Source organism: Pseudofrankia inefficax, from assembly GCF_000166135.1.
GTDB classification, from domain to species: domain Bacteria; phylum Actinomycetota; class Actinomycetes; order Frankiales; family Frankiaceae; genus Pseudofrankia; species Pseudofrankia inefficax.
In genome coordinates, this window is sequence record NC_014666.1 from 5,099,317 (window position 1) to 5,155,668 (window position 56,352).

A 56,352-nucleotide genomic window follows, 5' to 3' on the forward strand; every position below is an offset into this window, starting at 1 on the left:
CGGGTCGGCGGCCTTGGAACCGCACTTCAGGTCGGCGTTGTTGACCTGGTAACCGCCGTCGCTCCAGCCCGAGGGCGGTCCGGCGGTCGGGCCGACCTTGAGGAAGCCCGAGCCGGTCGAGGCCGGCGCCCCGCCGGAGGAGCCGCACGCCGCGAGCCCCAGCGCCAGGACGGTTCCGACGACGCCCAGCGCGCGGTACCGGGAACTCCTTCTCATGATCGGCATAACGGGAGCCTCCCGTTCGTGTGCTGCGCGAGCGGGTGAACCGACCCCGCGGGCCCGGCCGGCGGCCGGGCCTTATCAGGCCACGAGCCGCGTGGCAGATCGAGCATGATCACTCCTGTGTCGTGGCGGACCGAACGCCCGGCAGCGGGTCGGCGACGCGAGCGGCAGCCTCCACGGCCGCCGCCAGCCCCTCGGGTCCTCACCTGTGACCGGCCGCCCAGGCAAGCGTGTGAGCTAGGGCACATTAGCATTTACTATGTGCCCACTGCTACTCATGTGTTTCGCGAGCCCGGAGAGGCGGCCGTCCTGGCCAGAGCCACAGGAGTGATCGCCATGGAAGCTGGACCACCTCGCCCGGAGGTCAGGATCGACCGGGACGGCCCCCTGGCCGTGGTGACCGTCGATCGCCCGGGTACGCGCAACGCCTTCGGGCCCGACACGCTGCATCACGTCGCGGGCGTGATCCGGCAGGCCGCGGACGACGGCATCCGCGCGCTCGTCCTGACCGGCGACGGCGAGGTGAGCTTCTCGTCGGGAATGGACCTGAAGGCACTCGCCAGCGCGCCTCGCGAGCAGCTGGCCGCCGCCGTGGAAGCCTTCGACGCCGCGCTGGACGCGGCCGACCGGCCGCCGCTCATCGCCGCCGTCAACGGTGCCGCGACCGGCGGCGGCTTCGAGATCGCGTTGCGCTGCGACCTCGTCGTGGCGGCGGACCACGCGACCTTCGGGCTGCCGGAGGTCCGGCGCGGGATCGTGCCGGGCGGCCGCGGCACGCTGCTGCCGGGCCGCATCCCGATCGCCGTCGCGCTCGAGATCGGGATCGTCGGCGAGCCGATCAGCGCGGCGCGGGCCTACGAGCTCGGCCTGGTGAACCGGGTCGTCTCCGCCCCTGAGCTGCTGGACGTCGCGCGGGGCCTCGGGCGCCGGATCGCCGCGAACGGCCCCCTGGCCGTCGCGCGCACCCGCGCACTGATGTGGACAGCCGCGACCGAGTCGGCCGCGCTCGCCTGGGAGGAGACGCGGCGCGTGCGAGACGACCCCGACCTGGCCCGGGAGATGCGGGAGGGCGTCACCGCCTTCCTGGAGAAGCGCGCCCCTCGCTGGTGACCGGTCTCCACCCCGAGCATCCGGCCCCTGTGACGGTCCCCTCACGCCTCAGCCGGGTCGGTGCCAGGCCTCCCGGCGCGGAATCATGACAACATAGTAAGTACTATATTCATCGACCGAGGGGCGTACATGCGGGACGCAGTGATCGTGGAGGCCGTGCGGACGCCGGTCGGCAAGAGGAACGGGTCGCTGTCCGGGGTGCACCCGGTGAGCCTGTCCGCGCACGTCCTGCGGGCGCTGGCCGAGCGCAGCGGGATCGACCCGGGCGTCGTCGACGACGTGATCTGGGGCTGCGTGTCCCAGGTCGGCCAGCAGACCCTGAACATCGCCCGCAACGCGCCGCTGGCCGCGGGCTGGCCCGAGTCGGTCACCGGGGTCACGGTGGACCGGCAGTGCGGCTCGTCCCAGCAGGCCGTGCACTTCGCCGCGGCCGGCCTGGTCGCGGGCCAGTACGACGTGGTGGTGGCCGGTGGCGTCGAGTCGATGAGCCGGGTACCGATGTTCAGCGCGCTCCTGGACGAGGACCCGCTGGGTTCCGAGTTCCTGGCCCGCTACGGCGGAGTAGCGCCCAACCAGGGCATCGGCGCGGAGATGATCGCCGAGCGGTGGGGGTTCTCGCGCACCCAGTTGGACGAGTTCTCCCTCGCCTCGCACGAGAAGGCCGCCGCGGCGCAGGACGACGGCCGGTTCGACGCGCAGATCGCGCCGGTCACGCTGGACGACGGCACGGTCGTCAGCCGGGACGAGGGGGTACGCCGCGGCGGCACGGTGGCGAAGCTGGCCGGGCTGAACCCCGCCTTCAAGCCGGACGGCGTGATCACCGCGGCGAACAGCTCACAGATCTCCGACGGCTCCGCCGCGCTGCTCATGACGACCAGCGAGAAGGCGCGGGAACTGGGGCTCACCCCCATCGCGCGGGTGCACACGGCGGTGCTCGCCGGCGCCGACCCGGTGATCATGCTGACGGCGCCGATCCCCGCCACCCAGAAGGTGCTGCGCAGGTCCGGGCTGCGCCTGGACGAGATCGGCGCGTTCGAGGTCAACGAGGCCTTCGCGCCGGTGCCACTCGCCTGGCTGGCCGACCTCGGCGCCGACCCGAAGGCGCTCAACCCGAACGGCGGCGCGATCGCGTTGGGCCATCCGCTCGGCGGCTCGGGCGCCCGGATCGCGACCACCCTGGTGCACCACCTGCGCGACAACGGCATCCGCTACGGCCTGCAGACCATGTGCGAGGGCGGTGGCCAGGCGAACGCCACGATCTTCGAGCTGCTCTGACGAGCTGCTCTGAGACGAGGCGGCGGGCGCGCGGCGGCGGCGCGACGGCTAATGGGCCGGGTGGCTCGCGAGGAGCCGTTCGGTCTCGTCCCAGAGCCGCTGGGCAAGGCCGAGGTCGGCGGCGACGGGACTGAGCGCCGCCGGCCTCCCCCTGTCGAAGTAGACCCCGGTGGTGCCCGCCAGCTCCGGGGAGGTCGCGAGGGTGATCGAGGGGGCCGCTCCCCTCGCCGGGCTCATCGGCTCGGGCAGGTTCGCCAGGGCCGCGCTCGACGCGGCCGGCTCCTTCGGCATCGCCACCGCGCGGGCCAGGTCGGCCTCCCGGGGCTGGCCCAGTTGGGTCGCCACGTAGCCCGGGTTGACGGCGTTGACGGTCACCCCGGTGCCGGCGAGCTCGCGGGCGAGGACGTGCGTGAAGTAGATGTTGGCGAGCTTGGACTCGGCGTACACCCGCAGCGAGTGGAACTCGTCCCGGTGCTGCAGGTCGTGGAAGCAGAGGCCGTCCGGCGCCGCGCGGTAGGCGCCGGAGGAGACCACGACCACGCGGGCCGGGCCGCTCTCGACGAGCCGGTCGCGCAGCAGGCCGGTCAGCAGGTGTGGGCCGACGTGGTTGACGCCGAAGGCAGCCTCGAAGCCCTCCGCGGTCTCCCACCGGTGACCGCCGGGCGCGAGGCCGGCGTTGTTGACCAGCACGTCGATCCGTGGATACCGGTCGAGCACGGTCGCGGCGAACTCGCGGATCGAGGCGAACGAGGCCAGGTCAAGCCGCACCAGGTCGGCGGGCCCGCCGGACCGGCGGCGGATCTCGGCCACCGCGTCGGCGCCGCGGCGCTCGTCGCGCGCGCCGACGACGACGTGCCAGCCGCGCTCGGCGAGCCCCGCCGCCGTCTCGAAGCCGATGCCGGTGTTCCCACCGGTGACGATCGCGACAGGTCGCGGGGCGTCGCCGTCCATGGTCTGGTGCCTCCTCGTTGTTCGCCTGACGAGGCGAGGGCCGCGGTTCTCAGGTGTCGGACCAGTCGGTGCTGACCTGGCCGTGCCAGTGCGGGGGTCGCCGTTCGAGGAACGCGACGACGCCCTCCCTGGCGTCGGGCGCGCCCATGGTGTGGTGATGCGCAGCCGTCTCGCGTTCCTCGACGCCCGCAGGGTCCAGCCCCCAGCTGTCCCAGAGCAGGCGCTTGCTGTACGCGACGGACAGCGGCGCGGTGTTCGCGGCGATGTCGCGGGCCAGTGCGAGAGCGGCGGGCAGGACCTCCTCGTTCGGCAGCACCCGGCTGCAGACGCCCAGGCGGTACGCCTCGTCGCCGTCGAACGTCCGGCCGGTCAGCAGGATCTCGGCGGCGGCGGACATCCCGGCGATCCGGGGCAGCGTCCAGTGCGAGTAGGCGTCGCCGAGCACGCCGCGGCGGACCTGCACGACGCCGTACTTCGCGTCCGCCGCGAAGATCCTGATGTCGCACTGCAGGGTGAGGGTGAAGCCGATCCCGATCGCGTGGCCGTTGACCGCCGCGATGACGGGCTTGCGGACCCGCCAGGCCGGCATGGACAGCCCCGCCGCGCTGAAGGCCGAGGCGTCTCGGCTGGCGAACGTGTCCCCGCCCGCGGTCATGTCCGCGCCGGCGCAGAACGCGGGCGGCGTGCCGGTGAGCACGACCGCGCGGACCGCGTCGTCGGCGTCGCAGTCGCGGTAGGCCTCGGCGAGGTCGCGGGCCATCGCGCCGCCGAACGCGTTGCGGACCTCCGGCCGGTGCAGGGTCAGCGTGGCGACCCCGTCGCTCACGTCACGCAGGACGGTCATGACGCGGCCGTCCCCACGGCCGTTCCCGCCGCCGTTCCCGCGGCAGCGGCGCCGGCTTCGGCGGCCGGCGCGGACGCCGCGCGCAGGGCCCGCGCGAGGTCCGCGAGCAGGTCGTCCCCGACCGGATAGCCGGGGAAGTAGGCGCAGACGCGGTCACAGTGCCCGAACCGGCGGACGATCTCCGCGGCGACCTGGTCGGGAGTGCCGAACACCCCGAGCGTCCCGAGCATCTCGTCGTCGATCAGCTCGGTCATCCCCGCCCAGTCCCCGCGCTTCGACCGCGCGTTGAGCTCGGGCTGCAGCTGCCCCCAGCCCTCGACGTCGAGCACCTGCCGGTAGGACGGCGTGGAGCCGTAGAAGCCGAGCACTCCCCGGGCGGCCCGGGCGGCGGTCAGCTCCTCGTCGGTGCGCCCGACGGCGACGATGACCTCGGCGGTGATCTCGAGATCCGCGCGGGACCGGCCGGACGCCGCCAGGCCGGCCTCGATGGCGGGCATGGTGCGCTCCCTCATGTGCCGGTCGCTGTTGAACGGCATCACCAGGATCCCGTCCGCCACCTCGGCGGCCATCTGGTTCATCTTCGGGCCGAGCGCGCCGACCAGCACCTTCGGCAGGCCGTACGGGTTCGGCCCGGGGTTGAAGGCGGGGGTCATCAGGGTGTGGCTCGTGTACTCGCCGCGGAAGTCGAGGCGGGTGCCGTTCTGCCAGCTGTCGAGGATCGTCTTGGTGGCCAGCACCCACTCCCGCATCTGGGCCACGGGCCGGTCCCACCGGGCGCCGTACCGCTTCTCGATGTGCGCCCGGACCTGCGAGCCGAGCCCGAGCCGGAACCTCCCGCGCGACAGCAGCTGCAGGTCGTAGGCCGCGTGCGCGAGATGCAGCGGGCTGCGCGGGAACGCGATCGCGACGTTCGTCAGCAGGTCGAGCGAGCACACCGGAGCCGCCGCGACCAGCGGGAAGAACAGGTCGTGCGCGTTCTCGAAGCTGAAGACCCCGTCCACGCCGGCGCGTTCCAGCGCCTGGGCCCGTTCGGCCGCGTCCACGACCGACCCGGATAGCATCACGTCCAGTTTGAGCGGCATCGCCGGTCCCTTTCCTCGTGGCGCGCGTGTCGCCGTCGTCTTCCCGCACTGTGAGACCGCTGGCGTCCGGTGCCGTCGAGAAGGACGGAGAGGCCCGATGAACGACCGGAACGCAACCGTGGTGTTAGCCGACGGATTCACCTTCCCGGAGGGACTGCGCTGGCGGGACGGCTGGCTGTGGGTCGCCGACCAGACCACCGGCACGGTCTGGAGGATGACCGAGGAGGGCGTGGCCGAACCCGTCGCCGAGGTTCCCGGCGGCGCGTCCGGCCTCGGCTGGTTGCCGGACGGAGACCTGCTGGTCGTGTCGATGGCCGACCGCCAGGTGCTGCGCGTCGACCCGCGCACCGGCGCGACCACCCCGCACGCGAGCCTCGCCGGGCTGCCCGGCTACCGGCTCAACGACATGGTCGTCGACGCCGACGGCCGGGCCTACGTCGGCGACTTCGGCTTCGACCCGCAGGCCTTCGTCGCGCGGTTCGGCGCCGCCGCGCTGACCGGCGACCAGGCTCCGACGTCGATCCTCGCCCGGGTCGACCCCGACGGCTCGGTCCGCGTCGTCGCGGACGGCCTCCAGTTCCCCAACGGCTGCGTGATCACCGCGGATGGCCGGACGCTCATCGTCGCCGAGACCTTCGGGAGCCGGCTGACGGCGTTCGACCGGTCCGAGGCCGGCGACCTGTCCGGGCGGCGGACCTGGGCGAGCCTCGACGCTCGCCCCGACGGCATCTGCCTGGACGCGGACGGCGCGATCTGGGTCGCGAACGCCGGAGCCCCCGAGTGCCTGCGGGTCGCGCCGCCCCGGGCCGGAGGGCCGGCGGCGGTGGTCGACCGCGTGACGACGGGCGCCCCGGCCTTCTCGTGTGCCCTCGGCGGCGCCGACGGCCACACCCTGTTCGTCGCGACCTCCCAGCACTCCCCCGGCGGCGGCGCCGCGGGCCGGGTCGAGGCCACGCGGGTCGCCGTACCCGCCGGCTGAGCGTCCCATCGGTTCGGCTACAGCGAGTTGATCGGGTGCTGCGGCCGGTGGTACCCGTCGAACCGCAGCTCGCCGCCGCGCAGTTCCCGGATCGTCAGGAAGTCACCCTTGTAGCCCTTGTGATCCCAGGGGCCGAACTGGATGTAGGTGGCCGGGCCGCCGTTCGTCGCGGGCATCCAGCGGATCCGCTCGATGCCCTCCTTGACCTCCTCGGGCGTGGCCATCGCCGCGTTGGCGACCCCGTGGATCGCGACCCGCGCCGTGTCATAGCCGAGGGCGACGACGACGTTCTTCGACACCCGGCCGAACCGCTTGGCGAAGCGGGCGACCATGGCCTCGTAGTTCGGGTTGGTGCCCTCGACGCCGAGCTGGTCGATGCCGTGCCAGCCCTCCAGGCCCTGCGCCCACCGGTTGGTGTTGGAGTAGAACATGAACGCGGTGCCCATGACCCGCGGCGGGTCCCAGTCGAGCGCCTTGAACGCCTCGGCGAAATGGAAGGTGGAGTAGCCGTAGCCGCCGTAGTAGAGGCCGGTGATGCCGTCCTCACGCATGGACCGCAGGTGTTCGGTCAGGCCGCGCGGGTTCGGCCCGAGCTTGATGTCGCGGGCGATCGTCAGGCCGAGGCTGTTGCACTCGTCGCGGAAGAAGCCGGCGTAGTCACGGCCGGAGCTGCCCTGCTCCCAGAACATGCCCACCTTGCTGTGTCCCTGGGCCTTCAGCCACTGCGCGCACATGACCGCCTCGGTGGGGATGTCACCGTTGGCGATGGTGAAGCAGTACTCGCTGGCGAACCGCCAGGCGCCGGTCCACGCGAGGACCGGGACCTTGCGGCGGTTGACCAGCTCCTGCAGTGACAGCGAGTTGTCGCTGATCTCCGGCCCGATGACGACGACGCAGCCCTGGTCGCACAGCCACTCGTAGCCGGTGCGGGTCTTCTGGAAGTTCTCCCGGGGCAGGCCGCGGGCGTCGGCGATGACGAGCCGGACCGGCCGGTCGTAGATGCCCTCGTTCAACGCGTCCTCGAAGGCGAGGATGGTGGCGTTGACCCAGTCGAAGATCAGCTGGCCGTTGTCGATGTCCATCAGCAGCCCGATCTTGACGGGCTCGAACGCGTCGCCCTGAGTCGCCACGCCACGTGAGGGCGGATAGACGACGATGTCCGCATGGGCCTTCTCGCCGATGCGGCCACCGCCCTCGTACCACCGGGTGGCGTCACCGACCGTGGGCGAGTCGGTGCCCGAGACGACGTTGCTGACCGCGCGGTCGGGCTCGGTGATCCCGTGGTCCACCGGTGCCGGGAACATCCGCTCCACGAACTCGCTGTCCGAGTACGAGCTGCTCATCCACCGCTCCATGATCCGAGAGGCTAGAATTATTACGTGTCACACCCTAATGTAAATGAGAGCCAGCTGGCCACGTACGCGGCGGAATCGGCCCGTGGGCGCCCGCGTGACCCTCAGGTCGACGAGCGGGTCCGCCTCGCCACCCTCGACCTGCTCAGCGAGAAGGGCTTCGCCGACACCACGATCGCCGCCGTCGCGCGCCGGGCCGGCGTCGGCGCGCCCGCCATCTACCGACGCTGGCCCACCCGGATCGCCCTGATCGAGAACGCGATCTTCCCCGGCTTCGACCAGGTCGTCGTACGGCCCACCGGCGACCTGCGCCACGACCTCAAGCGCTACGTCGACGCGTTCATCGCGACCTTCGACCAGCCGGCGGCCCGCGCGGCGCTGCCCGCGCTCCTGAGCGTCTACCAGTCCGACCCCGAGAGCAACGCGCTGATGGGCCTGCGCATCGGCGGCAGCGTCCGCGAACCGTTCCGCGAGATGCTGGCCGAGGCCGCCTCCGGCGACGGGAACCTCGATCTCAACAGTGACGACGTGCTCGACATGCTGATCGGCTCGGTCGTGTTCCACGTGTTCATCCGCCGGTTCTCCGGGCGGGACATGACCGGTGACTACATCGTCGAGCTGCTCGCCCGCGCCGTGACCGCCGGCCCGGCCGCCTCCTAGCGGCGACCGCCGGCCACCGAGACACCGCTGGCCGCCGTTGCATCACTACATAGTCCTCACTATCCTGCGCGTAGCCACCCGTGGGAGAGGACGTCCGTGATGACCCGAGCTGGGCTGACCTATGACCCGTCCTCGTACGAGACCCAGGCCGACCCGTTCCCGGTCTATCGCCGGCTGCAGGACGAGGAGCCGGTCCACCACAACGCCGAGCTCGGCTTCTGGGCGTTGACCAGGTTCGACGACGTGCAGGCCGGCCTCACCGACCATGAGACGTTCAGCTCCGCCCGCGGCAACCTGATCGAGATGATCCAGGCTCCGGAGCCGCCGCCGGAAATGATCATCTTTCTGGACCCGCCGCGCCACGACACCCTCCGCAAGCTCGTGAGCAAGGCGTTCACCCCCAGGCGGGTCGCGCGGCTCGAGGACGACATCCACACCCTCGCCACCGGGTGGCTCGACGAGCTCTCCGACGGCGCGGGAGACGTGGTCGCCGACTTCGCCGGCCTGCTGCCGATGGCGGTGATCGCCCGCCTGCTGGGCGCGCCGGACGCCGACCAGGCGTGGATCCGGCACAACTCCGACCGGATGATGCACCGCGAGGAGGGCGACCTGGCCAGGCCGGCCGACGCGGCGGAGGCCGGCGCCCAGCTGTGGACCTACTTCAGCGACCTGCTCGACTCCCGCCGGAAGTCCCCCCGCGACGACCTCGCGTCCGCGCTGGTCGAGGCGACGCTCCCGGACGAGGACGGCAGCCCGCGGCGGCTGACCGACGTCGAGAGCGTGTCGTTCTGCATCCTGCTGGGCGTGGCCGGGAACGAGACGACCACCAAGTTGATCACCAACGGCGTGCTGGCGCTGGCGGACCATCCGGCCGAGCGGGCGCGGCTGGTCGCGGACCCGGGACTGTGGCCGCGCGCCGTCGAGGAGCTGCTGCGCTACGACCCGCCGTCGCACTACCAGGGCCGGGTCACGACCAGGCCGGTCACCTGTCATGGCCACGAGATCCCGGCCGGCGGGACCGTGCTGCTGATCAACGGGGCGGCCAACCGGGACCCGCGGGCCTTCGACGAACCCGACGCGTTCCGGCTGGACCGGCCCAGCGACCGTCACCTCGCGTTTGGCCTGGGGGTGCACTTCTGCCTCGGCGCCTCGCTCGCCCGCCTGGAGACCAGGATCGCGCTGCGGGAGTTCCTGCGCCGTTTCCCGGACTACGACGTCGACCGCGCCGGCATCGAGCGCGCCTACTCGTCCAACGTGCGAGGCCTGTCGAAGCTGCCGTTCACCACGAAAGGCTGACCTGGAGGGTCAGCCTTCCAGGCGGGTGCCGCACCATTGCTCGCCGCCGTTCGGGGCCGGCTGAAGCTGGAAGGCGGTTCCCTGCGGATTGACAGTCATGAAGGTGAGGCAGAGCGCCGGTCGGCCTCTGTTGGTGCTGAAGTCGACGCCACCGGGGATGAGTCCTGACGCGTCGTAGTGGCGGGTGTTCCGCAGGTTCGCGATGAAGGCGGCGCGGGTGGGGCACGCACCCGCCTCCTTGAGGCCGGTGACCAGCATGTCGGCGACGCCGTAGCCGCCGACCACGACCGTCTGGTCCGGGTTGTCGACCTCGGGGGCGAAGCGCACGACGGCGTCCCGGAAGCGGGTGAGCGCCGGCGAGGTCGACTCGAACGAGATGTGCGTGACCGACGCGGTCGTACCGGCCAGGTCGCCGCCGGAGCGGGCGAGCAGCCGCCGGTCGTAGATCGCGCTGGACAACGCGACCTTGAACTTGACGCCCGCCTCACGCGACGCCGCGACGATCTGGCGGAAGCTCTCCGAGTCGAGCTGCGCGATGAGCACGTCGGCGTGGCTGGCGGCGATCGTCGCGGCCGTCCGTTGGGGGGAGGTCAGGCCGCCCGTGAAGGGGATCGTGGCGACCGTCGCGACTCCGGCCGCGTGCAGGCTGGCGGTGATGGCGCCGCTGTAGGAAAGGCTCGCGGCCGATCCCGCGTCCATGACGATGGCCGCCTTCGTCCCGCCGCGCGCCGCGACGAACTTCCCGTCCGTGCTGGTTCCTCCGGTCTCGGCGCCGTCGTAGGCCGTCGAGAACATGTTGGCGTAGTCGTCCCACGCCTTCTCCGTGGCGAACCCGACGACCGGGACACCGAGGCCCGCCAGGTAGGCGGCCGAGCCTGACGCGGCGATGCTGAGCTGCCCGAGCGCGAAGGCACCCTGCCGGCCGACGAGGTCCTGCGCGGCGGCGAGGTTCCCACTGGTCGTGTCGGCGTCGTCCGCCCACACGACGTCGATCCGGCGGCCGTCGACGCCGCCCTCCTGGTTCGCCAGCGCGATACGCGCCTCGAAACCGCCGCGCGCCGCCGTGAACGTCGAGGACACGGCTCCCGTGTCGGAATACGCCACACCGACCCGGATCGAGCCACCCTGCACCCCGGGCGAGCGGCACGTCGACGCGGTCGCCGCGGACCCACCAGCACCACAGCCGGCAAGCGCGACGCATAACATCACGGCGCTACCGGCTCCCCCGACAGCACGGGACCGCTTTCTAGCGGTATTTCTCATGGATTTCCGTCCTCGCAGAAGACAGTGCGGAATTGTGGAAGGGCCGGGCGCCGATCCGCGGGCGAAGCGGCCGCGCGCGTCCGGCGGCCGTGGCGCTGGCACGTCCGCGGGGCGGGACCGACGGTTAGCCGCGGGCGACCCGGTCGAGTCGCGCGGGGGGCCGTGGGGCGCGGCCCGGAGCCATTTACGATACGCTCTCGACCGTAACTTATCTAGCCAGGCCGAGAGGCCGAAGGAGTCGCGATGACGGGCCGTCGTCCTGCGTGGAGGCCACCCGGCGGTGCCCGTTCCGGCCCGGGCCGAGCCTTAGGAGCGAATCGTGTTCGCCCTTAGATTCGACATGCGGGCACCCGCCACCGGTGCCGCGGCGACGGAGCTGTACGCCGCCGCCCTGGAGATGAGTTCCTGGGCCGAGGCCCGGGGCTGTGTCAGCGTGCTGGTGTGCGAGCACCACATGGCTGCCGACGGCTACCTGCCGGCACCGCTGATCTTCGCCAGCGCCCTCGCGGCGCGCACGAGTACGGTGCCCATCTTCATCGCGGTCGTCATTCTCCCGCTGCGTGACCCGATCCGGCTCGCCGAGGAGATGGCCGTCCTCGACCTCGTGAGCGGGGGCCGGGTCTCGTACGTGGCGGCACTGGGGTACCGGCCGGCCGAGTACGAGATGTTCGGCGTCGACTTCCGCCGCCGCGGCGCGATCGCCGAGGAGAAGCTCGACCTCCTGCTGCGCGCGAAGTCCGGGGCGCCCTTCGAGCACGAGGGACGCCGGATCCACGTCACCCCGGCGCCGGTCACGCCCGGCGGCCCGATGGTCATGTGGGGTGGCGGCAGCCAGGCCGCGGCGCGCCGGGCCGGGCGCCACGGCGTCGGCTTCTTCGCGCAGAGCGGCGACCCGAAGCTGGGGGTGGCCTACGAGCAGGCGTCCCAGGAGGCCGGCCACGTGCCGGGCCTGTGCATCCTGCCGCCGCCGGAGCTGCCGATGACGACCTTCGTGGCCGACGACGTGGACCAGGCCTGGGATGAGCTCGGGCCCTACCTGCTGCACGACGCCGTCAGCTATGCGGCGTGGAACGACCCGGCGTCCGGCACCACGAGCCTGTCGTTCGCCCAGACGGTCGACGAGCTGCGCGCCGAGAACCGCAGCCACCGCATCCTGTCGGTCGACGAGGCCGTCGAGCTCGTCCGCTCGGGAACGCCGCTGAGCCTGCATCCACTCGTCGGCGGCCTTCCACCGGACATCGCCTGGCGCTACCTGCGGACCGTCACCGACACCGTCCTGCCCGCCGCCGGCGCGACGGCCTAGAACATCCAGGGAGGCTTCCATGTCCGATTACCGCGAAGACCAGGCAAGCATCAGCGAGGTGCTGATCCGCTACGCGACCGGGATCGACCGGCGGGACTGGTCACTGTTCCGAACCTGCTGGACCCCCGACGTCGAGGCCGACTACGGCGACATGGGGCGTTTCGGCGGCGCCGACGCGATCACCGAGTTCATGACAGCCGTCCACAAGGACATGGGCAGCACCCGCCACCAGCTCTCCAACTTCGTCATCGAGGTCGACGGCGACCGGGCCACCGCGTCCAGCTACGTCCATGCCGTGCTCGCGCTCTCGCCCACCGACCCTGCCCTCTGGATCGACGCCGTCGGAGGCTACGAGGACGAGCTCGTGCGCACTCCCGAGGGGTGGCGGATCAGCCGGCGCACCTTCCGGCCCACCCGCCTGATCAGCAGCACCGACCTGCCGAAGGCCTGACGACGACGCCCGTCGGCAATCCCTCTCACCCCGGTCGGCGTTTCGACCGACCTGACAGGAGCCAGCTCATGACGTTCGCTGACGACTACGGACCCTGGGCGCTGGTCGCGGGCGCGTCCGACGGGGTCGGCGCCGCGTTCGCCGAGGCGCTCGCCGAGCGTGGCGTCAACGTGGTGCTGCTTGCCCGCCGGCAGGCCCTCCTTGACGAGGTGGCCGCGGGAATCGGTGCCCGCACGGGCGTCGAGACCCGGGCCGTCGCCGTGGACCTCGCCGCCCCGAACGCGGCGGCGACGGTCGCCGCCGCGACCGCCGGACTGGAGATCGGCTTCCTGGTCTACTGCGCGGGTGCCGACCCGAACTACGAGCACTTCCTCGCGAACCCGATCGAGACCGCGGAGGCGATGGTGCAGCGCAACTGCACCGTGCCGATGCAGCTGTGCCACCACTACACGCCAGGAATGGTCGAGCGCGGCCGCGGTGGGGTCATCCTGCTCGGATCGGCGGCCGGCTTCGCGGGTGCGCCGAACATGGTCGCGTATGCGGCCACGAAGGCGTTCGACATGGTCTTCGCCGAGGCGCTGTGGGCGGAACTGCGGGACAAGGGCGTGGACGTCCTGGGGCTCGTGCTCGGCAAGACCGACACTCCGACCCTGCGCCGGCTGGAACATGCCCGCGGCCAGCTCGCCGGGCTGGACACCGCGCCGAGCGACGCCGCCGCCGTCAGCGACGTCATCGCCGAGGGCTTCGACAACCTCCGCAACGGTCCCACCTGGGTCGTGGGCGAGAAGCTGCGGGAGGCCGTCTCGATGATGGGTTCGCTCCCCCGCAACGACCTGGTCCGGTTCATGGCGCAGGCCGCCGAGGAGGCGATGGCCGGCAACGGCTCATAGCCCGCGAAACGTCGAGCGGCTCGCGCGTCCCGCTACGGGCGCGCGAGCCGCTCGTTCGCCGGTCCCAGCCCGCCGGTGTGGGCTCAGGAGACGGTTACGCCGTTGACCGCGGTGCCGCAGATGGGGTCGGCGCCGGGGACCAGGTGGAAGGTGGTGCCTTTGAACTGGGTGATCCAGGTGCAGTTGTCGACGCCGCCGATGAGGGTTTCGCGGTCGTTGATGTCGAGTCTGCGCCCACCGAACAGGCCGAGGGCGTCCCAGTCGTGCACCTTCGACAACGCGGTCGTCAGGGTCGCCGGGTCTGGCGTTCCGCCGGCATCGGCGAGGCCGCGGACGAGCAGGCCGATCGAGGTATAGGCGTTGTACTCGGCGTAGGTCGGGGCGCCGGTGGTGCCGGTGGCGCGCAGGTCGGCGGCGAACTGTCTCGTGGCCGCGGTCCCCATCTCGACCGGTTCGTAGCCGAGCGCGAAGTAGACGTCCTGGGCCGCGTTGGCCGCGCCCGGCCCGGCGTCGAGGAGGTCGCCGCCGTAGCCGTCGGGCAGCAGGGCCGCCTTGAGGCCGACGCCCTGCTGGCGTAGCGCGGTGATGAGAGCGAAGGACGTGTTGGGCGCCGTCGCCGAGGTCACGCCGTCGACCGCGGCGTCCTTCATCGCCAGCGTGACCGGGCCGACGTCGGTGCTGCCGAGCGGGAACTGCGCGTTGACGTAGCCGACCTTCAGTCCGGCGGCCCGCGCCGATTCGGCGGAGGCCTTCGCGGAGGCGGCGGACTGCGGCGCGATTCCGTAGCCGAGCGTTCCCAGGCTGGTGACGCCCTTCGACTTGAAGAACTGGCCAAAGGTGGTGGAAACCTTCGACACGTGCAGGGCGCCCATGACCGCGAACATGTTCGTGGCGGTCTCCCACTCGGGCCCGTCAGCCGACGAGCCGATGACGGGCACGTGATGGGCGGTCAGATAGGACGCCGCGGCGAAGGTGAGCCCGGACTGGGCGATCACCGCGGTGACGTGGTCCTGCGTGACCAGCTTCTGTGCGGCGCTCAGCGCGGTCGCGGGAGACGTCTCGGTGTCGGCGAGAACGTATTTGACCGTGTAGCCGTTGCGGGCAGCGTACTGGGTCCCGGCTTTGACGCCTTCCGTCGTCGTCTTGTTCGCCGACGCGCCTGGACCGGTGGCGTCGTATAACACCCCGATGGTGACGGTATGGCCGGGGGATTTCTGGCCGCCGGCCGCGGCGGTCGGGCTCGCCGACGAGTTGGCGCCGCACCCGGCGACGGCGGCGGAGACCGCCGCGCCGGCGGCGACCGCCGTGAGCGTTTTCCGAGTGAAGAACACGTGTTTCGCCTCGCTCTGGAGAAAACAGACGATGCTGGGTCGTGGAGGTGGGCGTTGCGGGCAGCTCAGGCTGGCGAGGTCCACGCGCTGGTGACGTCGTCGTCAGGCGGTTCGGTGATTCCGTCGGCGTCGCCGCCGAACTGGCGGGTGTTGGCGCTGGCGGCGGGGTCGTATACCGGCCAGCCGGGGTCGCCGGTGGCGGCGAAGAGCGCCCAGGCCCGGGTCAGGTCCTGCTGGACCTCGACGAGTTCGGGCGTGGCTTTCCCGAACCGTTCCAGGCCGTCGAAAAGGAAAAGGAGGTCGGCGGCGTGGAAGGCGCCGAGTTCGGTGCCGAAGGGTTCCGCCGCGAAGAGATAGGTGTGCGCTCGGCCGCCGGCGGCCGTCTGGGCGGCGGCCAGTCGGCTGGCGGGCAGCCGGTAGACGGCGTCGGTGAGAAACAGGGTGCGCAGGTCGGCGAGGCTGGCGTTCGGAGCTCGGTGGCGGTAGCCGGCAAGGAGACGCTCGGGGGCGGCGACACCGGCCCGGCGGATCTCGGCGAGCAGCGCCGCTTCGTCCGCGGGTTGGTAGGCGGCGCCCTGCATGACCTGGAAGAGGCGGACCTCGTCGCGGTTGGCGCCGACGAGCAGGCCGATGCCGGCGGCGGCGCCGTCGGTCACGGCCTGGTGGGGGTGGCGGGGGACGACGGCTCCGTCGTGCACGACGCCCCAGGAGCGTCCGCCGGGCAGGTTGCGGCGGCCGATGTCGCTGTCGACGACCGAGCTCTGAACGTCCAGAATCCGTTCGACCGGCAGGTCGAGGAGCCCGTCGACCGACTTCAGGTCGAGCGCGGCCAGGAGGTCGGCGGCGATCGCGGTGGCGGTGGCGGTGTCGAAGATCCGCGCGGTGCTGCCGCTGCTCAGGATCGCCCGGTCGAAGGTGCCCGCGGCCGCGGGCATCGTGAGCAGCGCGCCGACGCAGAACGCTCCGGCGGACTCGCCGGCGGCCGTGACGTTGCCCGGGTCGCCGCCGAAGGCCGCGATGCTGTCGCGGACCCACCGCAGCGCCATTGCCTGGTCCTGCAGGCCGAGGTTGCTGCTGCCCTCCCAGCCGGGGCCACCGAGGTCGGCCAGGTGCAGGAAGCCGAGCGCGCCGAGCCGGTAGTTCGCCGTGACGACCACCGCGCCGGTCAGCCGGGACAGCGCCGCGCCGTCGGTCATGGGCGGGGCGGCGGAGCCCACGTCGAAACCGCCGCCGTAGAACCAGACGATCACCGGGCGGCGACCGGTCGGATCAGGGGTCCAGACGTTGAGGTAGAGGCAGTCCTCGTCGTAGTCGATCTTTGGTGGCCCTGCCGGGCCGGTGAGCGGGGTGGACGTCGCGGCCGTGGCGGTGCCCATCAGCGCGGGGGCGCGCTGCGGGGGCGCGGCCCGAAACTCGGTGGCGTCTCGAACGCCCGACCACGGCCGGGCGGGCCGTGGGGGCCGTAGTCGCAGCGGTCCGACGGGTGGTGCGGCGAACGGGATCCCGGCGAACAACACGCCACCGTCCCGTGGGTTTCCGCGCAGCGTCCCCGTGGGCGTGTGGACCAGGCAGGGGTCGGTCATCATCATGAGCTCCCGGCAGTTCCTTGATTCGGCGCCGCTGGTCAGGAGACGGTCACGCCCTTGAGCACCGTGCCGCAGATCGGGTCGGCGCCCGCGACCAGCTGGAACGTGCTGCCCTTGAACTGGGTGATCCACAGGCAGTTGTCGGCACCGGCGACGATGTTCTCCCGGTCGTTGATGTCGACCCTGTGAGTACCGAGCAGGCCGAGGGCGTTCCAGTCGTGGACCTCGGACAGCGCGGTGATCAGTGTCGCGGAGCTGGGCGTGCCGCCTGCGTCGGTGAGGCCGCGGACGAGCAGGCCGATGGAGGCGTAGCCGTTGTAGGCCGCGTAGGTCGGGGAGCCGGTGGTTCCCGTCGCGCTCAGGTCGGCCGCGAACTGCTTCGTGGCCGCGGTCTGCATCTCGACCGGTTCATAGGCCGTCGAGAAGTACACGTCCTGGGCCGCGCCGGTCGCGCCCGGCCCTGCTGCCAACAGGTCACCGCCGTAGCCGACCGGCAGCAGCGCGGCCTTCAGCGCGACGCCCTGCTCGCGCAGCCCGGTGATCAGCGCGAAGGATGTGTTGGCCGCGGTCGAGGCGGTCACGCCGTCGACTCCGGCGGCCTTCATCGCGATGGTGGCCGGGCCGACATCGGTGCCGCCGAGCGGGAACTGCGCGTTGACGTAGCCGACCTTCAGGCCGGCGGCCTTGGCCGACTCCGCCGCGGACTTGGTGGCGACCGCGGACTGCGGCAGGTTGTAGCCGATCGTTCCTACGGTGGTGACACCTCGCGCCTTGAAGAACTGCCCCAGGGTCGAGGCAACCTTGTTCTGGTGGATCGCGCCGAGCACCGGGAACATGGTCGGGGTCGTGGCCCACTCCGTGCCGTCTCCGGAGCCACCGATCACGGGAATGTTATGGGCCGCCAGGTAGGGTGCCGCGGCGAACGTCAGCGCGGACTGGGCGAAGACCGCCGTCACGTGGTCCTGCGTCACCAGCTTCTGGGCGGCGGTCAGCGCCGTCGCCGGAGACGTCTGGGTGTCGGCGAGAACGTATTTGACCGTGTAGCCGTTCCGCGAGGCGTACCGGACCCCGGCTTTCACGCCGTTCACGGCCGACTTGTTCCCCGCGGCCGCCGGGCCGGTGACATCCACTAAAACGCCGATTGTCACGGTTCTCGTGAGGGGACTCTGGCTGCCGCCAGAAGCGGCCGGCCCCGCCGACGATCCCCCGCATCCGGCGACAGTGGCCGCCACAGCCGCTGTCGCGACCACCGACGCCAGTACTTTCCGACCGGGAAACATCTATTGCCTCGCTCTCGGAGATACGAAATTGGTCGAGATATCAGTTCGGGGCGGGCAGGTCGAGTTCGAGCATCCAGAAGCTGAGCGTCTTGCCGTGGCTGTCGAGGGCGAGTGATCGCGTCACGCCGCCGTCGAGTGCGTCGTGCAGGACGAACTTGAGCGCCGCGAGCCGCGGGAGCTCATAACGCACGATGGCGCCGCGAACGCTCTCGCCGAAATGGGCGCGCACGCGTTCGGTGGTCACGTGCCGGCGGATGTGCTCGAAATCCGCGATCCGGTAGGCGATCACGGAGATGTCGGAGATGTTGCCCTTGTCGCCCGCGCGGGCGTGGGCGAGTTCGTAGAGCCTCATTCGCCAGTCCCGATCAGCGTCGTCCGGGCCGTCACGTCCACGCGGAGCAGGAAGACCGAGGCGATGCCGACGTCCTCCGTGGCCGTGCGGGTCACGCCGCCGCCCCCGGCCGGACCGTTCAGCCACAGCGCCGCGACCTCCTGCCCGACCCGGCGGGCGCTGCGCAGGTCCGGAGTCCGCGCCGCGACGCGAGCCCGGACCTCCCCCGGCTGGCCGCCAGAGCCAGAGCCGGGAAACACGGAGTCGACCCCGATCAGCTCGTACCTGGCCTCCCGTACGGGAATGGCGTCCCGGGTCAGCCGCTCCCGCACGAGGTCGAGGGCGAGCCGGCCCCGGGCCACCGCGTTGGGGCCGGCGTAGGAGATCTGCCCTTCGCCGATGAAGCCGTCGAGGTAACCCACCGAGACCTTGAGCGTCTCGGGCCGAGCCGTGCCCCGGACACCGGACACGGCCACCCGGTCGGCCCCGACCTGCGTGAGCTCGGTCGCGACGAAGTCCGCGACGACGTCCGGGGTGACGTAGCGCGCGGGATCGTGGATCTCGTAGAGCAGCTGCTCGGTCACCGTCGCGACCGACACCTCGCCACCGGTGCCCGCCAGCTTCGTCACCACGAACGAGCCGTCCGCGCGCACCTCGGCGAGCGGGAACCCGAGCCCTGCCAGGTCGTGGACGTCCTTGACGCCGGGATCGACGAAATAGCCGCCCGTCAGCTGGCCGGCGCACTCCAACAGGTGGCCGACCGCGGTTCCCGCCGCGAGCCGGGTCCAGTCGTCGTGCGCCCAGCCGAACTCGTGCACGAGCGGGGCGAGGAACAGCGACGGGTCCGCGACCCGACCGGCGACGATCACGTCGGCGCCCTGGTCGAGGGCGCCCAGCAGCGCGTCCATCCCCAGGTAGGCGTTCGCGGAGATGACCTCGCGGAGCGACGACACCCGCCCCGGGCGCTCCAGCAGGGGAGGGTCGGCGCTCCGGACGGCCGGGAGGACGTCGTCGCCCGTGATCGCCGCGATCCGCAGGCCGTGCAGCCCCAACACGGCGGCCCGCGCCGCGACGCGGTGGGCCGCGCCGAGCGGGTTCGCGGCGCCCATGTTCGTGATGATCGTGGTGCCGTTTCGCACCGCCGGTTCGAGGACCGCGTCCATCCGCTCGTCGAGCCACTCGTTCCAGCCACCGTCGGGATCCCTGCGCCGCTCCAGCTGCGCGAGCGCGATGCTGCGTTCGGCGAGGCACTCGAAGACGAGGTAGTCCAGCTCCCCGCGGTCCGCCAGGTCCACGGCCGGAGCGATCCGATCGTCGGCGAAGCCCGCGCCGGCGCCGATCCGGATCGTCCTCACCACACCACCTCCGGCGCCGATCCTGGCCCGGGCGATGCATGCGACGCAAAGACCAAAAGTGTATGCTTTCATGCATCACAGACATGGATCGCGCACGCACGACAGACCTCACGGTCGCGAGGGACCTCACGATCGCTCAGCTGCGATCTGTGCTCGCTGTCGCCGAGACCGGATCTTTCACCGCGGCGGCGGCACGGACGCTGCTCAGCCAGCCGGCGCTCAGCCGGACCGTGCAGGACGTCGAGCGCACCGTCGGGACGCGCCTGTTCGACCGCACGACGCGCTCGGTCACCCCCACCACCCAGGGGCGCGAGTTCCTCGCCGTCGCCCGCGACATCGTCGGCGGCTTCGACGACGGCCTCGGCCGTTTCGCCGCCTACGTCGACGGCCGCAGCGGCACCCTGCACGTCACCGCCCTGCCGTCGCTCGCGGCGACCGTCCTGCCCGACGTCGCCGCGGCCTTCGCCGCCGAACGGCCCCAGGTGGGCGTCCGCGTCCTGGAAGGCAACGCCTCCCAGGTCCTACGGCAGCTTCACGACGGCCGCGCGGACCTCGCGCTCACCGAGGACCCCGGCCAGGTCCGCGGCCTGCGCGTTCAGGCCGTCGGCGAGGACGAGATGATCGCCATCGTGCCGCCCGGCCACGAGCTGCAGGCCGCCGGCCGCACCACCTGGAAACAGCTCGCGCGTTATCCGTTCATCGCGATCGAGTCGGGCACCAGCCTGCGCCGCCTCGCCGACGACGCGTTCGCCCGCGCCGGAGCCGCGCCCACGCACCGCATCGAGACGACGTCCGTCGCGACAGCTGGCGGCCTCGTCGCCTCCGGCTTCGGCGTCTCGGCCGTCACCCGCGCCGTGCTGCCCCTGGTCGCCTTCGCCCAGACAGCAGTCGTCCCCATCGACGAGCCGGCCATCGCGCGATCGATCGCGCTCGTCCACCCGGAAGTCCCCCAGCCGTCGGCCCTCACCATGGCCTTCGCCGCCGCGGTAACCGCCGCCCTACGGCGCCGGTCCGGCTAGCCTCCGCGCGGGGCTGGTTCGGCTAGCCCCACAGCGCCTGGGAGAACGCGACGCCGAGGACGGCGGCCCCGAGGGCGGCGAGCGCGCTCCCGAGGATGTTCGCGGCGGCGAGAGCCCGGGAGCCGGTCTCGGCCAGCCGCAACGTCTCGTACGAGAACGTCGAGTAGGTGCTCAGCGCCCCGCACAGCCCGGTCCCGACCAGGGCCGCCACCCGCGGGGAGGCCGCGCCGGCGGTGACCGCGCCGGTGATGAATCCGAGCAGCAGGCTCGCGGTGACGTTGACGGCGAACGTGCCCCAGGGAAAGACCGTGTCGTGGCGTGCCTGCACGGCCCGGTCGGTCAGGTAGCGCAGCGGCGCGCCGACGGCGGCGCCCGCGATGACGAGCAGCCAGTTCACCGGTCGCCCTTCCGGCCGGCATGGTCGCTCTTCCGGCCGACATAGCGGATGACCTCGACCTCGTCGAGGATGACGAGCCCCTCGCCGACCAACTCGTCGAGCTCGGGCAGGAAGCCGCGGATCCGGGCCTCGTCGTCGACGATGACGACGGCGACCGGCAGGTCCTCGCTCAGCGACAGCAGCCGACTGGTGTGCACGATCGAGGACGCGCCGAACCCCTCGACGCCGTGGAAGACACTGGCTCCGGCGAGGCCGGCGTGATGCGCCCGGTGCACGATCTCCGTGGACAGCGGCCGGTGGTGCCAGAGGTCGCTTTCCCCGACGAACACCGTCAGCCGCAGCGCCCGGCCGGTCAGTCGTGTCACGCCCGCCCCCTCGCCAGTCGCCGCGTCGCCGCCGCCGCGAGCCACACGGCACCGAGCGCGCCGGCCATCGTCGCGGCCAGATAGCCGAGCGCCAGGCCGGCCCGACCGGCGTCCAGCAGCCGTTGTGTGTCGACCGCGTAGGTGGAGAACGTCGTGAACCCGCCGAGGATCCCGGTGCCAAGGAAGGGGCGGACCAGGGGGTGCGCGGTCCGCACCTCGGCGATCAGGACCATCAGCACGCCGATCGCGGCGCAGCCGGACACGTTCACCGCCCACGTCGTCCACGGGAACGCGCCAGCCGGGGTCGGCCACGCCAACGCCGCCCCGTAGCGGGCGCAGGCACCCAGCACCCCGCCGGCGGAGATCACCAGCAGCAGCGCGACCGGCGCCCGGCGCAGCTCACCGCGCTGCGCCGGAACATGCAGATCGACGTCAGGGTCGGTGGGCTCGGGTGCCGGCTCGACCTTGGTCACAGCCAACCTCCTACCTGCGCGGCGCCCAGAGCTCGATCTCGGGCGTGACTCGTCACAAGTAGGGACCGTTGGCGGCACGAACACCGCGGTTCGGGTACGGCGGGCCCCACCGCCGCGGCGGCCCGCAGGCTGCCTGACCCCACACTATCGCCCGCGGGCCGCCAGCCGCCCGCCAGCCTCCGTCTCGATCCGAAGCCGGCGGATTTCCGCGCCGATCAGGGCGGCTCGGGCAGGCCGATCGGGCCCGGCCCCCAGCCCCAGGGCGGGTCGGGAAGCTCCCGGCGCAGCACGGGCGCGATGTCGGACTGGAAGAGCTCCAGGCTGGCCCGGTGCTGGGCGGCGGTGAGACCGCTGGCCTCGGCGTGCAGGTGCAGGACGCTGTGCCCGAACCGCTCGTGGTAGCGGTGCACCTTCTCGACGATCTGGGCCGGGCTGCCGATCAGGGCCGAGCTGCGCTCGACGAAGTCCTCCAGGGTCGAGAAGACCGGCTGCATCCCGAGGCTCTTCTGGAAGGCGAGCTGCCCCTCGAAGACGGGCCGGTAGGCGTCGAGCGCGTCCTGCGAGTTGCGGGCGGCGTAGTAGCCCGCCGTGCCCGCGCCGACGGCGATCGCGGCCGGGTCGTGGCCGTAGTGGGCCCAGCGCTCCCGGTAGTAGCGGACAAGCTCGGCGTAGGGCTCGATCGGGTTGGTGACATTGGCCGAGAACAACGGGTCGCCGTAACGGGCGGCGAGGTCCACCGACTCCCTGCTGGTGGCGCTGCCGTGCCAGATCCGGATCGGTCGCTGCAGCGGCCGGGGCCAGACCTCGGCCTCGCGCAGCGGCGGACGGAACCTGGTGTCATAGGTGATCTTGTTGTCGCGCCAGAGCCGGCGGAAGACCTCGTACGACTCCGCGTTGCGGTCCCACTGGTCCTCGGGCGTGACGTGGAACAGGTCCCGCTGGGCCGCGCCGTTGCCCTTGCCGATGATCAGCTCCAGCCGGCCGCCGGCCAGGTGGTCGAGCGTCGCGTAGTCCTCGAAGGCGCGGACCGGGTCGAGCAGGCTCAGCGTGGTCACGGCGGTGAACAGCCGGATCCGCCGGGTCAGCGCGGCGACGTGGCTCAGCACCACGGTCGGCGACGAGGAGATGAACGGGCGCTCGTGCCGCTCCCCCACCCCGAACCCGTCGAAGCCGAGCTCCTCCGCCAACAACGCGCTGTCGAGCACCGCGCGGAACCGGTCCGCGGTGCTCGGCACCGCGCCGGTGATCGGATCCGGCGCATGGACGATCAGCGTGATCGTGATGAACCTCATGACGCCGCCCGGACCGGCGCAGCCTCGCCGGCCGGCCGCGGTGCCAGCCAGGTGGCCGTGGACAGGCTCCGGGCCGAGGGGCCGTCGGGGTCGTCGTCCGGCCGGTTGCCGCGCGTGACCTGCCGCTCGGCGATCCGCCAGCCCAGCGGGGTGCGCACCACGGTGTCCTGGTAGTCACCGGACCCGGCCGTGCCATCGCCGCGGATCACGAAGTACTTCGCCCAGACCCGCAGCGTGTCCTCGTCGACCCGGTGGACGGCCACGTCCGTGGTGTGGTGCGGGAACATCACCCGCCCGAACGGCAGCCCACCGACGACCCGGGCCAGCGGCGCCTCACCCATCACCGCGTCGGCGGTGTACGCCCCGGGCACGGCGGCCAGGGCGAGGTTGTCGAACTGGTGCGGATGCCGGGCGAGCAGGTCGCAGACCTCGGCGTAGGTGGCCGCGTCGACCGGCACCACCGTCACGCCCATGGCGCCTCCCCGTCGCCGTCCCCGATGACGGCCGGGCCGCCGTGGCGTGGGTGGACGGTGCGCCGGGCCACCCGCCAGCCGGCTGGCGTCTCGGCCAGGACGTCGAGGACGTCGGCGCTGGCCACGCTCCCGTCGCCCGCGATTGTCACCAGCCGGCTCCAGGCGGCCAGCCCGGCGGGGACGCGCTTCACCTCGGTGTTGACGACGTGGTGGGACGGCGACGTCGCCGGTTCCAGGGCTGGCGGGTCGACGAAGACCTGGGCGAGCAGCTCCTGGTCGGCGTTGTCGATCGCGTGGCCGAAGCGCGCGAGGACCTGCGCCACCGCCGCCGTCTCGTCGGCGGTCGCCGCGGGCAGCGCGGCGAACGCGGCGTAGGTGGCCGGCAGGCGGTGCTGCTCCACCCTCACCCCGGCGCTGTCGCGCACGCCACCGGGTGGGGAACCGCCGGGCCGCAGGTGCCCCGCGATGTGGTCTGTCGTCACGTCGGCACGCTAACCCCAATCCCCGCCACTCCCGCCGTTTTGTAACGCGACTGAAGCGTCCGGCGCTGACCCCGGCAGCGGGGCCGGGCCGGGGGCCGGCCGGGTGATCGCCGATTTCGCCTTCAAGTGGTCGTGAGTCGGGTCGTCTCGCAACCGGCTCAGGGCCAAAACGACGATCATGCTCGGGGTTCGGCACGGATAGCCGTTGCCGGGGGCGGCTCGAGGAGCCGCGGATCACGGCCCCGAGACCGGGACGGGCGGCTGGACTTCCTTGACGATGCCGCGGCGGCGGAGTAGCCGGCCGGCGCCCTCGGCGAACCAGTAGGCCTCCTCCAGGTGTGGCTGGCCGGACAGAATCGCGTGGTCGATGCCCAGCGCGTGGTATTCCTCGAGCCGTTCGGCGACCTGTTCGTGGCTGCCGACCAGCGCGGTCCCGGCGCCGCCGCGGACCAGGCCGTACCCGGCCCACAGGTTCGGGTAGATCTCCAGGTCCTCGCGGCGGCCCCCGTGCAGGTCCTGCATGCGCCGCTGCCCGACCGAGTCCATCTTCGCCAGGTCGGCCTGCGCCGACGCGATGCGTTCCGGGCTGAGGTTCTCGATCATCCGGTTGGCCTCGTCCCAGGCCTGGCTCGCGGTGTCGCGGCCCAGGACGTGCAGCCGGATGCCGAACCGCAGTCCGGGGTTCCCGGCGGCCGCCGCCTTCTCGCGCATCCGGTCGAGCCGCTCCTTCAGCTGCGGCGGCGTCTCACCCCAGGCGAGGTAGACGTCGGCGTGCGCGGCCGCGACGTCCTCGGCGGCCGGGCTCGCGCCGCCGAAGAACACCGGCGGTGTCCCCCACCGGCTCGGCCGGGACGTCGCCCCCTGGACCTGGAAGTACTTGCCAGTGAAGTCGAACGGCGTCCCGCCGGACGCGCCCCGCAGCACCTGGAGGAACTCGGCGGTGCGCGCGTAACGCTCGTCGTGGGAGAGGTAGTCACCGAACCGGCGCTGCTCGACCGGGTCGCCGCCCGTCACGACGTTCAGGTACAGCCGTCCCGCCGAGATGCGCTGGAACGTCTGGGCCTGCTGGGCGGCGAGCGTCGGGCTGAGGAACCCCGGGCGGAACGCGACCAGGAACCGCAGCCGTGAGGTGACCTGCGACAGCGCGGCGGTGGTGAGCCAGGCGTCCTCGCACCAGCTGCCGGTCGGGGTCAGCATCGCCTCGAACCCGAGCTGTTCGGCCGAGCGGGCGATCTGGCCGAGGTAGTCGATGTCCGGCGGACGCTCGACGGCCTCGGAGTCGCCGATGCCGCTCGAACCCGCGCGGCCGGAGCCGACGATCCCCCGGCCGTCGCCGTTCGTGGGCAGGTACCAGTGCAGGTGCAGGGACATCAGCGGCCCTTCCGGTCAGCGGCTCGTGAACGTAGCGGCTCTTGGGATCAGCGGGTCGTGGGGTCGGCGAAACGGTGCAGGAGGCGCAGCAGGCCGTCGAAGGCGATGCCGAGCACCGAGATGGCGAGGATGCCGGACAGGACGAGCGGCGTCTGCAGGTTCACGCCGGCATTGTTGATCAGGTAGCCGAGGCCGCTCGTCGCCGCGATCAGCTCCACCGCCACGATGCTCGTCCACGCGCCACCCATCGCCAGCCGCATGCCGGTGATGATGGCCGGCAGCGCGCTACGCAGCCGGACGGTCAGCAGCGCCCACAGCGGCGACGCGCCGAGGCTCCGGCTCGCCTGCACCAGCTCCTTGGGGACCGCGTCGAGCGCCGACACCGTCGCGATGATCATCACGGGCACCACCCCGATGAGGATCAGGATGAACTTCGGCGTCTCACCGATGCCGAACCACACGATGAACAGCGGGATGAACGCCAGCGGCGGCAACGGCCGGGTGATCTCGATGATCGGGTCGAGCAGGTGCCGGATGACCCGTACCGAGGCCATGACCCCGCCCATGGCGACGCCCAGGACGACGCCTGCCGCCCAGCCGGCGAGGATGCGCGCGGCGCTGACGAGCGCGTGCTGCCACAGCGTCTTGCCCTGCACCGCCGGGTACTTCTGGAAGAGGTAGTGCCAGAAGGTGCTCACCGTCTTCTGCACCGTCGGCAGGATCACCGGGTCGTCCTTCAAGTAGGACCCGACCTCCCAGATCGCGGCAGCCAGAATCAGGCCGATCACGCCATACGCCAGCCTGGACCAGGAGATCACCCTGGCCGGGGCTCGCTCCCCGGCCAGGGTGATCGTGGCCTCGGCCATCGCCCGCGCCGAGAGCTGCGCATCGACTCCCGGCAGGCCGCGCATGGCGCCAGCGGCCTGGGAACTGGGTGACACCTCAGTGCTCATTGTCGAGCGCCTCCCTTATCTGGCGCTTGAGCCGCACGAACTCCAGGGTCTCCGTGTCGGCGATGCCGCGGGGCCTGGGCAGGTCGATGTCGATGACCGCCCGGGTCCGGCCAGGACTTCCGGACATGACGCAGACCCGGTCGCCCAGCAGAGCCGCCTCCTCGACGTCGTGGGTGACGAACACGATCGTGATCCGGTCCCGTTGCCACAGGTCGAGCAGGAACCGCTGCATCGCGACCCGGGTGATCGCGTCGAGCGCGCCGAACGGCTCGTCCATCAGCAGCAGCCTCGGGCGGTTCACCAGGACCCTGGCGAAGGCCGCCCGGTGCCGCATGCCGCCGGAGAGCTCGTGCGGGTAGGCGTCCCGGGCGTCGCCGAGGCCGACCGTCTCCAGCAGCTCGACGGCCCGGCCGCGTGTCTCGGCGTCGAGCTCGTGGCGGGCCCGCGGCCCGTAGAGCACATTGTCGAGCACGCTGAGCCACGGGAACAGCATCGGCGTCTGGAACAGCACGCCACGGTCGGGCCCGGGCCCGGTGACCGGCCGCTCGTCGACGAGCACCTCCCCGCCGTCCGGGTGGGAGAAGCCGGCGAGCATGTTCAGCAACGTCGACTTGCCACAGCCGGACGGTCCCAGCAGGCACAGGAACTCGCCGGGCGCGACCGTCAGGTCGAACCCGTCGAGCGCGAGGCGCGCGGGTGCCCGGCGCGAGCGCCCGGCGAACTGCTTGCGCACACCGATGATCTCGACGGCGGGTCTGGTGCCGGCGCCCGCCCGCGCCTGCTGGGTGGTGGTCACGACGCGCAGTTGTCCTTCAGGGCCTGCTCGACGTAGCTGGAGTCGAGGTGGGCGGTGATCTGCGCGGCCGTCGGGACCGTGGTCACGCGGCCCTGGTCCTTGAGGAACTGCCCGGTCAGCGCGTAGGCCTTGGCGATCTCACCGTCGGCCAGCGTGCCGCCGGGCTTCTTGAACCAGGACAGCTCCTCGCTGGCCGGCACGAAGGGGATGATCTTCGTGGCGGGGATGGCCTGCGAGGCGGGCGAACCGGTCAGCCCGGAGGCCTTGGTGATGTACGTGTCCGCCTGCGGGCCGGTGCTGATCGCCTGGGCGTGCATGATCTGGCAGACGAACTGCTGCACGACCGGGCGGTTCTTGGCCGCGAAGTCGTCGGTCACGCCCAGCACGTTGAGCGAGGGGAAGCCGAGCTTCGCGATCTCCTCGGCGGTGACGACCTGCCGGCCCGAGTTGTTGGCCTTCAGGTCGAGGGCCTGGGCGATCTCGACGTAGGCACCGTCGATCCGGCCGGCCTTGAACGCGGCCGCGACCGCCGCCTCACTCGGGAAGCCGACGACCTTGGTCTTGTCGGTGAGCCCCTGCTTGGACAGCCAGCCGCGGATCTCGAAGTCCTCCGAGGAGCCCTGGAGGTCACCGACGGTCTTGCCGGCGAGGTCGCCGTTGGCCTTGATGTCGGGGCCGACGATCAGCTGCGCGGCGTCGAAGTACTCCGCGTAGATGACCTTGAACTTGGTGTCGTTGGCGATCGCTCCGACCACCGGCGGGTTGCCGACGCCCGAGACGAACGGGAACGCGCCACCCCGCAGCTCGGCGAGGCCCGCGACGCCGGAGTCGATGGGCGTGAGCTTGATCTTCCCGTCGATCTTGCCAGCCAGGTCGGGGTTCCCCGCGACCAGCACCTCGGGACCGACCGTGGCGCTCTGGAAGTACCCGACGCCGAGAGTCGTGCTCGCTCCGGACGAACCGGCTGAGGCCGACGACCCGGCCGAGCCGGACGAGCCCGAGGAGTCGGAGCCACACGCGGCGAGCGCCACCGCTCCGGCGGTGAGCAGGGAGATGCCAAGAAGGGTCTTGCGCATGAAGGGGTATCTCCAGGGTGAGGGAAGCTGAGGCCGCGCACGCGGGCCCGCACGCGCCGACAGGGGCGGCGCGTGCGGGCGGCGAACGATGGGCGTGCGGCGGACGATGTGGGGGCGATCGGCACTCGATCTGCCGGATCGGGCGCAGCTCGGCCGGCGGCTCAGCCGCCGGCCATCAACACATCGTGACGGGACAGCTGGCGCTCGTGACGTGACCGAGATCGACGTGACGCCGACGCGTCCCCCTGAACTCAATCATCACCTTGCACACAATCCAGATCGGAATAGTGGATGTCAACCGCGCTGTTGCGGAGGAACCGGACCGCGCCGACCGAGGAGAGCGACATGCCGAGCGTCACCGACGACCGCCGTTCACCCGCCACGGCCCAGCCAGCGGCCGCGCGAGCCTCGCGGAACGGCGCCGGCATCCGCGGTACCACGGACAGCGCGGCCTGGCGGGTGGAGCGGCTCACCCCTCGGATCGGCGCGCGCCTCGACGGCCTGGACCTGCGGACGCTGCCGCGTTCCGGCCGGGCCGAGGAGCTGCGCACGGCCCTCGTCGCCCACAAGGTGCTGTTCGTCCCGGGTCAGGATCTCGACGCTGACGACCACGTCGCGCTGGGCCGGGCGCTGGGCGACGTGACGACCTCGCATCCGGTCGTCCCGGGAGCCGACGAGCGGCACCCCGAGATCTACGAGCTGGACAGCCACGACGGCGGAACATCCGACGTCTGGCACACCGACGTCACGTTCATGCCCCGACCGCCCATGGCGTCGATCCTGCGGGCGGTGCGGCTGCCCGACCTCGGCGGCGCCACGAACTGGGTGGACCTGGAACAGGCCTACGAGTCGCTCTCACCGGCGGTGCGCGCGCTCGCGGACGGGCTGGAGGCCATCCACGACGGGAACCGGGAGTTCGGCGAGTACCTCGCCCACCGCCGCGGCGGCGAGGGCAACGACTGGGACGGAACCCGGGTGCGGGCCCTGGTCCCCGTCCGGCACCCCGTCGTACGGGTGCACCCCGAGACCGGCCGGCGCTCGCTCTTCGTGAACCCGGGCTTCACCGTGCGGATCGCCGGGGTGAGCGACGCCGAGAGCCGGGGACTCCTGGATATCTTCTTCGCGCACCTCACCCGGCCCGAGCACCTGGTTCGTCACCACTGGCGGCCGGGCGACGTCGTCCTCTGGGACAACCGGAGCACCGCCCACTACGCCGACCACGACTACGGCGACTTCCAACGGATCATGCACCGCATCACCCTCCGCGGCGACATCCCAGTCGGCCCGGACCCCGCGGCGCGACCTTCCGCTCGAACCTGACCGGGCTTGATCGCCGTCTTGGCCCTCGCATGGTCACAAATCCGCAGCGGTTACAGCCACGCGAGGGCCAAAACAGCGATCTTGCGTATCACCGGGTGGCGGGCGAGGACGCCGCTTCGGCGCGTTGCTCGGCCCACTGGCGCAGGACGCCCTTCGAGATCTTGTCGAGGGTGGCGCGGGGCAGCTCGTCCACGAGGTAGACGTCGTGGGGGACCTTGAAGTCGGCGAGCTGGGCGCGGCACGCGGCCAGGATCTGGTCGGTCAGGTCGGTGGGCGAGGCGACGTCGGGCGCGGTGATGAACGCGACGGGGACCTCGCCGCGGAAACGGTCCGGGCGCCCGACGACCGCGGCCGCGGTGACGCCCGCCACCGCGGCGATGACCCGTTCGATCTCGGCCGCGGCGACGTTCTCGCCGCTGACCTTCAGCATGTCCTTGGCCCGGCCGGCGAACTTCAGCCCGCCGGTAGGCATCAGCGTGACCAGGTCACCCGTACGGAAGTAGCCGTCGAGAAACGCTTCCGCGGTGGCCTTCGGGTCGCCGAGGTACTCGGCGAACAGCGACAGTCCGCGGACGCCACGGACGAGGAGCTCCCCCGTCTCGCCCGGCGCGACGGGAACGCCGGTGGGGTCGGCGATCCGGAGCTCGTAGGCCGGGGCGGCGCGCCCCATCTCGAGCGGCTGGCCCGGGTTGTCCAGGTCGCCGGCTATCGGCGTGGTGACGACCTCGGTCATTCCCCAGGCGCTGAGGACCCGTAACCCGTAACGAGCATCGACCTGCGGGTACTCGAAGCCGAAGATCCAGCTGCGGTAGCTGTGGGCCGGCACGGGCTGCTCGGCCAGCAGCGTGAAAGGAAGCCCCAACAGGCCGGTATGGGTGCAGCCGTTGCGGACGGAGACCTCCCAGAACCGGCTCGCCGAGAACTTCGCTACCAGCACCGTCGTCCCGCCGGCCCACAGGGTCGGGAGGAACTGCCAGCACAGCGCATGGGTGTGGAACAGCGGGGCGTAGACGAACTGGACGGCGTCCGAGGACAGCCGCCAGGTCGTCGCTCCCAGCTGCCCGGCCCACAACGCGTTCGCGTGGGTGTACAGCACCGCCTTGGGACGGGACGTCGTGCCGGAGGTGAGCTGGACGCACAGTGGTGCTCCCGGGTCGGGGGCCCGGGTGGGCGCGTCGGCCGGATCGCCGAACAGGTCCGGCACGGTGCCCGTGGCCGGGTCTAGCGTCGCGATCCAGCCCAGCCGGGCCGCCGTCGAGCTGCCGGCGAGGCCCAGCCGTGGGTCGGTCACGATGCCGACCGCGCCGGTGATCTCGACCGCGTGGGCGAGCTCGTCCTGCGCGTACCGGGTGTTGACGTCGATCGCGACGGCGCCGAGTCGAGCGCACGCGAACCAGACCTGCAGGAAGCCGGGGCTGTTGTCCAGATGGATGATGACCGCGTCGCCCGGTCCGACGCCGCGACCGGCCAGGCCGGCGGCGGTGGCGGCGACGTCGTGGGCGAACTCGGCGTAGGTCCAGGTACGCGGCGCGCCGTCGGCCGGCTCCCAGATCAGCATCGGGTGGTCGGGGTGGCGGCGGACGCGCTCGGCGAGCACCGTCGTCAGGTCCATGCCGACGAACGGGTGCACCGGTGGCAGGGGGGATCCCGCGATTCTTGGCATCGTGAGTACCTCGCTAGGCAGGGCGCTGGGCGGGCGGGGTCGCCGGCTGGGTGAGTGCCCGCGACGTTCGGGCGCGGGCGTCGTCCCATTCGCGTTCGGTCTGGTCGACCACCTGGCTGACGGTCGTCACGGCGTCGACTCCTGAGACGGTGTGGCCGGCGCTCCCGTGCGCGGGGAGCAGGCTGGCCTTGACCCCGGTGGGCGACATGCCGACGGTGATGTCGTCGAGCCGCGCGTCGACGACCGCCTGCCGCCACGCCGGCGACGCCCCGCCCTCAGCGGTCGCGATGAACCTGGTTCCCATGTATCCGACGTCGTAGCCGAGGGTGATCGCCGCCCACAGCGCGGCTCCGTCGCTGACACCTCCGGCCAGCACGAGCAGGCCGTCGTAGAAGCGCCGGACGGCCCGCGCGAAGGCGAACGGGTTGGCCCAGCCGGTGTGGCCGCCCGCGCCGGCGCTGAGCAGGACGAGCCCGTCGGCGCCGGCGGCCAGCGCCTTCTCGGCGTGCGCCAGCGACGCGACGTCCGCGACCACGGCGATCCCGGCCTCGCGCAGGTCGGCTACCACCCGGACCGGGCTGCCGACGCTGGTGATGACGAAGTCGACCTGGCGGCGCGCGACGAGGGCGAGGTCGTCGTCCAGTCGCCGGTTCGAGCCGTGCACGATGAGGTTCGCGGCCAACGGCCCGACCGGCCCGCTGGAAAGCGCCGACGTGGTGGCGTCGATCTCGTCGAACCAGTCGTCGAGCTCCGCGGACGTGCGGCAGTTGCTGGTCGGAAACGCACCGGCGACGCCCGCCGCCCGCGCGGCGGCGACCAGCGCGGGCGTCGAGACCTGCGTCATCGGCGCCGCCACCAACGGCAACCGCATCCCGCTCAGGCAGCGCACTGGGCTCCTCCTACCGGCAGACCTCGTCTGGCGCGGTTAGAATAGCGTTTCAGTCTCTGAGTCGACAGCGAAACAGAGACTCCCCCTACATGCGGTGGGCGAGAGTCGGGCGCACTCCCTGGCCTGGAACGATGTTCTTACCATCGCGCGGATCAGCAGCCGGTCGCGCTCGCGGCGGCGCCGGTCATCCCGACGGCGACCACTACGGAGCGTGGATCACCCGCACGTCCAGGGCGCGCACGGTCGGGTTGTCCGGGCTCGCGTCGGTGATGATCCCGGCGACGTCGGCCAGGGGCAGCACGGCGAACCGGGACGCCGCGCCGATCTTCTCGGAGCTCGCCAGCACATAGGTGTCCGCGGCCTGGCGGGCCAGCGCGCGCTTCATCGCGGCCTCGTCCGCGTCACCGGTGGTCAGCCCGACCTCGGGGTGCACGCCGGTCACGCCGAGCAGGAACAGGTCGGCGTGCAGGCCGCGCGCGGCCTCCACGGCGGCGGCACCGCAGGCGACCATCGAGTGCTTGAACAGTCGACCGCCGATCAGATAGACCTCGACGTCCTGGTGGCCGACCAGCGCGCTCGCCACGGTCGGGCTGTGCGTCACGACCGTCGCCCGCAGGTCGAGGGGCAGCGCGCGCACCACGGCCAACGCCGTCGTGCCACCGTCGAGAATGGCCGTGCTGCCCGGTTCGATCAGCGCCGCCGCCGCGACGGCCACGCGCTGCTTGCCGGAGACCTCGACCTCCTGGCGCCCGACGTAGTCGACGATCGCGGCGGAGACGGGCAGCGCACCGCCGTAGACCCGCTGACACAGTCCGGCCGCCGCGAGGTCACGCAGGTCGCGGCGGATGCTGTCCTCCGACAGGCCGAGCTCGGCGGCCAGGTCCTTGGCGACGATCCGGCCGTCCGTGCGCAGGCGCCCGAGGAGAAGATCGCGGCGTTGAGCAGCAAGCATGCACGTTTTCCCTTGTTCTTGCCGAGTTCTGCACGATACTGTCGGCACCATGCTGATTCTTATCGCAGGGCCCTACCGCTCCGGCACCGGCGACGATCCCGAGGCGATGGCCCGCAACCTGGCTCGCCTGGAGGAGGCCGCCTGGCCGATCTTCCGCAGCGGCCACGTCCCGATGATCGGAGAGTGGGTCGCGCTGCCCGTGCTGCGCGGCGCGGGCGCCACCGGCCCGACCGACCCGGTCGCCGAACAGGTCATGTACCCCACCGCGCAACGTCTGCTCCAGCACTGCGGCGCCGTGCTGCGCCTGCCCGGCGAGTCCACCGGCGCCGATCAGGACGTCCGGATCGCCCAGGACCGAGGCCTGCCCGTCTACCGCCGCGTCGAGGACATCCCCGGCTACGAGGCCGCCTAGGAGTTCGCCAGTTGACGAGATCGGCCTCGCCCCAGCGGGCCGCCTCGCCGGACCCGGCCGACCGCCGACCTGTCCGCGGACAGGTCGCGGCGTCGGCCGGCGTCGGAGCGGGGGTGTCGGGCCCGCCGTTCCCGTCGGCTCGGTGCCTCCGCTCCGACCGCGGCCGGGACCGGCTACGCGGACGGCGGCGCGTCGCCGCGGAAGCCGACCAGGCGCGCCATGGCCCGGGTGGTCTGTTCGAAGACGGCGTCGGGATCGTTGATGGCGTTGGCCATCTGGCCGAACGACTCAAGGCTGATGAACCCGAACAGCTGCGACCAGGCGGCCACCGCCCGCAGCAGCACCTCGACAGGAAGGTCGCCGAGATCGAGAGTCCCGGCGAGACGACGAAGGTCGTCCTCGGCCCGGCCGGCGCGCCGGAGCGACCAGTCGGGAGACGTCTGCTCGTCCCGCGGCCGGACGACCTGGCCGGCACGCCAGCCGGCGCCGACGATGAGGGCCAGGCGGGTGACCACGCGCGCGGCGGGGCCCGTCGTGTCCCGCGGCGCGCGGTAACCCGGTACGGGCGAGCCGTACAGCAGTGCGTACTCGTGCGGATGCTCGGCGGCCCACTCGCGTACCGCGCCGCACACGGCGTGCCATCGCGAAAGGAACGCGCTCGGCGGCACCGCGTCGTCGGCCTGCTCCGCGCGGGCGCCGAGCGCGTCGTACGCCTCGATGATCAGAACGGTAAGCAGCTCATCGCGACTCGGGAAGTACCGGTAGACGGCGGACGAGGTCATGCCAAGCTCGCGTGCCACTGCGCGCAATGACAGTGCCGCCGCCCCGCTGGTGGCGAGGTGGCGCCGCGCCGTCTCCTTGATCTGCCTCGTCAGCTCGGCTCGCGCGAGCTCGCGGGCGGTCTGGGTCGCCGTCATCTCAGCAGTGTGACACGTCCCGAGATCAGTGCACCGATAGGTGAGCACTGCTCTTGACTCGGCGGCCGCGCGCAGCCAGACTTCAAGAGAGCACTGCTCACATATCAGAGCAGCGCTCACAGTACTGGCTCGCCACCGAACGCGTGGACAGGAGAATCATGATCGACATGAACGCGCCGAGCGGCAGCGTGCCCACGGCCGGTCCGGAGCGCTATCTGCGTCCCGACTGGTTCGCCCGTCACGTCCTCAACCCGCTCGTGGCGGGGCTGACCCGGCTGGGCCTGAGCGTGTGGGGATCGAGGATCCTGGCCGTGCGCGGTCGAACCACCGGCCAGTGGCGGACGACGCCGGTCAACGTGCTGTCCGTCGCGGGAGGCGACCGCTATCTGGTCGCGCCCCGAGGACAGACCCACTGGGTCAGGAATCTTCGCGCCGCCGGCACCGGCGAGCTCAGGCTCGGTCGACGGGCGTGGACGTTCACGGCCACCGAGGTGTCCGACGCCGACAAGCCGGCACTGCTGCGCGCCTATCTGACGCGTTGGAGGCTCGAGGTGGGGATGTTCTTCGGCGGCGTGGGTCCTGACGCCCCGGACGACGAGCTGCGCCGCATCGCGGGCGACCACCCCGTCTTCCACATCGAGTTCTTCCATTGAGGGTCCTCGCGCACCCAGGGTCCAGTATGTCTCATTCATCGACCCCTGGCCGCAGGAGTGGGAGATGCGTCCGAAGCCGTCGTCGGGGTGGATCGGAATTATTCCGACACGGGCGCCGCCACCGCGATTGACCTGGCAAACAAGCTCCGCACAACAGCTCCACCATGCAGATTATCAATCGCCGGGCCGCGGAGCCGTTCGAACCGAACAGGAAATCCGCATTCCGGCAGACGCCAGGGCGGCCGCCGAGACAGCCACGGACATCCCGCGCCGCAAAGACACGGGGACCTGCCCGATCGGCCGGCCATTGTCAGCGTAGGAGTCCCGCGCAGCGTTCTCACCCGTGAAAGACCCGATGCCGTTTGACGGCGCCGGCTGAAGCCACGCGGGTTCCAGGTAAACCCGCCTCGGCCGCATCGGTGATCATTATTACTCTGGGTGCATGAACTCACCTCTGTGTTCGACGCAGGGTTTTTTCGGGCCGGAGCCGCGAGACGAGCTTGGCCCTCCCGGCGGGACCGAAACAGTGGCACGGCGGCCAATGACCGAAGGTTTCGTGCCACGATGACGAGGTGAGCGCTTTCCGCCGTGTGGTCGCCTACGCACCCCAGGGCGTGACCGGGCTGAGTATTGGCCTGGTGACCGGAGTCTTCGCCCCCAGCGGGGTCTTTGACCTGCGTCCTGGCCTGCCCGTTTTCGACATGACCATCTGCGCCCGTCAGCCCGGGATCCTGCGGACCGACAGCGGCCTGGCCCTCCAGGTCGACCACGGCCTCGACGCGCTCACCGCGGCAGAACTGATCATGGTGCTGCCGGGGACGGGGTTCCGCGAGGACCGGACCGACCACGTGGTGGAGGCGCTGCGCGCCGCCCACCGGCGCGGGGCGATCGTGGCCGGCCACTGCGTCGGCTCGTTCCTGCTGGCCGCCGCCGGCCTGCTCGACGGGCTGGACGCGACCACCCACTGGCAGTACGCGGACGAGATGGCCGCCACCTACCCCAAGGTCACGATCCGCCGAGACGCGCTGTACATCGACCACGGCCAGGTCTCCACCGGGGCCGGGGCGACGGCCGGGATGGACCTGAGCCTGCACCTGCTGCGGGCCCACCACGGCGCCGCGGTAGCCAACCGGATCGCCCGCGACCTGGTCACCCCGCCGCACCGGGCCGGCGGCCAGGCCCAGTACCTCGACGCCCCGGTGCCTTCCGGTGAGGGCGACGACCGCCTGGACGAGGTGCTTGCCTGGGCCCGGGACAACCTGGGCCAGCGCCCCACGGTGGACCAGCTCGCCGCCCGCGCCATGACGAGCCGCCGGACCTTCCTGCGCCGGTTCAGGCAGGCGACCGGCACGTCACCGAACGCCTGGCTGACCAACCAACGCCTCAACCAGGCCGAGGAACTCCTCGAGACCACCGACCTGCCCATCGAGCACATCGCTCACCACGTCGGCTACACCAGCAGCGCCGCCCTGCGCGACCAGTTCGTCCAGCGCCGTGGGGTGCCACCCCGGGAGTATCGCCGCACCTTCCTCGGACGTCAGCCGTAGGACGCGGAGAAACAACAACCGGCGCCGCGCCGGATCAATAGCCGAAATGTCCCCAATAACATTGGGTGGCCGGGCTTCAAGGGCGCAAGGAAGGGAGTGTGAGGATGCTCACGCGACCTGGAACAAACTGGACATATAGTCCAGACATCTGTGACAACCCGTGGCAACCCGACCCCCAACCGTCGTAGGCTCCGGACATCGGTCGCCTTTGTTATACGCACCGTTTCTCCCGCCTTGCAGCGTCAAGGTCGGTCGGCTGTGTGTCGAATGCGCAGGCCACAGCTCCACTACGAGCCCCTGGGGGTATTGATGCGCTACCAGGTGCTAGGGCCAATCAGGGTAGTCAGCCACGACCGCGAATTCCTTGCGAACGCACGTAAAATTGAGCTTCTACTCGCCGTTCTCGTTGCACGCGCAAACGAAGTGGTGAGTGTCGGGCAGCTCATCGCGGAACTCTGGGACGAGGATCCACCGCGGCGAGCGAAGGCGGCGCTGCATGTCTACGTCTCGCAACTGCGAAAACTCCTGGTCAGCTCCAGGAATTCCGGTGCCGGGATCGTCACGCGAGCACCGGGCTACCTGCTGGTGCAGGGGGGCGACGAGATCGACGTCCAGGACTTCCAGCGGTTCGTCGGGCTCGGCCGCCACTTCCTCGACCGGGCCGAGGCGCACGCGGCCGAGCGGGAGCTCAGCGCGGCGCTGTCGCTGTGGCGTGGCCCCGTCTTCGGCGACGTCGTGGGCGACGGGCCGATCGTCCGCGGGTTCGCCGCCTGGGCGGAGGAAGCCCGGCACGAGTGCCTGGAGCTGCATCTCGAGGCGCTGCTGGCGCTCGGCCAGCACCGGCAGGTCGTCGGCCCGCTTTACCAGCTGATCTCCCAGCACCCGCTGCGGGAGTCGTTCTACTGGCAGCTCATGCTCGCTCTCTACCGGTCCGACCGCCAGGCCGACGCGCTCGCCGTCTTCCAGGCGGCGCAGCGGGCCCTGGACACCGAGCTCGGCGTGCAGCCGTGCCGGGCGCTGCAGGAGCTGCACCGCACCATCCTGCTCGGCGAGCAGCTGACCGGCCAGCGGGTGCAGCGCGTATGACGGCCCGATCCGCGGGAGCCGGCCTGCTCGCCGGCCGGCTCCCGCCGCAGGTCGCTCTCGTGGAGTCCTTCGGGGACGAGGATCCGCCCGAGCTGTTTCCCGAGGAGGCCGCGATCGTCAGCCAGGCCGTCGAACGGCGACGGCGCGAGTTCGCCGCCGTGCGCGCCTGCGCACGGGCGGCGCTCGCCACGTTCGGGATCGCGCCGGCACCGATACTGCCGTCCGGTGCCGGGCCTGGCTGGGCCAGCCGGGCGCCTCGGTGGCCGGCCGGCATCGTGGGAAGCATGACGCACTGTGACGGCTACCGGGCGGCGGCGGTCGTCCGCGCCTCCGCGGTCTCGTCGCTCGGGATCGACGCCGAGCCCGGCGGCCCGCTTCCCGCCGGCGTGGCCGAGACGGTCACCCGGCCCGAGGAACGTCGCCACCTGGCCGGGCTGGCCGCGAGCCATCCCGGTGTCTGCTGGGACCGGCTGCTGTTCAGCGCGAAGGAAAGCGTCTTCAAGGCCTGGTTCCCGCTGACCGGCCGCTGGCTCGACTTCGACGAGTGCGTCATCCGCGTCGACCCGGACCGACGCACCTTCGTCGGTGACCTACAGGTTCCCGGGCCGGTCGTCGCGGGCGCGGCGGTCAGCCGTTTCACCGGCATCTGGAACACCCTCGACGCGGACGGGCAGGCCTACGTCGCGACCGCCGTTCTCGTCACCTCGCCGGACCGGCCGTAGCGAGATCCCGCCTCTCGTGTACCCGGTACCCCCGGCCGGTCTTGCGCCCGAGACAGCCGGCGGCGACCAGCTCCGTCAGGTGCGCGGCGGGCACGAGCTCGGGCCCGCCGAAGGTCTCGTGCAGCCGCTCCAGGATCGCGTGCGAGATGTCGAGGCCGACGACGTCGAGCAGCTGGAACGGTCCCATCGGAAACCCGTAGCCGGCCGCCATGACCGTGTCGACCTGGTCCGGGCTGACGTACCGCCGCGCGATCATGGAGGCCGCCTGGTTCAGGTAGGGAAAGAGCAGCGCGTTGACGATGAACCCGGTGCGGTCGGGACAGCTGACCGCGTGCTTGCCGAGCGCCGAGGCCGCCGCCAGCGCCGTCGCGTGGGCCTCGTCCGAGGTGAGGACGCTACGGCTGACCTCGACGAGCCGCATCGCCGGCGCCGGGTTGAAGAAGTGCATGCCGACGACGTCCTGCGGCCGGCTGGTGGCGGTGGCGCACCCCAGCACCGAGAGGCTGGACGTGGAGGTCGCGAGCACGGTGCCGGGACGGGTCACCTTGTCGATCGTGGCGAACACGCCGCGCTTCACGTCGAGATCCTCGGCGACCGCCTCGACGACGAGGTCGCACTCGGCCAGCGCGGCGACGTCGGCGGTGGCGGTCAGCCGCCCGGTCGCCGCCCGCACGTCGTCGCGGGTGAGCCGGCCCCGCACCACCGCCCGCTCCAGCGACGCCTCGACCACGGCCACGGCCTCCTTGGCACGGATCGCGCTGCGGGCGACCAGCGTCGTGGGGAGGCCGGCGCGCACCGCGACCTCGGCGATGCCGCCGGCCATGGTGCCCGACCCGACGATGCCGACCGTCGCCACCGGTCGCCCGGCGTCCGCTCCGGGCCGCGGCGCCGCCGTGTTCGGTCGCGCGTCGACGGGGCCGGCACCGTCCGGGGAATAGGCGCCGTCCGGGGAATAGCGGTAGAAGCCGCGGCCGCTCCTGCGTCCCAGCAGACCGGCCGTGGCCATCCGCGACAGCAGCCCGGCGGGCTCGTAACGCCGGTCACCGAACCGTTCGGCCAGCGCCGACAGGCCGTCGAGCACGACGTCCACGCCGAGGGCGTCGACGTGGGCCAGCGGGCCCGTCGGTAGGCCGCAGCCCAGCCGCATGGCCGCGTCGATGTCGTCTCGGGAGGCGTATCCCTGCTCGTACAGCGCCACCGCGTCGTTGAGGTAGGGAAGCAGCAGGCAGGCGCCGAGCGCCCCGTGATGGTCGACCGTCGCCACGCCGGCCAGCCCGAGGTCGGCGACGAGCAAACCGACGTCGCCTCGGACCGCCAGGTCGGTGACCGGCGTCTCCAGGATCTCCACCGCCGAGCCTCCCGCGGCGGCGACCCCGTCGTGGCACGGGTGCAGTCCGATCGTCCGGGTCATGCGTCCCGCCCGCGACGCGATCACCGCGATCGGGAACGCGGACGCGGTGGAGGCGAACACCGCGTCCGGGCGGCAGACCGCGTGGGCGCGCCGCAGCACCTCGATCTTGAGGTCGAGACGCTCGGGAACGGCCTCGATGACCAGGTCGGCCGGCGCGCAGGCGTCGGCGTCGGCGCTGTAGCGCACCGGCGGGAACTCGGCCTCGCCCCACTCGTCGGACCTGGTGAGCTCCGCGAGAACGGTTTCGACGCGTCGCCTGCCCCGGTCGAGCGCGGCGGCGTCGGGCTCGACCGCGATGACCTGGCGACCGGTGCGGGCGATTCGCGCGGCGAGGGCGGCGCCCGTCACACCGAGCCCGATCACGCACACCGTAGGAAAGGGCAGCATCTGGAGGTCCTTCCACGATCAGGGAGTTCCGGATCAGGGGCGTTCCGGATCAGGGCGTTGGGGCGTCCGTGCGCCGTCCTAGGCCGCGTCGCCGGGCGGGTCCTTCCACCCCTCGGTCTCGGGCTCGGGGTCCGCGCCGGCGTCGCCCGGCGGCGCGCCGCTCGTCTCGGTCTCTGCGGCCTCCAGCGCCCGCGCCCAGTCGACATCGCGCAGTTGTTGCCACAGCAGGAACTCGGCCCAGGTCGTCGGCCGCTCGGAGCCGGCGCGCTCGGGGTGACCGGCCGAGAGCGAGACCCGTCCCGACGGGCGGAATCCCGCCGGAGGGCGCGGTCGGGGTGGGGGCGGCGCCGGGTCCCCGTCGGCTCCCTCGGGACGGCCCACAGTCTCTGGACGGGCCACAGTCTCTGGACGGGCCTCGGTCCCGGTCCTGAGCAGCCCGACCGGCGTGCCGCCCATCAGAATCCAGCCGGTCCGGCCGAACTCCACGGCGAGGCGATGCAGCACCGACAGGACGCAGCGCCACCGCGTCACCGCGCTCCCACCGCCGGGTCCCGTAGACACGGGCCGAGAGTCGTGGCGGAGGCTGAAGCCCGGGTGAAGCCCGGCCAAAGCCGTCCCGGCGCCGGATTCGACCTGCGGAGACCGACGGCCACCACCTGCGGATTTAGAGCGGTCCAAGGATGAGCATAGGCGGCCAACCGAGGCTCTGCAGACTGCGCGCACGTCGTTGCCAGCCAGCGAAAGCGAGGACGAGAAATGGCGTCTATTTCCGCGACGAAGGTCTACGCGGCCCCGGTCGACAAGGTGTGGACCACGCTGACCGACCTCTCCAGAATGCCGGACTGGAACACCTCCCACCTGGCATTCCCCGAGGCTCCCCCGGCCGTTCTCGAGCCGTCGATGAAATTCACCCAGAAGATCTCCAACATGGGCATGCCCTCGGAGGTCCGCTGGACCATCGTGAAGGTCGAGGCGCCGAACCTGTTGGAGTTCAAGGGACAGGGGCCGATGAACGTCACCGTCAAGATGCGGTACGAGGTGGAGGCCGTCGACGGCGGGACCCAGGTCACCATCGCCAACGAGTTCACCGGCGCCATGGTGCGGATGGCGGGCAAGCGCCTCACCCAGTCCGGCCAGGCCGACCTCGAGGCGTCACTCGTCAAGTTCGCCGAGGTCGTAGAGTAAACACGTAACCACGTAGGGCAGGTGCTGGGAGCAGGGTGTCGAGCGCGAGCGAGCGCCGGCGCGTCCGGCACCCATCCCGTCCGGTTCTCGGCCCACCGGAAGGACGCTCAGGTGACCGCGCAGTCCCCCTCGCCCGCGCTGGACAGTCCACACGCCGTCTTCGACCGCTATGTCCGGGCCGGGCTGTCCGGCGACCGGGCCACTCAGGTCGGCCTGTTCGCCGTCGACGGCGTGCTGGAGTTCCCCTTCGCGCCGCCGGGCTCGCCCCGGCGGGTGGAGGGGCGCGAGCAGATCCGCCGGGTGGTCGGCGGCAACATCTCGCCGGCCGGGCTGCGGGTCGACGAGGAGGGCTCGACGCTCGTCGTGCACGAGACGACCGACCCCGAGGTGATCGTCGTCGAGGCCGAGGTGCACTCGGAGGTCGTCAGCACCGGAGCGCGCTTCATGGTGCCCTACGTGCAGGTCTACCAGGTGCGGTCCGGCGAGATCCTGCTGCTGCGCGACTACTGGCCGGCCTGGGCCGGGCCGGCCGTCAGCTCGGCGCTCGCGACAGGCGGCCCGCCGGCCTGAGGCCGTCGAAGACGACGTCGAGGGTGTGCGACAACGCGTCGGGGCGCCACGCCGCCTGCTCGGCGATCCGGCAGGCACCGAACAGCAGGGCGCTCACCTCCGCGACGGTGACGTCCTCCCGGACGGCGCTCGCCTGCTGCGCCCGGGCCAGCAGCGCGCCGAGCGCCCGCGGCAGCTCGTCGCGGCCCTCGGTCAGGGTGTCCTGCGCCGCGCCGGCCGGCTCTGCCGTCCCGAGGGTGGCGAGCGCGTCGGCGTAGGTGGCCTTGGTGGCCGCCACGTCGACGACCCGGTGCAGGAAGGTGAAGAACGCGTCCCCCGGGTCGGCGGCCGTCACCAGCTCCTGGGCCTCCTCGGCGAAGCGCCGCATCCGGGCGACGAACACCGCCTCGAGCAGGGCCTCCTTGGTCGGGAAGTGCCGGAAGACTGTCCCGACGCCGACGCCCGCCGAGCGGGCGACCTCCTCGGTGGAGACCGACGTTCCGCGCGCGGAGAAGACCGACTCCGCGGCCGCGAGGACCCGCAGCCGGTTGCGGCGGGCGTCCGGGCGGGTCCGTCGTCCCGGTTCGCTGGCCGCCGGCTCGACCGCCGGCTTGGAACTCGTCACGGCTGCCGTCCGATCCCCGCATGAGCGCGCGCCGACGCGCCGTGGGCCGCGGCACCCCGACACGCCCGGAAGCCGGCTGCGGGTGCGCGCGACAGCCGGACCGCCCTTGATCTTACCCCGATCACCGCGAACCCGCGCCAGGTCCGAGCACCGGAGCCGACCGGCCACCCGCCGCGCACTGACGACGCCGAATCTCGGCCCCTCATTTCCCGCTTCCGGGCACAAAGACCCATGTCCAGCGTCAGCTCGCCCCGAATCGCGCCACAACCGCTTTAGAGCGAGAGAAGCCTCGGCTTAGACCGCGTTCCTAGCGTCTCCTCCGACCGGTCCTGACGTCGGTGGGGGTGCGAGTCCGTGACAAACGAGGAGAAGCTCCGCGGCTATCTGAAGCGGGTCACGGCCGATCTCTACCAAGCCCGCCAACAACTCCGCGACACCCACAACACCCACCACGAACCCATCGCCATCATCGGCATCGGCTGCCGCTACCCCGGCAACACCAACACCCCCGAACAACTCTGGAACCTCCTGAACACCGGCACCGACGCCATCACCCCCTTCCCCACCAACCGCGGCTGGAACACCCACCACCTCTACCACCCCGACCCCGACCACCCCCACACCACCACCACCACCCACGGCGGCTTCCTCCACGACGCCGACCAGTTCGACCCCACCTTCTTCAACCTCTCCCCCCGCGAAGCCCAAGCCATGGACCCCCAACAACGCCTCCTCCTCGAAACCACCTGGCACACCCTCGAACACGCCCACATACCCCCCGAACACCTCCGCGCCACCCCCACCGGCGTGTTCATGGGGATCATGTACAACGACTACGGGGCCCGCCTGCAGCCGCCGCCGCCGGAGTTCGAGGGATTCGTCGGCCAGGGAAGCGCGGCCAGCGTCGCCTCGGGCCGGCTGTCGTACACCTTCGGTCTCCAGGGACCGGCGATCACCGTCGACACCGCCTGCTCGTCGTCGCTGGTCGCGGTCCATCTCGCCGCCCGGGCGCTGCGCAACGGCGAGTGCACCCTGGCGCTGGCCGGCGGGGTCACCGTGATGGCGACACCGCAGGTGTTCGTCGGCTTCAGCCGTCAGCGTGGCGTGTCCGCGGACGGCCGGTGCAAGGCCTTCGCCGCCGGCGCCGACGGCACCGGCTGGGGCGAGGGCGTCGGCGTCCTGCTGCTCGAACGGCTCTCCGACGCCCAGGCCAACGGCCACCAGGTGCACGCGGTGCTGCGGGGCAGCGCGGTCAACCAGGACGGCACGACCAGCCAGCTGTCCGCGCCGAACGGGCCGTCGCAGCGCCGTGTGATCGCCGCCGCGCTGGCGGACGCGGACCTGGAGCCCCACGACATCGACGTGGTCGAGGCGCACGGCACCGGCACGCCACTGGGCGACCCGATCGAGGCGCAGGCGCTGCTGGCCGCCTACGGAAAGCGGCCGGCCGGCGCGGCGCCGCTGTGGCTCGGGACGGTGAAGTCGAACATCGGGCACACCCAGGCCGCCGCCGGGGTCGCCGGGATCATCAAGATGGTGCTGGCGCTGCGGCACGGGATCATCCCGCGGACGCTGCACGTCGACCAGCCGTCGCCGGCCGTCGACTGGGAGGCGGGCGCCGTGCGCCCCGTGCTGGACACCATCGAGTGGCCGCGGACCGGACGCCCGCGGCGGGCGGCGGTGTCGTCCTTCGGGTTCAGCGGCACGAACGCGCACGTGGTCCTCGAGCAGGCGCCGGACGACGTGAACCGGCCGCGGCCGGCGCCGATCGGGGCCGCCGGGCCAGGACCAGCCCCGGCCCAGCGCTCGTGGCGCGGCCCGATCCCCGCGCAGCGGGCGGCCGGCACCACCCGGGACCCGGCCACGCCACGCCCGGGCGACGCGGAGCGGGACCTGCCCGTGCTGCCGTGGGTGCTGTCGGCGCGGACCCCTGGCGCGCTGCGGACCATGGCCTCCCGCCTGAGCGACGCCATTCAGGACGACGCCCTTCAGGATGACGCCGGCTGGGACGGGCCAGGCTGGCCGGACACGGCGACCGAGGGCGTGACCGCGCTGGACGTCGGGCACGCGCTGGCGTCGACCCGCTCGTTGTTCCGCCACCGGGCCGTCGTGCTGGCCAGGGACCGGGCGGGCTTCCTGGACGGGCTGCGCGCCTGCGCCGACGACGTGCCGGCGGCCGAGCTGGTGCGGGGCTCGGCCCTCGGCGGGCGCACCGCCTTCGTCTTCCCGGGCCAGGGATCGCAGTGGGACGAGATGGCCGTGGCGCTGCTGCGCACCGAGCCGGTGTTCCGCGACCAGCTGCACGAATGCGCCGCGGCGCTCGCCCCCTACGTCGACTGGTCGCTGCTGGACGTCGTCGCGGGAGTGCCGGGGGCACCGGCGCTGTCCCGGGTCGACGTGGTCCAGCCGACGCTGTTCGCCGTCATGGTGGCGCTCGCTCAGACGTGGCAGTCCTACGGGGTGCGCCCCGACGCCGTCGTCGGCCATTCTCAGGGCGAGATCGCCGCCGCCTGTGTGTCCGGCGCGCTGTCGCTGCCCGACGCGGCCAAGGTCGTCGCGCTGCGCAGCGCCGCGATCGCCCAGCTGGCCGGCACCGGTGGGATGACCTCGGTCGCGCTCGCCCAGGCCCCGGCGAGGGAGCTGATCGACCGCTGGCCGGACCGGCTCGCCGTCGCCGCGGTCAACGGCCCGAGCTCGGTCGTGGTCGCCGGAGATCTTGACGCGCTGGCGGACCTCGAGGCGGCCTGCGCCCGCTCGGACGTCAGGGCCCGCCGGATCGACGTCGACTACGCCTCGCACACGCCGGCCGTCGAGGCCATCCGCGACGAGCTGCTCGACGTGCTGGGCGACATCCGCGCGCGCCGGGGCGAGGTCGCCTTCTACTCCTCGCTGACCGGCGACCGGGTCGACGGCACGGCGCTCGGCGCCGACTACTGGTACCGCTCGCTGCGCGCCTCCGTCGCCTTCGAGTCGGCGACCCGGGCGCTGGTCCGGGACGGCCATCTGGTGTTCGTGGAGTCGAGCCCGCACCCGGTGCTGACCGGCAGCGTCGCGCACACGCTGGACAGCGCCGAGGTCACCGGGGTGACCCTCGGTACCCTGCGGCGCGGGCACGGCGATGGTGCCCAGTTCCGCCAGGCGCTCGCCCAGGCCCACGTCCACGGCGTCCCGGTGGACTGGGAGGCCGTCTTCGACGGTCTGGGCGGCGACGGCGCCGCGCGGGCCGCCGACGGCGCAGGCGACGCGGCCGCGGCCGGGGACGGCCACGGACCGGCGGTGCCCACCCGGCGCCATGTCCGGCTGCCGGGGTATCCGTTCGAGCACCGCCGGTACTGGATCGACACGCCGGCGCAGGTCACCGACGTGGCGGAGCTCGGGCTGCGGCCCGCCGGCCACCCCCTGCTCGCGGCCTCGGTGGAACCGGCCACCCAGGTGGCGGGAGGCGGCGACGCCGGCCCCGACGCCGAGGGCGCGGGGGCGGGGCTGGCGCCCGGCGCCGGCCGGGTGCTCAGCGGACGGCTCTCGCCCCGGACGCAGCCCTGGCTGGCCGAGCACGTCGTCCTGGGCACGCCGGTGCTCGCCGGGACGGTGTTCGTCGACCTGGCGCTGTCCGTCGGCCGCCAGGTGGGCTGCGCGATCCTGGACGAGCTGACTCCGCAGGTACCGCTGACGGTGCCGGACGACGGGGTCGATCTGCAGCTGGTGCTCACCGAGGCCGACGACCGGGGCCGGCGGCGCCTGAGCGCCTACTCCCGACCGGACGCCGAGCACGGGTGGACACGGCACGCGGTGGCCGTGCTCGCCCCCGGCCTTCCGCTCGACGCGCCCGCCGGGCCGCGCCCGGCCGACGGGCTGGCGCCCGGCCGCGACGCGTGGCCACCCGAGGGAGCCGTCCCGATCGAGCTCGACGGCATCTACGCGGAGCTGGCCGACCAGGGGTACGACTACGGGCCGTCCTACCAGGGGCTGAGGGCCGCCTGGCGCGTCGGCGACGAGCTGTGGGGCGAGGTCAGGCTGCCGGCGGGCCTGGTCGGGACGGGCTTCGCACTGCACCCGGCGCTCCTCGACGCCGCGCTGCACCTGCCGCTCGCGGCGGCGACGCGCGACCCGGACACGGCCGGTCCGCCACCGCGCCGGATGCCGTTCGCCTGGAGCGGCGTCGCCGTGGCGGCCGGCGCGGCGCGGTCCGCCCGGGTGCGGATCCGGAGCGCCGGGCCGGACACGGTCACGGTCAGCCTGTTCGACGAGCAGATGGCGCCGATCGCCCAGGTCGCGTCGCTGGTCACCCGGGACATGGCCGCGTTCGCGCCGCGCCCGAGCGATCAGCTCTACCACGTCCGCTGGCAGCCGACCACGAGGCCCGAGCCGGCGGCGGCCGGCCCCGCCGAAGACGCCGCCGCCCCGCCGGCCCTGGTGGGCCCGGCCGACGGCGAGCTGCGCGGGCTGCTGTCCACGGGGGCGTACCCGGACCTCGACGCGCTGGGGGACGCGCTGGCCGCCGGCGCCGGCCCACCGGAGCTCATCGTCGTCACCTCGGGCGCGTTCCCCGGCCACGGGGCCGACGATCTCCCCGGTGACGTTCACGCGACGGCCCGCCGGGTGCTCCAGGTTGTCCAGGGGTGGCTCGGCGACGAGCGCCTCGCCGGGAGCCGGCTGGTGGTCGTGACGCGGGGTGCCGTCGCCGCCGGGCCAGCGGACGCCGTCGAGGACCTGCCCGGCGCCGCGCTGTGGGGCCTGATCCGCGCGGCTCAGGCGGAGCACCCGGGCCGGCTGCTGCTCGTCGACCTCGACGACAGCCTCTCCTCCGGCGCGGCGCTGGCCGCCGCCCTGCGAGCGGGTGGCGACGACGAGCCGCAGCTCGCGCTGCGCGCCGGGCACTGGCTGGTCCCCCGGCTCGCGCGGGTCCGGACGGACAGCGCCGCCGGCACGGCCGACGACACCGCCGGCTCGGCGCACAGCGACCAGACGAACGGCGACCCGGCGGCCGGGCCCGGCTCGCCGCGGCGCCCGTTCGGCCCGGACGGCACCGTCCTCGTGACCGGCGGGACGGGAACCCTCGGCGCGCTGATCGCCCGCCACCTCGTCACCGCGCACGGCGTGCGACACCTTCTGCTGGTGAGCCGGAGCGGGCCGGCGGCCGCGCGGGCCACGGCGGTCCACGAGGAGCTGACCGCGCTCGGCGCCGACGTCCGGATCGCCGCCTGCGACCCCGTCGACCCCGCGGCGCTGGCCGCGCTGCTCGCCACCGTGGCGCCCCAGCCGCCGGTCCGCGCGGTGGTGCACGCCGCCGGCGTCCTCGACGACGCCACGATCACCGCGCTGACCGCGCGGCAGCTCGACGCCGTGCTGCGCCCGAAGGTCGACGCCGCCTGGCACCTGCACCAGGCGACCCGCGAGCTCGACCTCGACGCGTTCGTCCTGTTCTCCTCGGCGGCCGGCACGATCGGCCATGCCGGCCAGGCGAACTACGCGGGCGCGAACACCTTCCTCGACGCGCTCGCGCACCATCGCCGCGGCCGCGGGCTGCCGGCGACCTCCCTGGTCTGGGGCGTCTGGGAGCAGGCTGCGGCAGCCCTGGGCGAGCACGGCGCGAGCGCCGTCGAGGCGCTGCGCAACAGGACCGGGCTGACCCCTATCGCCCTGGACGACGGGCTGGCGATGTTCGACGCCGCGATCGAGGCCAGGGCGGGCTCCGGTCCCGGCGCGACGCTCCCGGTCGTGATGCCCGCGAACCTGAGCCTGGCCGCGCTGCGCCGACAGGCCGGGGCGGGCCTGCTCGCGCCGATCATGCGCGCGCTGGTGCCCACCGCCCGGCCGCCCGGGGAGAGCGGTCCGGCCGAGGCCGGCTTCGCGGACGGGCCCGGCGACCGGCGCGGGTGGGCCCGCCGCCTCGACGGGGAGTCAGCGGATGACCGCCGCGCCATCCTCGCCCGCCTGGTGCGCGCCCACGTCGCGGCCGTGCTCGGCCACGTCACGGCGGACGACGTCGACGAGGACACCGCCTTCCGCGACCTCGGCTTCGACTCGCTGACCGCCGTGCAGCTGCGCAACGAGGTGAGCGCCGCCAGCGGCCTCACCCTGCCGGCGTCGCTCGTGTTCGACCATCCGACTCCGCGGGCGCTCGCCGCCTACCTCGACGGCGAGCTCGCGGGGGATGTGGCCGCCGCGGCCGTCCTGCTGGCCGATCTCGACCGGTTCGACGCCGCGCTTGACGCCCTGCCCGACACACCGGAGCGCGCCGCGGTCACCGCCCGGCTCGACGCGCTGCACTGGAAATGGGCCGCGGCCCAGGACGCGGACGACGACGCCGACGCCGACCTCGCGTCGGCGACCGACGACGAGATCTTCCGCGTCATCGACGACGAGCTCGGAATCTCCTAGCCCCGACCTGAGGACAGTCGACCAGACTCATGAATCCCGACGCACCCGAGCAGAAGCTGCGTGACTACCTCCGCAAGGTGACCGGCGAGCTGCGGCAGACCCGCCGTCTGCTGCTGGACGCCGAGGCCGCCAGGAACGAGCCGATCGCCGTCGTCGGCATGGGCTGCCGCTATCCCGGCGGGATCCGCGGCCCGGCGGACCTGTGGCGGGTCGTCCGCGACGAGGTCGACGCCATCTCGGCCTTCCCCACCGACCGGGGCTGGGATCCGGATCTCTACGACCCCGACCCCGAACGGCCAGGGCACAGCTATGCCAGGACCGGTGGCTTCCTGCCCGACGCGGACCGGTTCGACGCGGCGTTCTTCGGCATCAGCCCCCGCGAGGCGCTGGCGATGGACCCGCAGCAGCGGCTCGCGCTGGAGGTGTCCTGGGAGACGTTCGAGCACGCCGGCGTCGACCCGCGGTCGCTGCGCGGCGGCGACACCGGCGTCTACATCGGGACGAACGACCAGGACTACGCCGTGCTCGCGGCCGCGGGACCGGACGACGTCGACGGGTACGTCGGCACCGGCAACCTGCCCGCGGTGATCTCGGGCCGGGTCGCCTACACGCTGGGCCTGCACGGGCCGGCCGTGACCGTGGGCACCGCGTGCTCGTCGTCGCTCGTGGCGCTGCACCTGGCGGTGCGGGCGCTGCGCGGCACGGAGTGCTCGCTGGCGCTGGCCGGCGGGGTGGACGTGATGGCCACCCCTACGGTGTTCGTCGAGTTCAGCCGGCAACGCGGTCTCGCCCCCGACGGCCGCTGCAAGTCGTTCGCCGCCGCGGCCGACGGCACCGGCTTCGCCGAGGGGTGCGGCCTGCTGCTGCTGGAGCGGCTGTCCGACGCGGAACGCAACGGGCACGTCGTCCACGCCGTCATCCGCGGCTCGGCGGTGAACTCCGACGGCGGGAGCAACGGTCTCACGGCGCCGAGCGGACCGGCGCAGCGCCGGGTAATCCAACAGGCACTGGCCGACGCGCGGCTGGCCGCGACCGACGTCGACCTCGTCGAGGCCCACGGCACCGGGACGACCCTGGGTGACCCGATCGAGGCGCAGGCGATCCTCGCGACGTACGGCAGCGGCCGGGCCGCCGACCGGCCGGTCCGCCTTGGGTCGATCAAGTCGAACATCGGGCACGCGCAGGCCGCGGCCGGGGTCGCGGGAATCATCAAGATGACGGAGTCGATGCGGCACGGCGTCATGCCGAGGACGCTGCACGTGGACGCACCGACGCCGCACGTCGACTGGAGCGCGGGGGCGGTCTCCCTGCTCTCCGAGGCGTGTCCGTGGCCAGAGCTGGACCGGCCGCGCCGCGCCGCGGTCTCGTCCTTCGGCATCAGCGGCACGAACGCCCACGTCGTCCTGGAGGCGCCGGGGGGCGGCCCGGCGGACGAGGACCCGCGGGACGCGGACTGCGGCGAGCCGGCGGGCGAGGGTGGGGCGAGCCCGTCGACCTGGCTGCTCTCGGCCAGGAGCGGGACGGCGCTGCGGGAGCAGGCGGTCCGGCTCCACGAGCGGGTCGCGGCGGACCCCCGGCTGCGGCCCGCCGACGTCGCCTGGACGCTGGCCACCACCCGAGCCCGGTTCGAGCACCGGGCGGCGCTCGTCGCGACCGGACGTGACGAGCTGCTGGCCAGCCTGGCCGCGCTCGGGCGTGACGACCCGGCACCGGCGCTGCTGCGCGGACGGGCTGGTAGCTCCCGCGCCGGCGCCGTGGCCGTGCTGTTCTCGGGCCAGGGCAGCCAGCGGATCGGCGCCGGGCGCGAGCTGTACCAGGCCGAGCCGGTGTTCGCCGCCGCGTTCGACGAGGCGTGCGCCCAGCTGGACCCGCTGCTGGACCGGCCGCTGCGCGAGGTGGCCTGGGCGGCACCGGGCACGGCGGCGGCGGCCCAGCTCGACCAGACCGGGTGGACCCAGCCGGCGCTGTTCGCGCTGCAGGTCGCGCTGTTCCGGCTGCTGGAACACGCCGGCCTGCCGGTCGCGCGGCTGGCCGGGCATTCGATCGGCGAGATCAGCGCTGCGCACGTAGCCGGGCTGCTCTCACTGCCGGACGCCGCCAGGCTGGTCGCCGCCAGGGGCCGGCTCATGCAGGCGGCCACACCGGGTGGGGTGATGGTGGCGGTCCAGGCGACGGAGGCCGAGGTCCGGGCCAGCCTCGCCGGGCTCCCGGGCCTCGACGGCGGCGCCGACGGCAACTCCGAGCCGGCAGGCCCGCAGCCGGGCACGGGCTTTCCTGGACTCGACGTCGCGGCCGTCAACGGGCCGCTGTCGGTGGTCGTCTCCGGGGACTCCGGCGCCGCGGCCCGGTTCGCCGACCACTGGGCAGCACGCGGCCGCAAGACGCGGCGGCTGGCCGTCAGCCACGCCTTCCACTCCCACCACCTGGACGAGGTACTCGACGAGTTCCGCGCCGTCGCCGCCGGACTGAGCTACCTCGAACCCACGATCCCGCTGGTGTCGACGCTCACGGGCAGACCGGCGGCCGCGGCCGAGCTGGCCTCGGCGGACTACTGGGTGCGCCAGATCCGCGAGACCGTACGGTTCGCGGACGCCGTCGAGTCCCTGCGCGGCCTCGGGGTCACCTCGTTCGTCGAGCTCGGACCGGATCCGGTGCTCGGCGCCGCCGTCCACGAGGTGCTCGACAACCCGGCGGGCCCACGGCACCCGGTCCCGTCGCCCGCGCAGGCCGCGGCCGGCGGCGGCGCGCCCGTGGCGGACACCGCGCGGGCGTTCACCCTGCTGCGGGCGGGACAGCCGGAGCCGATCACGGTGAGCACCGCGCTCGCCGAGCTCGACGCTCGTGGGGTGCCGGTCGACTGGGCCCGGGTGCTGGGCCACCGGGGCGCCCGCGCCGTCGAGCTCCCGACCTACCCCTTCGAGCGGCAGCGCTTCTGGGCCAGGCGCCGGCCGGCGACCGCCGACCTGACAGCGGTCGGCTTCGACCAGGTCCGGCACCCGTTCCTGCTCGCCGCCGTCGACCTGGCCGGGGCGAGCGGCGAGCCGGCCGGCGCCGGTGGCGCGGAACGGGTGCTGACGGGCCGGCTCGCCGCGACCGACCAGCCCTGGCTCCTCGACCACGAGGTGCACGGGACGCTGCTGCTGTCGCCGTCCGCGCTGGTGGAACTCGCGCTCGAAGCCGGCGCCCGGGCCGGCTGCGGACAGGTGCACGACCTTGTGGTCGACGCGCCCCTGACGCTGTCCGCCCGGACCGCGCACCAGGTCCAGGTCGTCGTCCGCGCTGCCGACGACGCCGGGCTCCTGGGCTTCGAGGTCTGGGGCCGCGCCGAGGTCGACGCCGACGGGCCGGGTTCCGACTCCGGCGGCTCCGGCCAGCCGGGGTGGCGGCGCCACGCGCACGGGTTGCTCGCCCCCGCCGGCACGCCGACGGACGCGGAGCCGCCCGCGATCCTGGCCGCCCCGCCCGCGTCGTCCCCGCCCGGCGCCCAGTGGCCGCCCGGGGGCGCGCAGGAGATCGATGTCGCGGACGTCTATGAGCGGTTGGCTGCCGTCGGCCACCGGTACGGCCCGGCCTACCAGGTGCTGCGGGCAGCGTGGCGGGCCGGCGGCGACATCTGCGCGGAGTTGAGCCTGGGGACTGTCCCGGAGGGCGCGGACGGCCACGGCGAAGGGGCGGTCGGCTCCGGGACGCGCGGCGAAGGTTCGGCACCGGCAGGTGACCGGCCGCCGGAGTTCGCGGTGCACCCGACGCTGATCGACGCGGCGTCGCAGGCGGCGTTCCTGGATCCACGCTTCCTGGCCTCAGTGGTGGAACGCGGGGAGACGGCTGGCGAAGCCGGTCGACACCCGTGGCTGGCCACACGCTGGCGGGCGGTCTCGGTCCACGCGACCGGGGCGACCGACGTGCGGGTTCGCCTGTCCCGGTCCGGCCCGGACACGGTGCGGCTGACGATGACCGACCCGGCCGGCGGCCTCGTGCTGACCGCCGAGTCGGTCGGCCTCGAACCGCTGCCGCCGGAGCGGGTCCCGCCACCGCCGGCGCCGCGGGCCGACGGGCTGTACCGCCTCGGTTGGGCCCCGGCCGGCCTGCCGGCACCCCGCTCCTCGCGGACCCGGTGGGTGGTGCTCGGCGACGGCGCGCCGGCCTCCCTCATCGGGGCGCTGGCCAGCGGCGAACCGGTGCCGGAGGTGGTGTTCCTGCCGGTCGCCGGGAGCGGGACGGCCGGGCCCGCGCAGGTACGCGCAACGGTCGGACGAGTGCTCGGTCAGTTGCAGGGTTGGCTGGCCGAACCGGCACTGGCCGGCTCCCGGCTGGTCGTGGTGACGCGCGGGGCGGTTGCCGTGGACGGCGCCGACCCCGTCTCACCGGCCGGCCGCGAGGGCGCCGCCGCGGGCCTCGATGCCGGCGGCTCGGTCGATCCAGCCGGCGGGGCCAGCTGGGGACTGGTCCGGTCGGCGCAGTCCGAACACCCGGACCGGTTCCTGCTGCTGGACGTCGACCAGCCCACCTTCGGCAGTCTCGCCAGCGTCGCCGTTGCCAGCACGGGCGCCATCGACAGCGTTGACGGGTCGGTCGCGGCCGGACTGGCGGACCTGGCGGACTGGGTGGGAGCCCTTGTCAGCGCCGCCGAACCGCAGGCGGCCGTGCGCGACGGCCGGCTCCGCCTCCCCCGCCTCGCGCCGCTGCCGGCGGCTCCCGAGAACGCCCGGAGCGGGATCGACCCGGGGCTCGATCCGGCGGGCACGGTCCTCGTCACCGGTGGCACCGGCGGCCTGGGTAGCCTGCTCGCCCGCCACCTCGTCACCACCCACGACATCCGGCACCTGCTGCTCACCAGCCGACGCGGCCCTGAGAGCCCCGGAGCCTCGGAACTCGTCGCCGAACTCACCGACCTCGGCGCCCAGGTCAACATCGTCGCCTGCGACCACACCGACCCCACACAGGTCGCCGCCCTCCTCGCAGACGTACCGGACGCACACCCACTGCGAGCCGTCTTCCACACCGCCGGCACCCTGCACGACGCCACCCTCACCAGCCTCACACCAGCCCACCTCGACGACGTCCTACCCGCCAAAATCGACGCCGCCTGGCACCTCCACCACCAAACCCGCCACCTCCCCCTCACCCACTTCGTCCTCTACAGCAGCCTCGCCGGCACCCTCGGCGCACCCGGACAAGCCAACTACGCAGCCGCCAACACCTACCTCGACACCCTCGCCCACCACCGCCACCTCCTCGGACTCCCCGCCACCACCCTCGCCTGGGGACTCTGGCAACACACCAGCGGCATGACGCAGAACCTGACAAGCGCCCAACACACCCGCATCGACACCAGCGGCGTCCGGCCCCTCACCACCGAACAGGGCCATGCTCTGCTCGACGCCGCCCTCGCGGGGGACGAACCAACGCTGGTGGCGGCCCATTTCAACCTCGCCACCCTGCGCCTGCACGCGGCCAGCTCGCCGCCGGTCCTGCGCGTCCTGACCGGCGCCGTGCCGCTGCGGCGGGCCGCGGCAAGCGGCGGTGCGGGGGGCACCGGTGCGTCCGCCTGGGCCGACCGGCTGGCTGACCGGCCGGTCGGTGAGCGCGAGACCGCGGCGCTCGACCTCGTCCAGTCCCTGACGGCGCAGGTGCTCGGGCACCGATCGGCCAGCGCGGTGGACCCGGACCAGGCCTTCAGCGAGATGGGCTTCGACTCGCTCGGCGCCGTCCGCCTGCGCAACGACCTCAGCGCCGCCACCGGCCTGCGCCTGGCGGCGACCGCCGTCTTCGACTACCCGAATCCCCGGGCACTGGCCGGTCAGATCCTCGCCGAGCTCGCGCCGCGGACACCGGCGCCGCCACCGGGGTCGATCGTGGCCGACCTCGACCGGCTCGCCACGGCGCTGACCTCGCTCGCCCCCGGCGACGAGCAGCGGGTTCGCGCGACCGCGAGCCTGCGGGAGCTGGTCGCGACCCTCGGCGACACCGGTTCGGCGCCGGAGCGGGACGTGCTGGCCAGAATCGGCGCCTCCTCTGGCGAGGAGATCTTCGCCTTCATCGACAACGAGCTCGCCGGGTCGTCATCCGCCGGTGGCCAGCACGACAACCATGCCGCAACCGTGCCCGGGGAGCGTTCATAGCAATGGCCGACGAAGAAAAGCTGCTCGAATACCTGAAGCGGGTCACGGCCGATCTCTACCAAGCCCGCCAACAACTCCGCGACACCCACAACACCCACCACGAACCCATCGCCATCATCGGCATCGGCTGCCGCTACCCCGGCAACACCAACACCCCCGAACAACTCTGGAACCTCCTGAACACCGGCACCGACGCCATCACCCCCTTCCCCACCAACCGCGGCTGGAACACCCACCACCTCTACCACCCCGACCCCGACCACCCCCACACCACCACCACCACCCACGGCGGCTTCCTCCACGACGCCGACCAGTTCGACCCCACCTTCTTCAACCTCTCCCCCCGCGAAGCCCAAGCCATGGACCCCCAACAACGCCTCCTCCTCGAAACCACCTGGCACACCCTCGAACACGCCCACATACCCCCCGAACACCTCCGCGCCACCCCCACCGGCGTGTTCGTCGGCCTGGTCGGCAGCGACTACGCGGTCCGGGCATTCGGCCAGCCGGCGGACGAGGTCGAGGGTTTCCTGCTCACCGGCAACAGCGGCAGCGTGGCGTCGGGGCGGCTGGCCTACTCGTTCGGCTTCCAGGGACCCGCCGTCACCATCGACACCGCCTGCTCCTCCTCCTTGGTCGCCATCCACCTCGCCGCCCAGGCACTCCGCAACGGCGAATGCACCCTCGCCCTCGCCGGCGGCGCCACCGTCGTCTCGACCCCCACCGTCTTCGTCGAATTCAGCCGACAGCGGGGTCTCTCCCCCGACGGACGCTGCAAACCGTTCGCGGCCGGCGCCGACGGGACAGGCTGGGGTGAAGGCGTCGGCCTGGTCCTGCTGGAACGGCTGTCTGACGCCCAGGCCAACGGCCACCAGGTGCTCGCCGTCGTCCGCGGCAGCGCGATCAACCAGGACGGCGCCTCCAACGGCCTCACCGCCCCCAACGGACCCTCACAACAACGCGTCATCCACCAGGCCCTCGCCAACGCGCAGCTCTCGCCCACGGACATCGACGCCGTCGAAGCCCACGGCACCGGCACCACCCTCGGCGACCCCATCGAAGCCCAGGCACTCCTCGCCACCTACGGCCAACACCGACCCGACGAGCAACCCCTATACCTCGGCTCCATCAAATCCAACATCGGCCACACCCAAGGCGCCGCCGGAATCGCCGGCGTCATCAAAATGACCATGGCACTACACCACGCCACCCTCCCCAGAACACTGCACGTCGACGAACCCACGCCCCACGTCGACTGGACCGCCGGAAACAT

Annotated in this window: 48 protein-coding genes (2 of these 48 cut by a window edge); 20 read left to right on the forward strand and 28 right to left on the reverse strand. The window is 72.7% G+C overall.

Annotated features, from left to right (window positions below):
- On the reverse strand, positions 1–216 hold the 5' portion of the coding sequence (locus FRAEUI1C_RS20840; RefSeq protein WP_041261155.1) for an ABC transporter substrate-binding protein. 1,134 nt of this gene lie to the left of the window's left edge; only the first 216 of its 1,350 coding nucleotides appear in the window; the start codon lies at positions 214–216; its stop codon lies beyond the left edge, outside the window.
- A gap of 342 nt (positions 217–558) precedes the next feature.
- Between FRAEUI1C_RS20840 and FRAEUI1C_RS20845 the strand changes: the two genes are divergently transcribed.
- Positions 559–1,332 carry an enoyl-CoA hydratase-related protein gene (locus FRAEUI1C_RS20845; protein WP_013425318.1) on the forward strand — a complete coding sequence of 258 codons (774 nt, stop codon included), beginning with the start codon at positions 559–561 and terminating at the stop codon, positions 1,330–1,332.
- A 129-nt stretch (positions 1,333–1,461) separates the two neighbouring features.
- Positions 1,462–2,607 (forward strand): thiolase family protein, encoded by a 1,146-nt coding sequence (locus tag FRAEUI1C_RS20850; protein WP_013425319.1) that lies wholly within the window; start codon positions 1,462–1,464, stop codon positions 2,605–2,607.
- Between the two features lie 48 nt (positions 2,608–2,655).
- Here FRAEUI1C_RS20850 and FRAEUI1C_RS20855 read toward each other — a convergent pair whose 3' ends face one another.
- From FRAEUI1C_RS20855 to FRAEUI1C_RS20865, 3 genes are read right to left on the reverse strand one after another with little or no spacing between them, the layout of a single operon-like run.
- Positions 2,656–3,558: an SDR family oxidoreductase gene (locus FRAEUI1C_RS20855; protein WP_013425320.1), complete on the reverse strand. Its 903-nt coding sequence runs from the start codon at positions 3,556–3,558 to the stop codon at positions 2,656–2,658.
- 49 nt (positions 3,559–3,607) lie between these two features.
- Positions 3,608–4,402: an enoyl-CoA hydratase-related protein gene (locus tag FRAEUI1C_RS20860; protein WP_013425321.1), complete on the reverse strand. Its 795-nt coding sequence runs from the start codon at positions 4,400–4,402 to the stop codon at positions 3,608–3,610.
- A complete protein-coding gene (locus tag FRAEUI1C_RS20865; RefSeq protein WP_013425322.1) occupies positions 4,399–5,484 on the reverse strand; it encodes a TIGR03617 family F420-dependent LLM class oxidoreductase in 1,086 nt (361 codons plus the stop codon). The genes FRAEUI1C_RS20860 and FRAEUI1C_RS20865 overlap by 4 nt, the downstream gene beginning before the upstream one ends.
- Positions 5,485–5,581: 97 nt before the next feature.
- On the opposite strand from FRAEUI1C_RS20865, the gene FRAEUI1C_RS20870 reads away from it, so the two are divergent.
- Positions 5,582–6,463 carry an SMP-30/gluconolactonase/LRE family protein gene (locus FRAEUI1C_RS20870; protein WP_013425323.1) on the forward strand — a complete coding sequence of 294 codons (882 nt, stop codon included), beginning with the start codon at positions 5,582–5,584 and terminating at the stop codon, positions 6,461–6,463.
- Between the two features lie 17 nt (positions 6,464–6,480).
- Here FRAEUI1C_RS20870 and FRAEUI1C_RS20875 read toward each other — a convergent pair whose 3' ends face one another.
- Complete coding sequence (locus tag FRAEUI1C_RS20875) at positions 6,481–7,806, reverse strand: ABC transporter substrate-binding protein (RefSeq protein WP_013425324.1); 1,326 nt, start codon at positions 7,804–7,806, stop codon at positions 6,481–6,483.
- Positions 7,807–7,842: 36 nt separating this feature from the next.
- Here FRAEUI1C_RS20875 and FRAEUI1C_RS20880 point away from each other — a divergent pair, with 36 nt between their 5' ends.
- Both FRAEUI1C_RS20880 and FRAEUI1C_RS20885 read left to right on the forward strand, forming a co-directional pair.
- Positions 7,843–8,475 carry a TetR/AcrR family transcriptional regulator gene (locus FRAEUI1C_RS20880; protein ID WP_013425325.1) on the forward strand — a complete coding sequence of 211 codons (633 nt, stop codon included), beginning with the start codon at positions 7,843–7,845 and terminating at the stop codon, positions 8,473–8,475.
- Between the two features lie 99 nt (positions 8,476–8,574).
- Positions 8,575–9,771, forward strand: coding sequence for a cytochrome P450 (locus tag FRAEUI1C_RS20885; protein ID WP_013425326.1), 1,197 nt, complete (start codon positions 8,575–8,577; stop codon positions 9,769–9,771).
- A gap of 9 nt (positions 9,772–9,780) precedes the next feature.
- On the opposite strand, the gene FRAEUI1C_RS20890 is transcribed toward FRAEUI1C_RS20885, so the two are convergent.
- Positions 9,781–11,034: an ABC transporter substrate-binding protein gene (locus FRAEUI1C_RS20890; protein WP_013425327.1), complete on the reverse strand. Its 1,254-nt coding sequence runs from the start codon at positions 11,032–11,034 to the stop codon at positions 9,781–9,783.
- 319 nt (positions 11,035–11,353) lie between these two features.
- On the opposite strand from FRAEUI1C_RS20890, the gene FRAEUI1C_RS20895 reads away from it, so the two are divergent.
- From FRAEUI1C_RS20895 to FRAEUI1C_RS20905, 3 genes are all read left to right on the forward strand, one after another.
- The gene (locus FRAEUI1C_RS20895) at positions 11,354–12,337 is read left to right on the forward strand and encodes an LLM class flavin-dependent oxidoreductase (protein ID WP_013425328.1); all 984 of its coding nucleotides are present in this window, start codon (positions 11,354–11,356) and stop codon (positions 12,335–12,337) included.
- Positions 12,338–12,356: 19 nt separating this feature from the next.
- Positions 12,357–12,788: a nuclear transport factor 2 family protein gene (locus FRAEUI1C_RS20900; RefSeq protein ID WP_013425329.1), complete on the forward strand. Its 432-nt coding sequence runs from the start codon at positions 12,357–12,359 to the stop codon at positions 12,786–12,788.
- 68 nt (positions 12,789–12,856) lie between these two features.
- Entirely contained in the window at positions 12,857–13,678 is an 822-nt protein-coding gene (locus tag FRAEUI1C_RS20905; RefSeq protein WP_013425330.1) for an SDR family NAD(P)-dependent oxidoreductase, read from the forward strand.
- An 83-nt stretch (positions 13,679–13,761) separates the two neighbouring features.
- On the opposite strand, the gene FRAEUI1C_RS20910 is transcribed toward FRAEUI1C_RS20905, so the two are convergent.
- From FRAEUI1C_RS20910 to FRAEUI1C_RS20930, 5 genes are all read right to left on the reverse strand, one after another.
- Complete coding sequence (locus FRAEUI1C_RS20910) at positions 13,762–15,009, reverse strand: ABC transporter substrate-binding protein (RefSeq protein WP_013425331.1); 1,248 nt, start codon at positions 15,007–15,009, stop codon at positions 13,762–13,764.
- 65 nt (positions 15,010–15,074) lie between these two features.
- A complete protein-coding gene (locus FRAEUI1C_RS20915; RefSeq protein WP_198318612.1) occupies positions 15,075–16,592 on the reverse strand; it encodes a carboxylesterase/lipase family protein in 1,518 nt (505 codons plus the stop codon).
- Positions 16,593–16,633: 41 nt separating this feature from the next.
- Complete coding sequence (locus FRAEUI1C_RS20920; protein WP_013425333.1) at positions 16,634–17,875, reverse strand: ABC transporter substrate-binding protein; 1,242 nt, start codon at positions 17,873–17,875, stop codon at positions 16,634–16,636.
- Between the two features lie 40 nt (positions 17,876–17,915).
- Positions 17,916–18,227 (reverse strand): AtuA-related protein, encoded by a 312-nt coding sequence (locus FRAEUI1C_RS20925; protein ID WP_013425334.1) that lies wholly within the window; start codon positions 18,225–18,227, stop codon positions 17,916–17,918.
- Positions 18,224–19,561: an acyclic terpene utilization AtuA family protein gene (locus tag FRAEUI1C_RS20930; RefSeq protein WP_041261158.1), complete on the reverse strand. Its 1,338-nt coding sequence runs from the start codon at positions 19,559–19,561 to the stop codon at positions 18,224–18,226. The genes FRAEUI1C_RS20925 and FRAEUI1C_RS20930 overlap by 4 nt, the downstream gene beginning before the upstream one ends.
- 83 nt (positions 19,562–19,644) lie before the next feature.
- Here FRAEUI1C_RS20930 and FRAEUI1C_RS39680 point away from each other — a divergent pair, with 83 nt between their 5' ends.
- Entirely contained in the window at positions 19,645–20,580 is a 936-nt protein-coding gene (locus FRAEUI1C_RS39680; RefSeq protein WP_013425336.1) for a LysR family transcriptional regulator, read from the forward strand.
- 22 nt (positions 20,581–20,602) lie between these two features.
- Here the strand turns inward: FRAEUI1C_RS39680 and FRAEUI1C_RS20940 are convergent, their stop codons facing one another.
- The 10 genes from FRAEUI1C_RS20940 to FRAEUI1C_RS20985 form a co-directional block, all read right to left on the reverse strand.
- A complete protein-coding gene (locus FRAEUI1C_RS20940) occupies positions 20,603–20,977 on the reverse strand; it encodes a fluoride efflux transporter FluC (RefSeq protein WP_013425337.1) in 375 nt (124 codons plus the stop codon).
- Positions 20,974–21,342 (reverse strand): DUF190 domain-containing protein, encoded by a 369-nt coding sequence (locus FRAEUI1C_RS20945; protein ID WP_013425338.1) that lies wholly within the window; start codon positions 21,340–21,342, stop codon positions 20,974–20,976. The genes FRAEUI1C_RS20940 and FRAEUI1C_RS20945 overlap by 4 nt, the downstream gene beginning before the upstream one ends.
- Positions 21,339–21,815: a fluoride efflux transporter CrcB gene (gene crcB / locus FRAEUI1C_RS20950; protein ID WP_013425339.1), complete on the reverse strand. Its 477-nt coding sequence runs from the start codon at positions 21,813–21,815 to the stop codon at positions 21,339–21,341. Before crcB ends, FRAEUI1C_RS20945 begins: the two co-directional genes overlap by 4 nt.
- Before the next feature lie 215 nt (positions 21,816–22,030).
- Complete coding sequence (locus tag FRAEUI1C_RS20955; protein ID WP_013425340.1) at positions 22,031–23,107, reverse strand: LLM class flavin-dependent oxidoreductase; 1,077 nt, start codon at positions 23,105–23,107, stop codon at positions 22,031–22,033.
- Positions 23,104–23,580: a nuclear transport factor 2 family protein gene (locus tag FRAEUI1C_RS20960; protein ID WP_013425341.1), complete on the reverse strand. Its 477-nt coding sequence runs from the start codon at positions 23,578–23,580 to the stop codon at positions 23,104–23,106. The genes FRAEUI1C_RS20955 and FRAEUI1C_RS20960 overlap by 4 nt, the downstream gene beginning before the upstream one ends.
- A complete protein-coding gene (locus FRAEUI1C_RS20965; RefSeq protein WP_013425342.1) occupies positions 23,571–24,062 on the reverse strand; it encodes a hypothetical protein in 492 nt (163 codons plus the stop codon). Before FRAEUI1C_RS20965 ends, FRAEUI1C_RS20960 begins: the two co-directional genes overlap by 10 nt.
- Positions 24,063–24,296: 234 nt before the next feature.
- Complete coding sequence (locus FRAEUI1C_RS20970; protein ID WP_013425343.1) at positions 24,297–25,433, reverse strand: LLM class flavin-dependent oxidoreductase; 1,137 nt, start codon at positions 25,431–25,433, stop codon at positions 24,297–24,299.
- 47 nt (positions 25,434–25,480) lie between these two features.
- Positions 25,481–26,386 (reverse strand): ABC transporter permease, encoded by a 906-nt coding sequence (locus FRAEUI1C_RS20975; protein ID WP_013425344.1) that lies wholly within the window; start codon positions 26,384–26,386, stop codon positions 25,481–25,483.
- Positions 26,376–27,182, reverse strand: a complete 807-nt coding sequence (locus tag FRAEUI1C_RS20980) for an ABC transporter ATP-binding protein (protein ID WP_013425345.1) — start codon at positions 27,180–27,182, stop codon at positions 26,376–26,378. Before FRAEUI1C_RS20980 ends, FRAEUI1C_RS20975 begins: the two co-directional genes overlap by 11 nt.
- Entirely contained in the window at positions 27,179–28,258 is a 1,080-nt protein-coding gene (locus FRAEUI1C_RS20985) for an ABC transporter substrate-binding protein (RefSeq protein WP_013425346.1), read from the reverse strand. The genes FRAEUI1C_RS20980 and FRAEUI1C_RS20985 overlap by 4 nt, the downstream gene beginning before the upstream one ends.
- Positions 28,259–28,603: 345 nt before the next feature.
- Here FRAEUI1C_RS20985 and FRAEUI1C_RS20990 point away from each other — a divergent pair, with 345 nt between their 5' ends.
- Positions 28,604–29,578 carry a TauD/TfdA dioxygenase family protein gene (locus tag FRAEUI1C_RS20990; protein WP_041261161.1) on the forward strand — a complete coding sequence of 325 codons (975 nt, stop codon included), beginning with the start codon at positions 28,604–28,606 and terminating at the stop codon, positions 29,576–29,578.
- A gap of 88 nt (positions 29,579–29,666) precedes the next feature.
- On the opposite strand, the gene FRAEUI1C_RS20995 is transcribed toward FRAEUI1C_RS20990, so the two are convergent.
- The 3 genes from FRAEUI1C_RS20995 to FRAEUI1C_RS21005 form a co-directional block, all read right to left on the reverse strand.
- The gene (locus FRAEUI1C_RS20995) at positions 29,667–31,241 is read right to left on the reverse strand and encodes an AMP-binding protein (protein WP_013425348.1); all 1,575 of its coding nucleotides are present in this window, start codon (positions 31,239–31,241) and stop codon (positions 29,667–29,669) included.
- A 13-nt stretch (positions 31,242–31,254) separates the two neighbouring features.
- Positions 31,255–32,085 (reverse strand): NAD(P)H-dependent flavin oxidoreductase, encoded by an 831-nt coding sequence (locus FRAEUI1C_RS21000; RefSeq protein WP_232425066.1) that lies wholly within the window; start codon positions 32,083–32,085, stop codon positions 31,255–31,257.
- 247 nt (positions 32,086–32,332) lie between these two features.
- Positions 32,333–33,082: a DeoR/GlpR family DNA-binding transcription regulator gene (locus FRAEUI1C_RS21005; protein WP_013425350.1), complete on the reverse strand. Its 750-nt coding sequence runs from the start codon at positions 33,080–33,082 to the stop codon at positions 32,333–32,335.
- A 49-nt stretch (positions 33,083–33,131) separates the two neighbouring features.
- On the opposite strand from FRAEUI1C_RS21005, the gene FRAEUI1C_RS21010 reads away from it, so the two are divergent.
- Positions 33,132–33,494, forward strand: coding sequence for a hypothetical protein (locus FRAEUI1C_RS21010; RefSeq protein WP_013425351.1), 363 nt, complete (start codon positions 33,132–33,134; stop codon positions 33,492–33,494).
- A gap of 173 nt (positions 33,495–33,667) precedes the next feature.
- On the opposite strand, the gene FRAEUI1C_RS21015 is transcribed toward FRAEUI1C_RS21010, so the two are convergent.
- A complete protein-coding gene (locus FRAEUI1C_RS21015) occupies positions 33,668–34,411 on the reverse strand; it encodes a TetR/AcrR family transcriptional regulator (RefSeq protein WP_013425352.1) in 744 nt (247 codons plus the stop codon).
- A gap of 158 nt (positions 34,412–34,569) precedes the next feature.
- Between FRAEUI1C_RS21015 and FRAEUI1C_RS21020 the strand changes: the two genes are divergently transcribed.
- The 4 genes from FRAEUI1C_RS21020 (at position 34,570) to FRAEUI1C_RS21035 (ending at position 38,419) form a co-directional block, all read left to right on the forward strand.
- The gene (locus FRAEUI1C_RS21020; RefSeq protein WP_013425353.1) at positions 34,570–35,064 is read left to right on the forward strand and encodes a nitroreductase family deazaflavin-dependent oxidoreductase; all 495 of its coding nucleotides are present in this window, start codon (positions 34,570–34,572) and stop codon (positions 35,062–35,064) included.
- 572 nt (positions 35,065–35,636) lie between these two features.
- A complete protein-coding gene (locus FRAEUI1C_RS21025; protein WP_157734998.1) occupies positions 35,637–36,611 on the forward strand; it encodes a GlxA family transcriptional regulator in 975 nt (324 codons plus the stop codon).
- Positions 36,612–36,920: 309 nt separating this feature from the next.
- Complete coding sequence (locus tag FRAEUI1C_RS21030; RefSeq protein ID WP_013425355.1) at positions 36,921–37,697, forward strand: AfsR/SARP family transcriptional regulator; 777 nt, start codon at positions 36,921–36,923, stop codon at positions 37,695–37,697.
- Positions 37,694–38,419: a 4'-phosphopantetheinyl transferase family protein gene (locus FRAEUI1C_RS21035; RefSeq protein WP_013425356.1), complete on the forward strand. Its 726-nt coding sequence runs from the start codon at positions 37,694–37,696 to the stop codon at positions 38,417–38,419. The genes FRAEUI1C_RS21030 and FRAEUI1C_RS21035 overlap by 4 nt, the downstream gene beginning before the upstream one ends.
- On the opposite strand, the gene FRAEUI1C_RS21040 is transcribed toward FRAEUI1C_RS21035, so the two are convergent.
- Positions 38,397–40,217, reverse strand: a complete 1,821-nt coding sequence (locus FRAEUI1C_RS21040) for a 3-hydroxyacyl-CoA dehydrogenase family protein (RefSeq protein ID WP_013425357.1) — start codon at positions 40,215–40,217, stop codon at positions 38,397–38,399. The two genes, FRAEUI1C_RS21035 and FRAEUI1C_RS21040, sit on opposite strands and share 23 nt — an antisense overlap.
- A 78-nt stretch (positions 40,218–40,295) precedes the next feature.
- On the reverse strand, positions 40,296–40,778 hold the full coding sequence (locus FRAEUI1C_RS21045; protein WP_157734999.1) for a hypothetical protein: 483 nt from the start codon (positions 40,776–40,778) through the stop codon (positions 40,296–40,298).
- A 195-nt stretch (positions 40,779–40,973) separates the two neighbouring features.
- Between FRAEUI1C_RS21045 and FRAEUI1C_RS21050 the strand changes: the two genes are divergently transcribed.
- Together FRAEUI1C_RS21050 and FRAEUI1C_RS21055 are read left to right on the forward strand one after the other, a co-directional pair.
- Positions 40,974–41,402: a type II toxin-antitoxin system Rv0910 family toxin gene (locus tag FRAEUI1C_RS21050; RefSeq protein ID WP_013425359.1), complete on the forward strand. Its 429-nt coding sequence runs from the start codon at positions 40,974–40,976 to the stop codon at positions 41,400–41,402.
- A 111-nt stretch (positions 41,403–41,513) separates the two neighbouring features.
- Entirely contained in the window at positions 41,514–41,972 is a 459-nt protein-coding gene (locus tag FRAEUI1C_RS21055) for a nuclear transport factor 2 family protein (RefSeq protein ID WP_013425360.1), read from the forward strand.
- On the opposite strand, the gene FRAEUI1C_RS21060 is transcribed toward FRAEUI1C_RS21055, so the two are convergent.
- Positions 41,935–42,576: a TetR/AcrR family transcriptional regulator gene (locus FRAEUI1C_RS21060; protein ID WP_013425361.1), complete on the reverse strand. Its 642-nt coding sequence runs from the start codon at positions 42,574–42,576 to the stop codon at positions 41,935–41,937. The two genes, FRAEUI1C_RS21055 and FRAEUI1C_RS21060, sit on opposite strands and share 38 nt — an antisense overlap.
- Positions 42,577–42,930: 354 nt before the next feature.
- Between FRAEUI1C_RS21060 and FRAEUI1C_RS21065 the strand changes: the two genes are divergently transcribed.
- The 3 genes in view from FRAEUI1C_RS21065 to FRAEUI1C_RS21075 are tightly spaced (at most 29 nt apart) and all read left to right on the forward strand, a layout consistent with a single transcriptional unit that may run on beyond the window.
- Positions 42,931–48,957, forward strand: a complete 6,027-nt coding sequence (locus FRAEUI1C_RS21065; RefSeq protein ID WP_013425362.1) for a type I polyketide synthase — start codon at positions 42,931–42,933, stop codon at positions 48,955–48,957.
- 29 nt (positions 48,958–48,986) lie between these two features.
- On the forward strand, positions 48,987–55,079 hold the full coding sequence (locus FRAEUI1C_RS21070) for a type I polyketide synthase (RefSeq protein WP_013425363.1): 6,093 nt from the start codon (positions 48,987–48,989) through the stop codon (positions 55,077–55,079).
- A 2-nt stretch (positions 55,080–55,081) separates the two neighbouring features.
- Positions 55,082–56,352, forward strand: partial view of a type I polyketide synthase gene (locus FRAEUI1C_RS21075; protein ID WP_013425364.1) — the 5' portion only. 7,768 nt of this gene lie beyond the right edge of the window; only the first 1,271 of its 9,039 coding nucleotides appear in the window; its start codon is at positions 55,082–55,084; the stop codon falls past the right edge of the window.

What these genes read in the sequence shown, in the direction of transcription:
- FRAEUI1C_RS20845 (WP_013425318.1), top strand. Translation starts at nt 559, where the DNA reads ATGGAAGCTGGACCACCTCGCCCGGAGGTCAGGATCGACCGGGACGGC.
- FRAEUI1C_RS20850 (WP_013425319.1), top strand. Translation starts at nt 1,462, where the DNA reads ATGCGGGACGCAGTGATCGTGGAGGCCGTGCGGACGCCGGTCGGCAAG.
- FRAEUI1C_RS20855 (WP_013425320.1), bottom strand. Translation starts at nt 3,558, where the DNA reads ATGGACGGCGACGCCCCGCGACCTGTCGCGATCGTCACCGGTGGGAAC.
- FRAEUI1C_RS20860 (WP_013425321.1), bottom strand. Translation starts at nt 4,402, where the DNA reads ATGACCGTCCTGCGTGACGTGAGCGACGGGGTCGCCACGCTGACCCTG.
- FRAEUI1C_RS20865 (WP_013425322.1), bottom strand. Translation starts at nt 5,484, where the DNA reads ATGCCGCTCAAACTGGACGTGATGCTATCCGGGTCGGTCGTGGACGCG.
- FRAEUI1C_RS20870 (WP_013425323.1), top strand. Translation starts at nt 5,582, where the DNA reads ATGAACGACCGGAACGCAACCGTGGTGTTAGCCGACGGATTCACCTTC.
- FRAEUI1C_RS20875 (WP_013425324.1), bottom strand. Translation starts at nt 7,806, where the DNA reads ATGAGCAGCTCGTACTCGGACAGCGAGTTCGTGGAGCGGATGTTCCCG.
- FRAEUI1C_RS20885 (WP_013425326.1), top strand. Translation starts at nt 8,575, where the DNA reads ATGACCCGAGCTGGGCTGACCTATGACCCGTCCTCGTACGAGACCCAG.
- FRAEUI1C_RS20890 (WP_013425327.1), bottom strand. Translation starts at nt 11,034, where the DNA reads ATGAGAAATACCGCTAGAAAGCGGTCCCGTGCTGTCGGGGGAGCCGGT.
- FRAEUI1C_RS20900 (WP_013425329.1), top strand. Translation starts at nt 12,357, where the DNA reads ATGTCCGATTACCGCGAAGACCAGGCAAGCATCAGCGAGGTGCTGATC.
- FRAEUI1C_RS20905 (WP_013425330.1), top strand. Translation starts at nt 12,857, where the DNA reads ATGACGTTCGCTGACGACTACGGACCCTGGGCGCTGGTCGCGGGCGCG.
- FRAEUI1C_RS20915 (WP_198318612.1), bottom strand. Translation starts at nt 16,592, where the DNA reads ATGACCGACCCCTGCCTGGTCCACACGCCCACGGGGACGCTGCGCGGA.
- FRAEUI1C_RS20920 (WP_013425333.1), bottom strand. Translation starts at nt 17,875, where the DNA reads ATGTTTCCCGGTCGGAAAGTACTGGCGTCGGTGGTCGCGACAGCGGCT.
- FRAEUI1C_RS20925 (WP_013425334.1), bottom strand. Translation starts at nt 18,227, where the DNA reads ATGAGGCTCTACGAACTCGCCCACGCCCGCGCGGGCGACAAGGGCAAC.
- FRAEUI1C_RS39680 (WP_013425336.1), top strand. Translation starts at nt 19,645, where the DNA reads ATGGATCGCGCACGCACGACAGACCTCACGGTCGCGAGGGACCTCACG.
- FRAEUI1C_RS20955 (WP_013425340.1), bottom strand. Translation starts at nt 23,107, where the DNA reads ATGAGGTTCATCACGATCACGCTGATCGTCCATGCGCCGGATCCGATC.
- FRAEUI1C_RS20960 (WP_013425341.1), bottom strand. Translation starts at nt 23,580, where the DNA reads ATGGGCGTGACGGTGGTGCCGGTCGACGCGGCCACCTACGCCGAGGTC.
- FRAEUI1C_RS20970 (WP_013425343.1), bottom strand. Translation starts at nt 25,433, where the DNA reads ATGTCCCTGCACCTGCACTGGTACCTGCCCACGAACGGCGACGGCCGG.
- FRAEUI1C_RS20975 (WP_013425344.1), bottom strand. Translation starts at nt 26,386, where the DNA reads ATGAGCACTGAGGTGTCACCCAGTTCCCAGGCCGCTGGCGCCATGCGC.
- FRAEUI1C_RS20985 (WP_013425346.1), bottom strand. Translation starts at nt 28,258, where the DNA reads ATGCGCAAGACCCTTCTTGGCATCTCCCTGCTCACCGCCGGAGCGGTG.
- FRAEUI1C_RS20990 (WP_041261161.1), top strand. Translation starts at nt 28,604, where the DNA reads ATGCCGAGCGTCACCGACGACCGCCGTTCACCCGCCACGGCCCAGCCA.
- FRAEUI1C_RS20995 (WP_013425348.1), bottom strand. Translation starts at nt 31,241, where the DNA reads ATGCCAAGAATCGCGGGATCCCCCCTGCCACCGGTGCACCCGTTCGTC.
- FRAEUI1C_RS21000 (WP_232425066.1), bottom strand. Translation starts at nt 32,085, where the DNA reads ATGACGCAGGTCTCGACGCCCGCGCTGGTCGCCGCCGCGCGGGCGGCG.
- FRAEUI1C_RS21005 (WP_013425350.1), bottom strand. Translation starts at nt 33,082, where the DNA reads ATGCTTGCTGCTCAACGCCGCGATCTTCTCCTCGGGCGCCTGCGCACG.
- FRAEUI1C_RS21010 (WP_013425351.1), top strand. Translation starts at nt 33,132, where the DNA reads ATGCTGATTCTTATCGCAGGGCCCTACCGCTCCGGCACCGGCGACGAT.
- FRAEUI1C_RS21015 (WP_013425352.1), bottom strand. Translation starts at nt 34,411, where the DNA reads ATGACGGCGACCCAGACCGCCCGCGAGCTCGCGCGAGCCGAGCTGACG.
- FRAEUI1C_RS21020 (WP_013425353.1), top strand. Translation starts at nt 34,570, where the DNA reads ATGATCGACATGAACGCGCCGAGCGGCAGCGTGCCCACGGCCGGTCCG.
- FRAEUI1C_RS21030 (WP_013425355.1), top strand. Translation starts at nt 36,921, where the DNA reads ATGCGCTACCAGGTGCTAGGGCCAATCAGGGTAGTCAGCCACGACCGC.
- FRAEUI1C_RS21035 (WP_013425356.1), top strand. Translation starts at nt 37,694, where the DNA reads ATGACGGCCCGATCCGCGGGAGCCGGCCTGCTCGCCGGCCGGCTCCCG.
- FRAEUI1C_RS21040 (WP_013425357.1), bottom strand. Translation starts at nt 40,217, where the DNA reads ATGCTGCCCTTTCCTACGGTGTGCGTGATCGGGCTCGGTGTGACGGGC.
- FRAEUI1C_RS21050 (WP_013425359.1), top strand. Translation starts at nt 40,974, where the DNA reads ATGGCGTCTATTTCCGCGACGAAGGTCTACGCGGCCCCGGTCGACAAG.
- FRAEUI1C_RS21070 (WP_013425363.1), top strand. Translation starts at nt 48,987, where the DNA reads ATGAATCCCGACGCACCCGAGCAGAAGCTGCGTGACTACCTCCGCAAG.